Origin of the sequence: Novosphingobium sp. (assembly GCF_027489515.1) — a bacterium.
Classification (GTDB): Bacteria; Pseudomonadota; Alphaproteobacteria; order Sphingomonadales; family Sphingomonadaceae; genus Novosphingobium.
Genome location: NZ_JAIXZS010000049.1, coordinates 1 through 54972, shown reverse-complemented (window position 1 = coordinate 54972; position 54972 = coordinate 1). Strand labels below are relative to the sequence as shown.

At 66.5% G+C, this 54972-nt stretch carries 59 protein-coding genes (1 of these 59 only partly in view); 21 read left to right on the top strand and 38 right to left on the bottom strand.

Features of this window, described 5'->3' with window-relative positions; translation table 11 throughout:
• Together Q0082_RS08505 and Q0082_RS08500 are read right to left on the bottom strand one after the other, a co-directional pair.
• Positions 1 to 824, bottom strand: partial view of a UbiH/UbiF/VisC/COQ6 family ubiquinone biosynthesis hydroxylase gene (locus Q0082_RS08505; protein WP_298191519.1) — the 5' portion only. Its footprint begins 400 nt before the window's first position; only the first 824 of its 1224 coding nucleotides appear in the window; it begins with the start codon at positions 822 to 824; the stop codon falls past the left edge of the window.
• Positions 821 to 2518 carry an alkaline phosphatase family protein gene (locus Q0082_RS08500; RefSeq protein ID WP_298191518.1) on the bottom strand — a complete coding sequence of 566 codons (1698 nt, stop codon included), beginning with the start codon at positions 2516 to 2518 and terminating at the stop codon, positions 821 to 823. The genes Q0082_RS08505 and Q0082_RS08500 overlap by 4 nt, the downstream gene beginning before the upstream one ends.
• A 199-nt stretch (positions 2519 to 2717) precedes the next feature.
• On the opposite strand from Q0082_RS08500, the gene Q0082_RS08495 reads away from it, so the two are divergent.
• Positions 2718 to 4805 (top strand): protein-disulfide reductase DsbD domain-containing protein, encoded by a 2088-nt coding sequence (locus tag Q0082_RS08495; protein WP_298191516.1) that lies wholly within the window; start codon positions 2718 to 2720, stop codon positions 4803 to 4805.
• A gap of 126 nt (positions 4806 to 4931) precedes the next feature.
• On the opposite strand, the gene Q0082_RS08490 is transcribed toward Q0082_RS08495, so the two are convergent.
• Positions 4932 to 5699, bottom strand: a complete 768-nt coding sequence (locus Q0082_RS08490) for an SDR family NAD(P)-dependent oxidoreductase (protein WP_366522537.1) — start codon at positions 5697 to 5699, stop codon at positions 4932 to 4934.
• Positions 5696 to 7990, bottom strand: coding sequence for a DNA topoisomerase IV subunit A (parC, locus tag Q0082_RS08485; protein WP_298191514.1), 2295 nt, complete (start codon positions 7988 to 7990; stop codon positions 5696 to 5698). Before parC ends, Q0082_RS08490 begins: the two co-directional genes overlap by 4 nt.
• Positions 7991 to 8096: 106 nt before the next feature.
• On the opposite strand from parC, the gene Q0082_RS08480 reads away from it, so the two are divergent.
• Positions 8097 to 8687, top strand: coding sequence for a type 1 glutamine amidotransferase domain-containing protein (locus Q0082_RS08480; RefSeq protein ID WP_298191512.1), 591 nt, complete (start codon positions 8097 to 8099; stop codon positions 8685 to 8687).
• 17 nt (positions 8688 to 8704) lie between these two features.
• On the opposite strand, the gene Q0082_RS08475 is transcribed toward Q0082_RS08480, so the two are convergent.
• Entirely contained in the window at positions 8705 to 9400 is a 696-nt protein-coding gene (locus tag Q0082_RS08475; RefSeq protein WP_298191510.1) for a DJ-1/PfpI family protein, read from the bottom strand.
• Positions 9401 to 9479: 79 nt separating this feature from the next.
• Here Q0082_RS08475 and Q0082_RS08470 point away from each other — a divergent pair, with 79 nt between their 5' ends.
• Positions 9480 to 10436 carry a GlxA family transcriptional regulator gene (locus Q0082_RS08470; RefSeq protein WP_298191508.1) on the top strand — a complete coding sequence of 319 codons (957 nt, stop codon included), beginning with the start codon at positions 9480 to 9482 and terminating at the stop codon, positions 10434 to 10436.
• A gap of 4 nt (positions 10437 to 10440) precedes the next feature.
• On the opposite strand, the gene Q0082_RS08465 is transcribed toward Q0082_RS08470, so the two are convergent.
• From Q0082_RS08465 to Q0082_RS08450, 4 genes are all read right to left on the bottom strand, one after another.
• A complete protein-coding gene (locus tag Q0082_RS08465) occupies positions 10441 to 12027 on the bottom strand; it encodes a hypothetical protein (protein ID WP_298191506.1) in 1587 nt (528 codons plus the stop codon).
• A 114-nt stretch (positions 12028 to 12141) separates the two neighbouring features.
• Entirely contained in the window at positions 12142 to 12474 is a 333-nt protein-coding gene (locus Q0082_RS08460) for a 2Fe-2S iron-sulfur cluster-binding protein (protein ID WP_298191504.1), read from the bottom strand.
• Between the two features lie 3 nt (positions 12475 to 12477).
• On the bottom strand, positions 12478 to 13566 hold the full coding sequence (locus Q0082_RS08455; RefSeq protein WP_298191503.1) for a cysteine desulfurase family protein: 1089 nt from the start codon (positions 13564 to 13566) through the stop codon (positions 12478 to 12480).
• Positions 13563 to 14582 (bottom strand): aminotransferase class V-fold PLP-dependent enzyme, encoded by a 1020-nt coding sequence (locus Q0082_RS08450; RefSeq protein ID WP_298191501.1) that lies wholly within the window; start codon positions 14580 to 14582, stop codon positions 13563 to 13565. Before Q0082_RS08450 ends, Q0082_RS08455 begins: the two co-directional genes overlap by 4 nt.
• A 142-nt stretch (positions 14583 to 14724) precedes the next feature.
• Here Q0082_RS08450 and Q0082_RS08445 point away from each other — a divergent pair, with 142 nt between their 5' ends.
• A complete protein-coding gene (locus Q0082_RS08445; RefSeq protein WP_298171912.1) occupies positions 14725 to 15381 on the top strand; it encodes an alpha/beta hydrolase in 657 nt (218 codons plus the stop codon).
• A 42-nt stretch (positions 15382 to 15423) separates the two neighbouring features.
• Here Q0082_RS08445 and Q0082_RS08440 read toward each other — a convergent pair whose 3' ends face one another.
• From Q0082_RS08440 to Q0082_RS08405, 8 genes are all read right to left on the bottom strand, one after another.
• A complete protein-coding gene (locus Q0082_RS08440) occupies positions 15424 to 16185 on the bottom strand; it encodes an SDR family oxidoreductase (RefSeq protein ID WP_298191499.1) in 762 nt (253 codons plus the stop codon).
• A 313-nt stretch (positions 16186 to 16498) separates the two neighbouring features.
• The gene (locus Q0082_RS08435; protein WP_298191497.1) at positions 16499 to 17086 is read right to left on the bottom strand and encodes a hypothetical protein; all 588 of its coding nucleotides are present in this window, start codon (positions 17084 to 17086) and stop codon (positions 16499 to 16501) included.
• Positions 17087 to 17139: 53 nt separating this feature from the next.
• Complete coding sequence (locus tag Q0082_RS08430) at positions 17140 to 17976, bottom strand: SDR family NAD(P)-dependent oxidoreductase (protein WP_298191496.1); 837 nt, start codon at positions 17974 to 17976, stop codon at positions 17140 to 17142.
• Positions 17977 to 18053: 77 nt separating this feature from the next.
• On the bottom strand, positions 18054 to 18527 hold the full coding sequence (locus Q0082_RS08425; RefSeq protein ID WP_298191494.1) for a hypothetical protein: 474 nt from the start codon (positions 18525 to 18527) through the stop codon (positions 18054 to 18056).
• Positions 18524 to 19144 (bottom strand): TetR/AcrR family transcriptional regulator, encoded by a 621-nt coding sequence (locus tag Q0082_RS08420; RefSeq protein ID WP_298191491.1) that lies wholly within the window; start codon positions 19142 to 19144, stop codon positions 18524 to 18526. The genes Q0082_RS08425 and Q0082_RS08420 overlap by 4 nt, the downstream gene beginning before the upstream one ends.
• A gap of 75 nt (positions 19145 to 19219) precedes the next feature.
• A complete protein-coding gene (locus tag Q0082_RS08415; RefSeq protein ID WP_298191490.1) occupies positions 19220 to 19417 on the bottom strand; it encodes a hypothetical protein in 198 nt (65 codons plus the stop codon).
• A gap of 22 nt (positions 19418 to 19439) precedes the next feature.
• Positions 19440 to 19799 (bottom strand): hypothetical protein, encoded by a 360-nt coding sequence (locus tag Q0082_RS08410; RefSeq protein ID WP_298191488.1) that lies wholly within the window; start codon positions 19797 to 19799, stop codon positions 19440 to 19442.
• A gap of 160 nt (positions 19800 to 19959) precedes the next feature.
• On the bottom strand, positions 19960 to 20520 hold the full coding sequence (locus Q0082_RS08405) for a hypothetical protein (protein WP_298191547.1): 561 nt from the start codon (positions 20518 to 20520) through the stop codon (positions 19960 to 19962).
• Between the two features lie 511 nt (positions 20521 to 21031).
• Here Q0082_RS08405 and Q0082_RS08400 point away from each other — a divergent pair.
• Positions 21032 to 22891, top strand: coding sequence for a DUF885 family protein (locus tag Q0082_RS08400; RefSeq protein WP_298191486.1), 1860 nt, complete (start codon positions 21032 to 21034; stop codon positions 22889 to 22891).
• 20 nt (positions 22892 to 22911) lie between these two features.
• Here the strand turns inward: Q0082_RS08400 and Q0082_RS08395 are convergent, their stop codons facing one another.
• From Q0082_RS08395 to Q0082_RS08370, 6 genes are all read right to left on the bottom strand, one after another.
• Complete coding sequence (locus tag Q0082_RS08395) at positions 22912 to 23559, bottom strand: glutathione S-transferase family protein (protein ID WP_366522535.1); 648 nt, start codon at positions 23557 to 23559, stop codon at positions 22912 to 22914.
• Positions 23559 to 24041 carry a VOC family protein gene (locus Q0082_RS08390; protein ID WP_298191484.1) on the bottom strand — a complete coding sequence of 161 codons (483 nt, stop codon included), beginning with the start codon at positions 24039 to 24041 and terminating at the stop codon, positions 23559 to 23561. The genes Q0082_RS08395 and Q0082_RS08390 overlap by 1 nt, the downstream gene beginning before the upstream one ends.
• Positions 24038 to 24664: a glutathione S-transferase family protein gene (locus Q0082_RS08385; protein WP_298191483.1), complete on the bottom strand. Its 627-nt coding sequence runs from the start codon at positions 24662 to 24664 to the stop codon at positions 24038 to 24040. Before Q0082_RS08385 ends, Q0082_RS08390 begins: the two co-directional genes overlap by 4 nt.
• Before the next feature lie 3 nt (positions 24665 to 24667).
• Positions 24668 to 25462: a VOC family protein gene (locus tag Q0082_RS08380; protein ID WP_298191481.1), complete on the bottom strand. Its 795-nt coding sequence runs from the start codon at positions 25460 to 25462 to the stop codon at positions 24668 to 24670.
• Complete coding sequence (locus tag Q0082_RS08375) at positions 25459 to 25824, bottom strand: DUF1428 domain-containing protein (RefSeq protein ID WP_298191480.1); 366 nt, start codon at positions 25822 to 25824, stop codon at positions 25459 to 25461. The genes Q0082_RS08380 and Q0082_RS08375 overlap by 4 nt, the downstream gene beginning before the upstream one ends.
• Positions 25825 to 25899: 75 nt before the next feature.
• Complete coding sequence (locus tag Q0082_RS08370) at positions 25900 to 26559, bottom strand: glutathione S-transferase family protein (protein WP_298191478.1); 660 nt, start codon at positions 26557 to 26559, stop codon at positions 25900 to 25902.
• Positions 26560 to 26636: 77 nt separating this feature from the next.
• Here Q0082_RS08370 and Q0082_RS08365 point away from each other — a divergent pair, with 77 nt between their 5' ends.
• Positions 26637 to 27629 (top strand): AAA family ATPase, encoded by a 993-nt coding sequence (locus tag Q0082_RS08365; RefSeq protein ID WP_298191476.1) that lies wholly within the window; start codon positions 26637 to 26639, stop codon positions 27627 to 27629.
• A 122-nt stretch (positions 27630 to 27751) separates the two neighbouring features.
• A complete protein-coding gene (locus tag Q0082_RS08360) occupies positions 27752 to 28381 on the top strand; it encodes an energy transducer TonB (protein WP_298191474.1) in 630 nt (209 codons plus the stop codon).
• A gap of 60 nt (positions 28382 to 28441) precedes the next feature.
• Here the strand turns inward: Q0082_RS08360 and Q0082_RS08355 are convergent, their stop codons facing one another.
• From Q0082_RS08355 to fmt, 3 genes are all read right to left on the bottom strand, one after another.
• Positions 28442 to 29554: a zinc-binding dehydrogenase gene (locus Q0082_RS08355; RefSeq protein ID WP_298191472.1), complete on the bottom strand. Its 1113-nt coding sequence runs from the start codon at positions 29552 to 29554 to the stop codon at positions 28442 to 28444.
• A 66-nt stretch (positions 29555 to 29620) separates the two neighbouring features.
• Positions 29621 to 30373 (bottom strand): tRNA pseudouridine(38-40) synthase TruA, encoded by a 753-nt coding sequence (truA, locus tag Q0082_RS08350; protein ID WP_298191471.1) that lies wholly within the window; start codon positions 30371 to 30373, stop codon positions 29621 to 29623.
• A 4-nt stretch (positions 30374 to 30377) separates the two neighbouring features.
• On the bottom strand, positions 30378 to 31283 hold the full coding sequence (gene fmt, locus Q0082_RS08345) for a methionyl-tRNA formyltransferase (protein WP_298191469.1): 906 nt from the start codon (positions 31281 to 31283) through the stop codon (positions 30378 to 30380).
• Between the two features lie 51 nt (positions 31284 to 31334).
• Here fmt and recR point away from each other — a divergent pair, with 51 nt between their 5' ends.
• The 4 genes from recR to Q0082_RS08325 all read left to right on the top strand — a co-directional run bounded on the left by recR (position 31335) and on the right by Q0082_RS08325 (position 34969).
• A complete protein-coding gene (recR, locus tag Q0082_RS08340; RefSeq protein ID WP_067907389.1) occupies positions 31335 to 31931 on the top strand; it encodes a recombination mediator RecR in 597 nt (198 codons plus the stop codon).
• A 39-nt stretch (positions 31932 to 31970) separates the two neighbouring features.
• Positions 31971 to 32537, top strand: coding sequence for a peptide deformylase (gene def, locus Q0082_RS08335; RefSeq protein WP_298191466.1), 567 nt, complete (start codon positions 31971 to 31973; stop codon positions 32535 to 32537).
• Positions 32538 to 32605: 68 nt separating this feature from the next.
• Positions 32606 to 34147, top strand: a complete 1542-nt coding sequence (gene rmuC, locus Q0082_RS08330; RefSeq protein WP_298191464.1) for a DNA recombination protein RmuC — start codon at positions 32606 to 32608, stop codon at positions 34145 to 34147.
• Between the two features lie 63 nt (positions 34148 to 34210).
• Positions 34211 to 34969: a hypothetical protein gene (locus tag Q0082_RS08325; protein ID WP_298191463.1), complete on the top strand. Its 759-nt coding sequence runs from the start codon at positions 34211 to 34213 to the stop codon at positions 34967 to 34969.
• Between the two features lie 96 nt (positions 34970 to 35065).
• Here Q0082_RS08325 and Q0082_RS08320 read toward each other — a convergent pair whose 3' ends face one another.
• From Q0082_RS08320 to Q0082_RS08290, 7 genes are all read right to left on the bottom strand, one after another.
• Complete coding sequence (locus Q0082_RS08320) at positions 35066 to 35869, bottom strand: RNA methyltransferase (RefSeq protein ID WP_298191461.1); 804 nt, start codon at positions 35867 to 35869, stop codon at positions 35066 to 35068.
• Positions 35870 to 35879: 10 nt separating this feature from the next.
• Complete coding sequence (locus Q0082_RS08315; protein WP_298191460.1) at positions 35880 to 36188, bottom strand: HPr family phosphocarrier protein; 309 nt, start codon at positions 36186 to 36188, stop codon at positions 35880 to 35882.
• Positions 36189 to 36190: 2 nt separating this feature from the next.
• Positions 36191 to 36595: a PTS sugar transporter subunit IIA gene (locus tag Q0082_RS08310; RefSeq protein WP_298191458.1), complete on the bottom strand. Its 405-nt coding sequence runs from the start codon at positions 36593 to 36595 to the stop codon at positions 36191 to 36193.
• 178 nt (positions 36596 to 36773) lie between these two features.
• Positions 36774 to 37703, bottom strand: a complete 930-nt coding sequence (rapZ, locus tag Q0082_RS08305; protein ID WP_298191456.1) for an RNase adapter RapZ — start codon at positions 37701 to 37703, stop codon at positions 36774 to 36776.
• An 80-nt stretch (positions 37704 to 37783) separates the two neighbouring features.
• Entirely contained in the window at positions 37784 to 38218 is a 435-nt protein-coding gene (locus tag Q0082_RS08300) for an HPr kinase/phosphatase C-terminal domain-containing protein (RefSeq protein ID WP_298191454.1), read from the bottom strand.
• On the bottom strand, positions 38215 to 39807 hold the full coding sequence (locus Q0082_RS08295) for a stimulus-sensing domain-containing protein (protein ID WP_298191452.1): 1593 nt from the start codon (positions 39805 to 39807) through the stop codon (positions 38215 to 38217). The genes Q0082_RS08300 and Q0082_RS08295 overlap by 4 nt, the downstream gene beginning before the upstream one ends.
• Positions 39776 to 40537: a response regulator transcription factor gene (locus tag Q0082_RS08290; RefSeq protein WP_298191543.1), complete on the bottom strand. Its 762-nt coding sequence runs from the start codon at positions 40535 to 40537 to the stop codon at positions 39776 to 39778. The genes Q0082_RS08295 and Q0082_RS08290 overlap by 32 nt, the downstream gene beginning before the upstream one ends.
• Before the next feature lie 344 nt (positions 40538 to 40881).
• Between Q0082_RS08290 and Q0082_RS08285 the strand changes: the two genes are divergently transcribed.
• A complete protein-coding gene (locus Q0082_RS08285; RefSeq protein WP_298191450.1) occupies positions 40882 to 42486 on the top strand; it encodes a phosphoenolpyruvate carboxykinase in 1605 nt (534 codons plus the stop codon).
• 78 nt (positions 42487 to 42564) lie between these two features.
• Positions 42565 to 43014: a hypothetical protein gene (locus Q0082_RS08280; RefSeq protein WP_298191449.1), complete on the top strand. Its 450-nt coding sequence runs from the start codon at positions 42565 to 42567 to the stop codon at positions 43012 to 43014.
• On the opposite strand, the gene Q0082_RS08275 is transcribed toward Q0082_RS08280, so the two are convergent.
• Both Q0082_RS08275 and Q0082_RS08270 read right to left on the bottom strand, forming a co-directional pair.
• Positions 43011 to 45005, bottom strand: coding sequence for an FAD/NAD(P)-binding protein (locus Q0082_RS08275; protein WP_298191447.1), 1995 nt, complete (start codon positions 45003 to 45005; stop codon positions 43011 to 43013). The two genes, Q0082_RS08280 and Q0082_RS08275, sit on opposite strands and share 4 nt — an antisense overlap.
• Positions 45006 to 45061: 56 nt before the next feature.
• The gene (locus Q0082_RS08270; RefSeq protein ID WP_298191445.1) at positions 45062 to 45667 is read right to left on the bottom strand and encodes a J domain-containing protein; all 606 of its coding nucleotides are present in this window, start codon (positions 45665 to 45667) and stop codon (positions 45062 to 45064) included.
• A 40-nt stretch (positions 45668 to 45707) separates the two neighbouring features.
• Between Q0082_RS08270 and Q0082_RS08265 the strand changes: the two genes are divergently transcribed.
• The 6 genes from Q0082_RS08265 (at position 45708) to Q0082_RS08240 (ending at position 50607) form a co-directional block, all read left to right on the top strand.
• Positions 45708 to 45980, top strand: a complete 273-nt coding sequence (locus Q0082_RS08265) for a BolA family protein (RefSeq protein WP_298191443.1) — start codon at positions 45708 to 45710, stop codon at positions 45978 to 45980.
• Entirely contained in the window at positions 45943 to 46437 is a 495-nt protein-coding gene (locus Q0082_RS08260; RefSeq protein ID WP_298191441.1) for an NUDIX domain-containing protein, read from the top strand. The genes Q0082_RS08265 and Q0082_RS08260 overlap by 38 nt, the downstream gene beginning before the upstream one ends.
• A complete protein-coding gene (locus tag Q0082_RS08255; protein ID WP_298191541.1) occupies positions 46437 to 47339 on the top strand; it encodes a pirin family protein in 903 nt (300 codons plus the stop codon). The genes Q0082_RS08260 and Q0082_RS08255 overlap by 1 nt, the downstream gene beginning before the upstream one ends.
• Positions 47340 to 47631: 292 nt before the next feature.
• Positions 47632 to 48483 (top strand): SDR family NAD(P)-dependent oxidoreductase, encoded by an 852-nt coding sequence (locus Q0082_RS08250; protein WP_298191439.1) that lies wholly within the window; start codon positions 47632 to 47634, stop codon positions 48481 to 48483.
• On the top strand, positions 48480 to 49373 hold the full coding sequence (locus Q0082_RS08245; RefSeq protein ID WP_298191437.1) for an alpha/beta hydrolase: 894 nt from the start codon (positions 48480 to 48482) through the stop codon (positions 49371 to 49373). Before Q0082_RS08250 ends, Q0082_RS08245 begins: the two co-directional genes overlap by 4 nt.
• Positions 49374 to 49377: 4 nt before the next feature.
• Positions 49378 to 50607, top strand: a complete 1230-nt coding sequence (locus tag Q0082_RS08240) for a low temperature requirement protein A (RefSeq protein ID WP_298191436.1) — start codon at positions 49378 to 49380, stop codon at positions 50605 to 50607.
• Here Q0082_RS08240 and Q0082_RS08235 read toward each other — a convergent pair.
• From Q0082_RS08235 to Q0082_RS08225, 3 genes are all read right to left on the bottom strand, one after another.
• On the bottom strand, positions 50604 to 51095 hold the full coding sequence (locus tag Q0082_RS08235) for a GNAT family N-acetyltransferase (RefSeq protein ID WP_298191434.1): 492 nt from the start codon (positions 51093 to 51095) through the stop codon (positions 50604 to 50606). The genes Q0082_RS08240 and Q0082_RS08235 overlap by 4 nt on opposite strands.
• Positions 51096 to 51097: 2 nt before the next feature.
• A complete protein-coding gene (locus Q0082_RS08230; RefSeq protein ID WP_298191433.1) occupies positions 51098 to 51760 on the bottom strand; it encodes an HD domain-containing protein in 663 nt (220 codons plus the stop codon).
• 82 nt (positions 51761 to 51842) lie between these two features.
• Positions 51843 to 52949, bottom strand: a complete 1107-nt coding sequence (locus Q0082_RS08225) for a DUF2332 domain-containing protein (protein WP_366522534.1) — start codon at positions 52947 to 52949, stop codon at positions 51843 to 51845.
• Positions 52950 to 52964: 15 nt separating this feature from the next.
• Between Q0082_RS08225 and hisG the strand changes: the two genes are divergently transcribed.
• On the top strand, positions 52965 to 53636 hold the full coding sequence (hisG, locus tag Q0082_RS08220) for an ATP phosphoribosyltransferase (RefSeq protein WP_298191431.1): 672 nt from the start codon (positions 52965 to 52967) through the stop codon (positions 53634 to 53636).
• Positions 53636 to 54922 (top strand): histidinol dehydrogenase, encoded by a 1287-nt coding sequence (gene hisD / locus Q0082_RS08215; protein ID WP_298191429.1) that lies wholly within the window; start codon positions 53636 to 53638, stop codon positions 54920 to 54922. The genes hisG and hisD overlap by 1 nt, the downstream gene beginning before the upstream one ends.
• The last annotated feature ends 50 nt before the right edge of the window (positions 54923 to 54972 follow it).

The window sequence follows — 54972 nt, the reverse complement described above, 5'->3', positions numbered from 1 at the left end:
AGCGGCCACGAAGAACGCTGGCCCATCAGCCGCACTTTGCCCAGCACATCGCCCATGCGTTCCTGAACCGCGCTCTGGAACGCGCCATCGGGGAGCGCGAGGATGCCCGGCGCATCCTTCTCGCCCACCGTCCACACCAGCGCGGAGCGGTGATTGCCCTCGGCATCATCGAGCAGCGGGAGCAGCGCGAAGGGCCCCGCCGGATAGAAGATTTCCCACGCGACATTGCCGTGCGATTTCTCATGCGCGAGGCCGACAATCATTGCGCGGTGGCCGTAGCTCCAGCGCGCCGGGGTGAAGCCCGCTTCGTCGCGCGTCGGGGAAGCACGGCCTTCGGCGCCCACCAGCAAGCGGCCCTTGACCACGCGGCCATCGGCGAGCGTCACTGTAACGCCATGCGCGCCGCGGTCGCGCGTCGCCACATGCGCGTTCGGCAGGAAGGTGATCAGCTCTTCCTTCGCGGCGGCCGCGTACATTGTGATGCGCAGATCGCGGTTGGCAAACATGCGGCCCAGCGAACCATCGCCGGGCGCGGGCTGGAAATCGATACGGCCGGGCTTCATGCCGTCGGTCACCGCGATCGAATCGATCGGACAGCCGAGCGGCTCCAGCGCATCGGTGAGCCCGAGATGGCTGTAGAGGTTCCAGCTCGCGGTCGAGATTGCCGAGGCGCGGCCGTCGAAGCCTTCCGCCGTCTGCGCTGCGGGATCGGAGCTGTCGATCACCACGCTGGGGATGCCCGCCTTGGCGAGGCCGATCGCCAGCGTCATCCCGACAAGGCCGCCGCCGAGGATCACGATGTCCGAAGTGAGGGTCTCGCTCATGGCTTTGCTCCACAGGTATCGCCGGTGCCTGCATCGAGATCGAGGCAGCGCCCGTCGAACGCGCCGGCGGGGACCGGCAATCCAATCAGTGCCGCAAGCGTCGGGGCAATGTCCACCGTTTCAACCGGGCTGGGCTGTTCGAAGGAGGTCATCCCCTTGCGCCAGAACAGGATCGGCACGCGGCGATCATAGTCCCACGGCGAGCCGTGCGTGGCGACATAACCCGGGCCCGGCGTGGGGATCGGCACCACGCCGCGCTTCAACATGAGCACCAGATCGCCCGAGCGCGGCTTGTAGAACGAGGCCTTGGCGCGGGCGATCAGCGGCCAGGTCTCGGGAGAGCCAGTTCCGGCGGGCGCGGCGGCAATCTCGTCAGCGGTAAAGGCCGCAGCCACGTCCGGATTTGCCAGCAGTTCGGCCTTCAGCGCCTCCAGCGCGCGCGCCTTATCAGCCGGTGCCAGATCGCGCCGCAGCCAGATGTCGCCCGAAGGCCCATCGGCGAGCACGAGGTCCTTGGCATCGAGCCCGGTCCTCGCTGCCACGGCTGCGCTCAGCGCCTCGGGCAGCAGGGCCTTGTTCACACGGTGCGCGGCGGGCAGCGCCTGCTCGTCCAGCCGCTCGGGCATGTCGAAGCCGCCGTGGTCGGCGGTCAGCACCACCGCATAATCGATGCCGCGCTGGTCGAGCGCCACGAAGAAATCGCCGAGCGCCAGATCGAGCTGCTGCAGCTGGATGCACATCTCGCTGCCTTCGGTGCCATAGCCGTGGCCGACATAGTCGGTGGCGGAGAGGCTGACCGAGAGCACATCCGGCGTCGCGTTCTTGCCGAGCTTGTTCTCGTCGAGGAGTTCGGTGGCGAGATCGAGCGTCGCGCGGTCAAGCCGGGGCGAGGCGCGGAAGGCGTTCTTGTCGCCAGCCGCAAGCGCAAAGCGGCCGGTGCCGACCGCAAAGGTGGCGCTCAGCGGCACCGCGCGGGCCTTGGCGCCGCACCAATCAGGCAGGGGCAGTTCCGGCGCGCCCTGGGCGAGGACTTCGCCCAGCGCCTTGTTCTCGTTCACCGCCGCCGGGGTCAGCGTCCGCCCGTCGAGCGTGGCGAAGCCGGCGCCCTTCCACCAGTACACGCTGTCGATCACGTGTCCGCCCATCATCAACGCGCCGCGGTCCTTGCCCGAGACGGCGACATTGCGGCTCGTGGGCCAGAGCGCCTTGACCCGCTCGCCCAGCGTGGGGACGAGGAGGTGGCCGACCGAGGCGACATAGTCCTTGGGGTCCGCCGCGGCCTTGGCCTCATCCTCGGCGCAGTAGACAGTCTTTTTGGCCCGCGTGACAGACTGGTCGATCCACGTGTTGGCGATGATCCCGCTGCGCGCGGGGTGCACGCCGGTCAGGATCGTCGAATGGCCGGGGCAGGTCTCGGTCGCGGCATGGCTCTGATAGCCCGCAGGGAACACCGCGCCCGAGGCGAGCCGCGCAAGGCCGCCGGTGAAGTGCGAGCGGTACTGCGCGAAGAGATCGGCTGAGAACTGGTCGATCGAGATCGCGACGATCAGCTTCGGTGCGCCTGGTGCGGGTTGGACGGCGGGCGCGGACTGCGCCTTGGGCGCCGGCTTGGCTACGGGGCGGGCGATCCCGGCCGATGGCAGCGCAGCCAGGACGGCAAGCGCGGCGGCCCCCAGAGCGACGGAGCGGACCATTCGAAGCGCCATATGGGTAACCTTCCTAGATACTTGACCGAACCGGACTCGCCTGCCCCGGAGCGAACCGCTGCGTGATGGCCCCGGCAGCGCATACGCGCAAGTGGCCTCGCGTGACGCCTTGCACGCAGAGGCAAAGGGCGCAGAGCTGACCGGCGGGCAGGTGGCCAAAGCGTTCAGGGTGGGATAGATGCAGCATATGGCAATCTTGCGAAACTGTGCCCTGTTCCTTGTCGCCTGCTGGCTATCGCTAGCAGCACCGCCAGCGCTGGCCCAGCTCGCGCAAGGCCCCGCCCATATCCGCGCCTCGCTCGTCGCCGAACGTCCGGCACGGCCCGGCGAGACAATCACGCTCGCGGTTCTGATGCAGCCGGACAAGGGCTGGCATGGCTACTGGACCAATCCGGGCGATGCAGGCCTGCCGATCACGCTGGAATGGACCTTGCCGCCGGGTGCGGGCACCGGACCGCTGGAATTCCCGGTGCCGCAGACACTGCTCGTGCAGGGGCTGATGAACCACGTCTACGAGCATGACTATGCCGTGCTCGTGCCGTTCACGGTGCCGAAGGACGCCGCCCCCGGCACGGTGCTGCCGGTTTCCGCCAAGGCAAACTGGCTCGCCTGCACCGAAGCGATCTGCGTGCCCGAGAGCGCGACCTTGCAGGGCACCGTTACCGTGGGCAGCGGCGCGGCCGATGCGCGCTTCGATGGCTGGCGCGCGGCGCTCCCCGCCCCGCTTGACCGGCAGGGGAGGTTCGCGCCCTCCCCCACCGGCTGGCGCATTGCAGTGCCCTTCCCGGCCGGCGCAGCCATCGGCGAGCCGCACTTCTTCATCCAGTCCGAAGGCGTGGCCGATTACGCCAAGCCCCAAGCCTTCAGCCGCGTGGGCGACACGCTGGTGATCGAACTCGCCAAAGCCGCCTTCCCGGCGCCAGAAGCACCCGCGACACTGGCGGGTGTGCTCTCGCTCGGGTTCGGGCCGAAGGGCGAGTCGCTGGGCGGCATTGCCTTGACCGCCGCGCCAGGCGTGGTGCCGTCGGGCGGCTCCCCGCTGGGCAAGGGCAGCGCGCCGGCGGCGTTCTCCGCCGCGACGCTGGTGCTGGCGATCCTCGGCGCACTGGCCGGCGGGTTGATCCTCAACGTGATGCCCTGCGTATTCCCGATCCTCAGCCTCAAGGCGATGGCGCTGGCCCGCGCAGGCAGCCACAACGCGCATGTCGAGGGTGTGGCCTATACCGCGGGCGTGATGCTGGCCTGCATGGGCCTTGGCGCGGCGATGCTGGCTCTGCGCGCTGCTGGCACGCAAGTCGGCTGGGCGTTCCAGTTGCAGGATCCGGGCGTGGTGGCGCTGTTGCTGCTGCTCGCGGTCGCCATCACCGCGAACTTCATGGGACTTTACGAGCTGCCGGGCCTTTCCATTGAAAGCGGCTCGGGCGGCGCCAAGGGCGGCTGGGTCGGCGCATTCGGCACTGGCCTCCTCGCGGCCTTTGTTGCCACCCCTTGCACCGGACCGTTCATGGCCGCCGCCGTGGGCGCGGCGCTGGTGCTGCCGGCATGGGCCGCGATGGCGGTGTTTGCGGCATTGGGTTTCGGGCTGGCGCTACCGTTCCTGCTGCTTGGCTTCGTCCCTGCGCTGCGCCGTCTGATGCCGAGGCCCGGCGCGTGGATGGAGCGCTTCCGCCGCGCGATGGCGGTGCCGATGGGGCTGACGGTGCTGGCGCTATGCTGGCTGGCGTGGCGGCTGGGCGGTCCGGCTTACGCGGCAGGCGCAGTGGCGCTCGCCGTGCTGGTTGTTGCGCTGTTGATCGCCATCGGGCGGGCGCAGCGGCAGGGGCTGGGCACCGCGAAGTGGGCGCTACCCGGCAGCGTGGTGCTCGCTGCGCTGGCGCTGGCGGTGACACCGCGGCTTGCGACGGCTGGCCCGGGCGGCACGGTCGAAGCCGGGCTGCTGGATGCCAAGCCCTTCAGCGAAGCGGCGCTCGCCGAAGCGCGCGCAAAGGGCAGGCCGGTGTTCGCTTATTTCACCGCTGACTGGTGCCTCTCGTGCAAGGTCAACGAAGCCGCCGCCATCGAGCGCGAAACCACGCGCGATGCGTTCAAGAAGGCTGGCGTGGTGGTGCTGGTGGGCGACTGGACGCGGCGCGATCCCAAGATCACCAGCTTCCTCTCGCAGCAGGGCGCAGCGGGCGTGCCGCTCTACCTGTGGTACCCGGCCAAGGCTGCCGAGCCGCAGAAACTGCCGCAAGTGTTGAGCGCGGACTTCATGGCGGGGCTGCCGGGGGGCTGAGGCCATCCTGCCTTATCTGATCACCTCGTCATTGCGAGCGTAGCGAAGCAATCCAGAGCGGCAGTGCATTGTGCTCTGGATTGCTTCGCTACGCTCGCAATGACGAAGGGTGGGCGGCGAGGTGGTTTAGAGGCTCTGCCCGTCATCCACGGTGATGTGCGAGCCAGTTACCTGCCGCGAGGCGTCGCTGGCGAAGAACACCATCGGTTCGTCGAGCGCGGTGATATCGGTCAGGCGGCGGCGGGGCCAGGTGTTGATCTGCGCCTTGCCGCCTTCGGTATCGAACCAGTCGCCGGCGATTTCGGTGCTGATGTAGCCGGGCTGGATCGTGTTCACGCTGATCCCCAGCCGCGCCCATTCCTGCGCGAACTGGCGGCCGAGGTGCTGCACGGCGAGCTTGGTGGAGGCGTAGGAGGCATCTCCCTGCCCGGTCATGTGCGAGGTGATCGAGCCGATCAGGATCACCCGGCCCTTCTCGCTTTGCTTGGAGCCCGCCTTGATCATCCGGCGGGCGCCTTCGCGGGCGGTGAGATACACGCCGGTGAAATTGGTATCGACGACGCTGCGGATGCCTTCGGCTGACACATCAACGGCGCGGCCGGGCACCACGATCCCGGCATTGGCAACGACCACATCGGGCACGCCGATCTGGGCTTCCGCCGCATCGAAGGCCGCGATGATCGAGGCTTCGTCGGTCACGTCCATCGCCACCGCCAGCGCCTTCCCGCCGCCCGCGTTGATTTCGTCCGCCAGCGCCTGCACCCGCTCCACGCGCCTTGCGCCGAAAACCACGGCAGCGCCCTCGCTCGCATAGAGCCGCACGAAATGTTCGCCGAGCCCCGAGGAAGCGCCCGTGATCAGCGCGATACGTCCTGCCAGTCTATTGCCCATCATCCGAACCTGTTGTCCCTAGGAAAGCCCGTCGGCGGCAAACGCCCCGCCGCGCCGCGCGCGACCTTCCACGGCAGAAGGTCCTTCTCGGTGCGCGTGCGCCCGCTTTCTCCGCCCATTGCCCACGAAAGGCCATCCGCAAAAGTGAGCGTGATGGCGTCCGCAAGCCCGCCATCCTTGTAACGCTGGAGGGTGACGCCCTGCCCCTTGGCGAGCACCGGCACTTCGCTGAGCGGGAAGATCACCAGCTTGCGGTTCTCGCCCACCACCGCGACGTGATCGTGCTCGGCTGCAATCTCGCGCACCACCGTCAGCTTCACGCCGGGCTTGGTGGTGACGACGCCGCGGCCCTTGCGGGTTTCGGCCAGCAGCTCGTCCATCTCCGCCGCGAACCCGCGCCCGGTGTTGGCGGCGAGCAGCAGTTGGCCCTTGGCCTTGTGCGTCACCAGCGCGACGATCTGCGCTTCGGGATCGATATCGAGCATGGTGCGCACCGGCTCACCAAACCCGCGCGCGCCGGGTAGCTTGTCTGCGCCGAGCGTATAGAACCGCCCGTTGTCGATCGCGAAAAGCAGCTTGTCGGTGGTCTGGCAGTGGAGTGCGAATGCCGGGCCATCGCCTTCCTTGAACTTGAAATCGCTGTCGAGCGGCAGGTGCCCCTTGGCCGCGCGAATCCAGCCGCGTGCCGAAAGGATCACCGTCACCGGCTCCTTCTCGATCATTGCGTCCATGCTGAATTCGCGCGTCGGCGCAGCTTCCAGCAGCGTGGTGCGGCGCGCGCCGAGCGGGGTCGTCTCGGCGTATTCCTTGCGCAGCGCCTTGAGGTCGTTCTTGAGGCGCTTCTTCTGGAGCTTCGGATCATCGAGCAGCGCCTGCAGTTCGGTCTGCTCGGCGATCAGGGCGTCGCGCTCCTTGCGCAGTTCCATTTCCTCAAGCTTGCGCAAAGAGCGCAGCCGCATGTTGAGGATCGCCTCGGCCTGCCGGTCGGTCAGCTCGAACTCGGCCATCATGATCGGCTTGGGCTCGTCCTCGGTGCGGATGATCTCGATCACCCGGTCGAGGTTGAGGTAGGCGATGATGTAGCCGCCCAGCAGTTCCAGCCGGTTGGCGATCTTCTCAAGCCGGTGGCGCGAGCGGCGCAGCAGGATATCGATCTGCGCGATCACCCATTCCTGCAAAAGCAGCTTCAGCCCCAGCACGCCGGGCGTGCGGCGCGCATCGAGCACGTTGAGGTTGAGCCCGAAGCGCACTTCGAGATCGGTCAGGCGAAACAGCGATTCCTTGAGAAGGTCCGGATCGACATTGCGGCTCTTGGGCACGAGCACGATACGAATCTGGGCGTCGCTCTCGTCGCGCACGTCCTCGAGGATGGGCAGCTTCTTGTCGGCGATGAGCGCAGCGATCTGCTCGATCAGCTTGCCCTTCTGCACCTGGTAGGGGATTTCGGAGAGCACGAGCTGCCACTGGCCGCCGCCGAGCTTCTCGATCCCCGTCTCTTCCCACGTGCCATCGTCCTGCCGCCCGGTGGAAAAGCGCCCGCGCACGCGGATCGCGCCCTTGCCGCTTTCATAGGCGGCACTGATCGCTGCCTTGCTGTCCACCACGAGCCCGCCGGTCGGGAAATCGGGGCCGTGGAACACGTCCATCAGCTCGGCATGGGTGGCCGCCGGATTGTCGATCAGCATGAGCGTGGCGTCGACGATCTCGGCCACGTTGTGGCTCGGGATATTGGTCGCCATGCCGACGGCGATACCGCTGGAGCCGTTGGCGAGGAGATTGGGGAACAGGCCGGGGAAGATTTCGGGTTCTTCCTCCTCGCCGTTGTAAGTCGGGTGGAAGGTGACGGTGCCTTCCTCCAGCCCCGCCATGAGCCGCATCGCCGTGCGCGTCAGCCGCGCTTCGGTGTAGCGGTAGGCAGCAGCATTATCGCCATCGATATTGCCGAAATTGCCCTGCCCCTCGACCAGCGGGTAGCGCAGCGCAAAATCCTGCGCGAGGCGGACCATCGCATCATAGACCGAGGCATCGCCGTGGGGGTGATACTTGCCGATGACATCGCCCACCACGCGCGCGGACTTCTTGAACGCCCCTGCGGGATCGAGTTTCAATTGCTGCATCGCCCAGAGCAGACGGCGGTGGACCGGCTTCAGCCCGTCGCGCAGATCGGGCAGCGAGCGCGCGGTGATCGTCGAGAGCGCATAGACGAGGTAGCGCTCGGACAGCGCGGCATCGAAAGGCGCATCGACGATGGCGTCGAAAGGATCGGGTTCGGCGTCGGTGGTGGTCTTGGTCATGCTGGCGGACCCATAGCAAGCGCGCTCCGCTTCAGGAACAGCCCGGAACCCCGGCATCCCCCGATCATTACCCTGTCAGATCCGCCTCCGACAGAAAGCATATCCCATGGCCAAGCGCGTCCTCATCATCGCGACCGACGGTTTCGAGCAGTCCGAACTCATAGAACCCCGGAGGCTCCTCGAAGCTGCAGGCATCAAGACCACGCTCGCCAGCCCCACGCCCGGCAAGATCCGCGGCTGGAACCACGGGGAGTGGGGCCTCTCCGTCACCGTCGACAAGGATATCGAGGAAGTTTCCGCCGACGAATTCGACGCGCTGCTACTGCCGGGCGGGCAGATGAACCCCGATGTGCTGCGTATGGACGACCGGGTGATCGAACTGATCGAGAACTTCGATGCCGACAGCAAGCCGATTGCGGCGATCTGCCACGCGCCGTGGCTGCTGATCGAAGCCGATCTTGTCCATGGCCGCACCGTCACCGGCTGGCCCTCGCTCCATACCGATCTCGAAAATGCGGGTGCGGATGTGGTCGACGAGGAAGTTGCGGTCGATGGCAATCTCATCACCAGTCGCAAGCCGGACGACATCCCCGCCTTCACCCAGGCGCTGATCGAGGCGCTTGAAGCCGCCGACGAGGAGGATGAGGCGGACGACGATGACGAAGACGCCGAGGAAGGCGAGACCCAGGAACTCTGAAGGCGCGGCCCTGCAGCCTAGCCCGCGTCAATCAGGGCCGCCGCCTCGCGCGCTTCGGCCTCGAAGCCGGGCATCATCCCGGCAAGGCGCTCCTGATAGGTTGCCAGGATCGCTGGCGGCGCGGTTTCGGGCGTGCCTGCGTCGAATGGCGGCGCGGGTGCGTATTCGAGACCGAGCTGCATCGATTGCGCCAGCTCGGGCCCGCCGATCTCGGCGAGGACCGTCAGCGCGAAGTCGATGCCTGCAGTGACGCCGCCGCCGGTGATCACGTTGCCATCGCGCACCACGCGCCGCGCATCGGGTGTCGCGCCGTAGATCGGCAGCAGATGGCGCCAGCCCCAGTGGCAGGCCGCACGCTTGCCCTGCAGCAGACCCGCCGCGCCAAGGATCAGCGATCCGTTGCACACCGAGGTGACATAGCGCGCGCCGAGCCCCAGCCGCCGCACTTCGGCAATGAACGCGCGGTCCAGCCCCATCTTTGTGGCCGGGAAGCCGCCGGGCACGCAGATCAGATCGCAGCGCTCGATATCGGCGAGCCGCAGCGTGCGGCCAAACACCAGCCCCGACGCCGCGACATCGCCGCCATCGCGGCTTGCCACCAGCGTCTCGCTCCCCGGCATGCGGGAGAGGAACTGGTGCGGGCCGGTAAAATCGAGATGGGTCATGTCCTCGAACACGGCGAACACGATGCGAAACGGCGCTTGGGTCATCATGGGCTCCTGCCTTGTCTCTCGCAGCACTATCCCGCAATCCGCTCTTTGACAAAATGACAATGATCCCTCATTTTGCGCCATGCCAAGCACGATCGGCCTCTACCTTTTCGATGACTTCCAGTTGCTCGATGCCTCAGGCCCGATCACCAGCTTTGAAGTGGCGGGCCGGATCGCGCGCAGGCCGTATCGGCTGGTCCTGCTCTCGGCCGTCGGCGGACCGGTGCGCAGCTCCGCCGGGGTGGTGATCGAAACCGTGGCGGCGGGCAGCGCCGCAGAAGCAGGCAAGCTCGATACGCTGATGGTGATGGGCGGCGATGGCAGCCGCCGCGCGATGCGTGACGGGGAAACGCTGGCCTATTTGCGCGGCGCCGCCGGCGCGGTGCGCCGCTTGTGCAGCGTCTGTTCGGGCGCGCTGGTGCTGGCGGGCGCGGGTCTGCTCGACGGGCGCCGCGCCACCACGCACTGGCGCCGCGCGCCGCAGCTGGCGCGCATGTTTCCCAAGGTCCTCGTCGAGCCCGACCGCATCCATGTGCGTGATGGCCCGGTCTGGACGTCCGCCGGGATCACCGCAGGCATCGACCTCGCGCTCGCGCTGATTGCCGAGGATCTGGGAGAGGCGACCGCGCGCGCCACAGCGCAGGAAATGGTCGTCTACTACCGCCGTCCAGGCGGGCAGTCACAGTTTTCCGCGCTGGCAGATCTCGGCGGTGAGGCGGGGCCCTTCGCGTCCCTGCTTGGCTGGATTCGCGCCCACCTCGGCGAGCGGCTGACGGTCGAAGTGCTGGCTGCACAGGCTGCGATGAGCCCGCGCAACTTCTCGCGCGCCTTTACCCGCGAAATGGGCCTCAGCCCGGCCAGGGCGGTTGAGCGGCTGCGGCTCGAAGTCGCCCGCGAACGCGTGGAGAACAGCACTGCCCCGATCGAAGCGATCGCTGCCGGCCTTGGCTTCCATGATCCCGAACGCATGCGCCGCGCCTTCCTCCGCGCGTTTGGCCAGCCACCGCAGGCGATGCGGAGGATGGCGCGCAAGGGCTGAGCGCTCAGTTCAACGTGGCGTCGAACGTGATCGCAAAGCTTGCCCCCGGTGCCAGCGTGGTGGCCGAGGCGGTCAGCGTGCCGGCGAGAAAGGCGACGCCGTAGGGATCGGTCTCGTCAGGGCCAGTAGCGTCGTCGTCCTCAACCGTGCCAGCGGTGGTGCAGGTCGCGCCGCTGCGGGCAGTTCCTGCGCTGTAGGTGATCCCGGCGGGCAGCAGGTCGGTCGCCGCCACATTGGCTGCAGAAAGCGTCCCGGGATTGGTGACGAGGATGCAATAGCGCAGCGCCGCGCCGGGAATCGCCTTGGGGTTGCTGGCATTGACCCCGTCCGAAATCACCGCGGAGGTTTTCGTCACGGCCAGCGCCGGCACCCGCGTGTTGGTATAGGTGCAGACGATCGAGGTCTCGGCCGCACCGATGGTGAGGCCGTCCGCGAGGTTGGTATCCGCCGCCCCGGTGCAGGCAACCGTCCCGAGATAGCGGCTCACATTGGTGGGCGCGAGCGTCTCGCCCAGCGTGACTGTCTCGCCCAGAACGACCGGCGTGGGGGTGGTGCTGGTATCGAGTTCGCCGGCTGCGCCCGCATCCGAGGTGAGCGTGCCGATTACCGTACTGGCGCGCGAAATCGTGACATCGGCATCGTCGCCCACCGTCGCATCGGCCCACTGCTTGCGCAGGGTCACGCGGCTGTCGTTGTCGGTTATGGTGTAGGTGCCTGAGGTGACTGATGACGCGCCGCAAGTCGTGGTGTTGGCCATGGTGTAGCCGGTGCCCGCGCTGATCGAGAAATTGATTGTCTCGGTTGCTTCCACCGCCGTGTCGTCCACCACCGCGATGCCGAGCGGGATCGGGCTGTTGTAGTAGGTGCCCGCGGGGATCGTCACCGTGAAGGTCGCGGCATTGCCGGGGGTGGTATAGTCCGTTCCCCGCGTCGCCGTCCCGCCGGTGATGTTGACGATGACATTGATCGCGCTGGTGGTGGAACCGGTGACCAGCAGTGTCGCCATGCCTGCGCTCGCCACGCTTTCCGCGCCGGTGCTGTTCGCCGCAGAGATCTGGACGAAGGGCCGCAACGAGAGCTGGATCGCATCGAGGAAATTGCCGAACGAGCCTGCATCGCTGGTGGTGAACTGCACGCGCTGCATGCCCGACGTGCCGCTGTAGGTCGCGCTGCCGGTGTTGACGTTCCACACCTGGTTGGCCGTCGTCGAAGCCTGCGTCGTCAGCGTCTGGATAACGGTGCCGGTGCTCGATGCCACCTGAAAGCGCACCGTTTGCGTCGCAAGGCCGCCCGGACGTGCGCGGTGCGCAAACGTCCAGCCGACCGGTTCGCCGTTGATCAGGCAGATGTTCTGGAACAGCGTGCCCGGCTGGTTGGCGTTCATTTCGGCAAAGACCACGCCCGCATAGGCCGGCACGCTGTTGAAATTGGTGTCCCACAGCTCGATCTCGCCGGTGGTGGAACTCCACCCCAAGACCGAGGCGATGGGCAGGATCTCGAAATTGGGCGCACCCGGGCCCGCGGGATCATTGGATTCGAACGAGGGGTTCTGCAGCGCACGGAGCTGGGCGTGGGCTGGGCTGGCTGCCACGCAGGCCATCGCGGCAAACAACGCGCAAAGCATGCGGTGCAAGGCGCGGTGCGGCAACGATCACTCCCGGTTGCGGCCTCTCACGCGGCCCTACGGGTATTCCCCTAGCGCGGCTCAGCGGCCCTGCATATCCCGCGCTTCTTCCGGCACGCGTACCTCGAGTCCGTCGAGCGCCTCGGTCAGCACGATCTGGCAGGAAAGACGGCTGGTGCGCGTTACCCCGGCGGCGAGATCGAGCATGTCTTCCTCGTCCTCGCTGGCGGGGGCAAGCTTGCCAAACCATTCGGCGGCGACGACGACATGGCAGGTCGAGCAGGCCATCTGCCCCTCGCAGGTGCCCTCGAGCGGCATCCCGGCGTTCTGGCCCACTTCAAGCAGACGCATGCCGACCGCCGCTTCGGCGTTGATCCGCTGGTCCTGCGCGGTGATGAAGGTGACCTTGACCATGGCTTATAGGGCTCCCTGCGCGCTTGAGGCCGCGTTGATCGCGGCTGCGGCCCGTTCAAGATCCTCTGCCCTCGTATAGCGCCCGAAGCCGATCCGGATCGCGGTTTTTGCTTCCCTGTCCGAAAGTCCGAGCGCGCGCAAGACATGGCTGGGCCGGCCCGAGCCGCTGGCGCAGGCTGAACCTGCAGAAAACGCGAGGGTGCGGCAATCCGACATCAGTCGCCCCACATCGAGCCCATCGCGGCGGATGTTGAGATTGCCGTGCCAGCGCCGCTCCGCATCGCCGTTAAGCGTCCAGCCGGCAAACAGCGCGCGGGCCTGCTGCCACAGGCTTTCCACATGCTGTGCATCGCTTTCCCGCAGACTTGTGCACAGGGCTGCCGCCGCACCGAACCCGGCGCAGAGCGCCGGGGAGAGCGTGCCCGAGCGCAGGCCCTGCTCCTGCCCGCCGCCGTGGATCAGCGGAGTGAGGGCAACGCCATCGCGCACCCACAGCGCGCCAATGCCCTTGGGTCCGTAGAGCTTGTGCGCGGAAATCGCGATCATGTCGGCATTCGTTGGCGGTGCGAATTTGCCCGCCGCCTGCACCGCATCGCAGAGGAACAACGCACCCGCCGCATGTGCTGCATCGGCCAGTGCCTCGACCGGTTGAATGGTCCCGATCTCGTTGTTGACCTGCATGACCGCGACAAGCTCCGTGCCTGGCGGAACAGGCGCGGCGGCGTCCACCAACCCGGCGCTGCTCACCGGCAGCACCGTGCAATCTGGATCGGCGAAACGTGCGGTATCAAGCACCGCTGCATGTTCAACCGCCGAGACCGTCAGCCGCTGCGCCCTGCAGCCAAGGATGGCGAGATTGAGCGCCTCGGTCGCGCCCGAAGTGAAGATCACGCGGCCGCCGGGGGGAAACAGCGCGGCCACCTGTTCACGCGCCACTTCTACCGCAGCAGCCGCCGCGCGGCCGGGCCGGTGCGGGCTGTGCGGATTGGCAAAGCCGTCCTCGCCGAGCCAGCGCAGCATCGCCTCGCGCGCTTCGGGGGCGAGCGGGGTGGTGGCCTGGTAATCCAGATAGATATGGGCTTGGTCGATCATCCCCTGATCTCCCGCCAAGCTGCCAGGAAGGCATCAACGTCCGCCTCGGTCGTCTCACGCCCTATCGAAACGCGGATCACCTCGCCGGCGTTGGGATAATCCATTGCCGTGAGCACCGGGCTGGCCTTGAGCGAACCCGAAGAACATGCGCTGCCAGCCGAAACTGCGATCCCCATGCCGTCGAAGCGAATGAGCTGCGCATTGGCCGAGCGGCCCGGCATCCGGTACCCGGCAATCGTCGCGAGCCGCGGGGCATCCTGCGCGACCACCTCACCGCCTGCCGCGACGATCGCTTCGTCCAGCCGCAATCGCAGCCGCGCCGCCTCCCCCAGCCAGTCGCTCCCCGCCTCCAGCGCTGCGGCCATGGCCAGCGCGCCGGCCAGATTTTCGGTGCCGCCACGGTAGCCCCGCTCCTGCCCGCCGGTGGGCTTCAGCATCGCCCAATCGCGCACCAGCAGCGCGCCCACGCCGATGGGGCCGCCGAACTTGTGCGCGCTGATGGCAATCAGGTCTGCTGGGGGCAGCGCGATCTTGCCCGCCGCTTGTGCGCAATCGGCGAGCAGCAGTCCGCCTGCCGCGCGGACAGCGCCGATCACCGCGTCCAGGGGCTGGATCAAACCAGTCTCATTATTGACCTGCTGAACCGCGACCAGTCCGGCGAGCTTGCCCTCGAGACGCGCGCGCCCCGCACCATCGACTTGCAGCCGCGCAACGTCTCCTGCCCAGCGCAGCACCGCCTCGTGCTCAACCGCCGAAACCGCCGCGAGCGGCTGAACGCAGCGCGTCATCGCAATCGCCAGTGCCTCGCTCGCCCCGCTCGTGAAGATCACCTCGCCCTGCCAGCCGAGCGCCGCTTTCACCCGCTCCCGCGCGTCCTCCAGCGCCGCCCGGGCGGCGCGGCCTGCCTTGTGCGGGCTGGAGGGGTTTGCCCAGATCGCGAAGCCCTCGAGCATCGCCTCGCGCGCTGCGGGCAGCAGCGGCGTGGTGGCGGCATGATCGAGGTAGATGGCGGGCATCGGTGGCGCAGATCCGTAGGCAGGCGGGAATGATTGCTTTTGAGGCAACCATTTCTATATAGCGGCTTCTCGCTTTTCCCAGCCCCGGCGTGCCGCGCGGCCCAACGGCCCCCACGACAGGGTGGGCAGATCAGGACAGTCCATGCCCGCAGTCATCTTCCCCGGTCCCGATGGTCGCCTCGAAGGCCGCTTCCAGCCCGCCTCGCGTCCGCGCGCGCCCGTCGCGATGATCCTTCATCCGCACCCGCAGGCCGGGGGCACGATGAACGACCGCATCACGCAGGCTATGTACAAGACCTTCGTGGCGCGCGGCTTTGCCGTGCTGCGCTTCAACTTCCGCGGCGTCGGCCGCAGCCAGGGCTCGTTCGACAACGGTATCGGCGAACTGTCCGATGCCGCCGCCGCGCTCGATTGGGTGCAGTCGATCCACCCCGAGGCGAGCACGACGTGGATCGCGGGCTACTCGTTCGGCGCGCTGATCGGCATGCAGCTCCTGATGCGCCGCCCGGAGATCCGCGGCTTCATCTCGGTCGCGCCGCCCGCCAACATGTACGATTTCAGCTTCCTCGCCCCCTGCCCCGCCTCGGGCATCATCGTGCAGGGTGCTGCCGATACGGTGGTGACGCCGAACGCGGTGCAGAAGCTGGTCGACAAGCTGCGCACGCAGAAGCACATCACCATCCACCACGACGAGATCCCCCGCGCCAACCACTTCTTCGAGAACGAACTCGATGACATGATGCGTGCGGTGGACAACTATCTCGACATGCGCCTCTCGCCGGATTGCCCGATCCGCTGAGCCGGGAAAGCCCCCTCCCCCGGCGGGAGAGGGGGGTGCCGTTCAGAACTGGACGCGCTTGGTATAGCCGCCATCGACGACGATGTTCGCGCCCGTCATCGCGAGGCAGGCCGGCGATGCAACGAACACGATCGCCCGTGCCAATTCCTCGCCCGTTGCCATCCGGCCGATCGGGATCTTGGCCAAAGTCGCATCATAGAAGGGCGTCATCTTTTCCTTGATGTAGGCCCAGGGACCATCCTCGGTCATGATCGGGCCGGGCGTGATGCAGTTGACGCGGATGCCCTCGCCAGCCAGCGCCTGCGAGAGGTCTGACGCATAGACCATGACCGCCGCCTTGAGCGCGTTGTAGGGCTGCACGCCCATGAATTCCTCGACCGCGCCGGTCGAGCTCATGCAGATGATCGAACCGGCATCGGACTTGAGCAGCCAGGGCTTCGCCGCTGCGACGCCGCGGCGCATGGGGAGGATATCGGCCTGCATCACCGCGTCCCAGCCGGCATCGCTGTCTTCGCCGAGATTGGCCGAGGTGAAGCTGATGAAGATGTCGCAGCCGCCGAGCGCTGCGGCCGCCTTGTCGACAAACGCCGGAACCGCCTCCGGATCGGTCACGTTGAGCGCCTCGGCATAGACCGTCACGCCGCTTGGGGCGAGTTCACCCACGATCTTGTCGACCTTGACCTGCGTGCGCCCGCATACCGCAACGTGGCATCCTTCAGCCGCCAGCGCGAGCGCCACCTGCCGCCCGATCCCGCCATTGGCGCCGACCAGAATGGCCTTCCTGTCCTTGAGCCCGAGATCCATTGCGCGTTCCTTCTGTGTTTGTGGTGATGGCCGACCATGGGGAGGGTGCGCGGCTGCGGCCACTCCCGATTTGGGCAGGGGCATTGGGTCAGGACCTACTAATCGCGCCGTCGAGGCGCTGGAATGGCGCACATATCGGGCGGATACTTGCGCAGGGAAGGCTGGTTGCCTTTCGAAGCCAGTCCCTGCCTGAGATGGAAGCCATTCCAGCGTCCCATAGGGATTTAGCTAGCGATGGCCTCCGGCTGACCAATCTGAGCCATTTTGCCTCAAACCTCGAAGGCGCGATTAGTAGGTCCTGGCCCTTGTCCCCTCACTCTCCCAAATGCCGGTAATGCTGCCAGCACCCCCATAGCGCCAGACCGATGGCGATATGCACCGCCGTGATCGGTGGCCAGCCGCACAGGAAGATGATGTTGTTGATCGTCACGTTGCCCGGAAAGGGGCCGCGACCGAATTCGAGCCCGCGCGTGCCGAACACCGCGTTGGCGATGGCGGGCAGGGTGAACAGCCAGCCGAACGTGAGCGACGACCAGAACAGCCACGCCTGCGCCCGCTCGCTCAGGCGGATATAGTGACCGCCTGCACCGATGGCGATGAGCAGCGTGCCGTTGGTCAGCCCTTCAAGATGCGCCATGTTCCATGCGCGCCGGTCGCCGCCGATGTGCACCGGTACATCGGTGATGATGGGCCAGAGATCGATGGCCCCCAGCAGGAAAAAGAAATAGATCCACCCCGCCACCAGCGCCGTGGCGATCAGAGCGATCCCATTGAACACGAGCAGCGCGCGCCGCCGTTCCTGCAGCATGGTTGCCTCCCCCTTTTCTCGGCCCTTCCGAACCGCTGCGATGCGGATGGCGCCTCCCCTCGGCAATAGACCACATCCGAATCGCTGCGTCATCCGGCGACGGGAATGCAAGGGCGATGCCCCCTGCCCGCCCGATGCCCTGTTGCTTAGAGCACGAAGTGATCGCCCGATGCGCGGACGGTGACTTCGGAGATCGAGACGCCCCAGGGCTGGTTGATCGCGTGGATGATCGCATCGGCAATATGGTCCGGCGCAAGGCTGGCGTAGTCGATGGAATCAGGGCTGAGCCGCGCAGCCGGGAAGGTGCCCGCCCCCATCTGCTGCACCATGTCCATGAATTCGGGCATGTTGTGCGCGACGATGCCCACGCCTGCAGCGGGGTTGATCACCGTGCCGGAAAGGCCGGTGGTGGGAACGCCGGTGGGCTTGATCGTGGTGACCTTGATTCTGCCCCGGCTTTCGACGCGCAGCGATTCCGAAAGGAAGTTCACCGCGGACTTGGACGCGCCATAGACCGCTGCGCCGATCACCGGGAAATTGCCGTAGATCGAGGAGAGGTTGACGATCTGGCCGCGCCCGGCCGCGATCATCGGATCGTAGGCGGCGACCATGCCGTTGAGGACGCCCTTGATGTTGATATCGATGCAGCGCTCCCACGCCGGATAGGCCGCCTCATGATCAGAGAAGAACGCGAGCGGCATGATGCCCGCGTTGTTGATCATCACGTCGATCCCGCCGTGCGCGGAAATGGCGGCAGCAACGAGCGCCTTGACCGCCGCGAGATCGCGCACGTCGGTCTCAACGGCGATGGCCGCTCCGCCCGCACCGGTGACCGCATCGGCGGTCGCCTGCGCGGCGGCAAGATCGATATCGCCGCAAGCGACCTTGGCGCCGAGCGCCGCAGCCTTGTGCGCGACAAGCCGGCCGAAGCCGCCGCCAGCACCCGTGATGACGATGGACTTGCCGGCGACGTGATTGGTCATGCGTGCTCCCCCGCTGCAATGGTTCGGCGCCGGTTTAGCAGGGCCGGACGCGATGCCAAGCGGGGGACCAGCGCCGATCAGCTTGCCTGCATATCGGCGAGGTACTGCTTCCACTTGGCCGGGGTGACGACTTCATCGTACCGTGCGGTCTGGGCGGGATCCATGAACTCGATCATGAAGCAATCGTCGACCCAGACCTCGACCAGCGAGAACAACCCGTCGCCGCGGTCGCAATGGCGGGCCTTCCAGCCAGCCTCGCGCGCGATATCGAGGATCTCGTCAGCGCTGCGCCCGACCGAGATGGCGAAGTGGACTTCGGTTTCGCGCGAGGCCGGACCGCCACTGCGCCAGTTGCCCTGATCGGCTTCATAACGCAGCGCGGCGCCGCGGGGGACGACCTCAAGCTCGATCGCCCCGTCACCCGACCAGGCCATCCAGGCCTTCGGGCCGGCGGGTGGGAACGGGATCGCCTCGCCGCCCATGATCCGGGACAGCACCTCCGCCGCGAAGCGGGGATCGTCGGCGGGCATGCTCGCGTGGACCAGTTTCATGGCTGTTCTCCTTCCGTTAGCATTTGCATAGGCGCACCATCGGCTGCGGCGCGGCCGAGCAGGATGGCGATCGCCTCGCTCGCGGCGCGCCCCGCCTCGGCCCCGTCGAAGCCCCAGAAATCGCGCAGCACAGCCCAGCAATAGGCGCTGTCGAGCAACTGGATGACGGCAGCCCGGCGCCGCGCCACATCGGCGGGTAAGGCGGGCAGCGCATCGGCAACGCAGGCCTGTGCCGCGGCCGTGCGCTCGTCGTTCGCACGCAGCCGCACCTCAAGCCCGGCATCTGAAAAGGCCGAGGCACGCACGAGATTGGCGTGTTCGTCGAACTGCGGAAAGAGGTAGGCGGGCGTCGCAATGATCTCGTCCGCCGTACGGGGGAAGCCCCGCGACCGGACCCGGGCCTGCATCCGGGGCCAGACCGCCTCGATCAGCCGTTCGCGCGTTTCGAAGTGGCGATAGATCGTGCGGGTGGTCACCCCGGCGCGGCTCGCCACATCCGCCACGGTGAGCGGGGCCATGCCGGCTTCGGCCATGAGATCGATCGCGGCATCGAGGATACGCTCGCGCGTCATGTCCTTGTACTGCTGGCGGATTGATGTCGCGCTATGGGTCGTCATGTCACATTGTGTGACATTAAATGCGCAAGGCGTCAAGCCGAGGGTAACGGCAGGGTCAGCAGAAGCGTGGCGGGATCAGCGCGCGGCGCTGGCGGCCAAAGTCTGCCCGCCGGTGGTGGGCAGCGACCAGATCACGACATTGGTGATCATCACGGCGGCAAGGATAGCCATCAGCGCCGGCCGCTGACGTTCACCGCGGCGCCACAGGAACACCGCGCCCGCCATGAGGGCAAGCGCGGTGAGCATGGCAAGCGATAGCGCGGCATCGGTCATGCAGGAACGCTAACGCGAGTTGTCAGGACTTGAACAGGCCCGAAGCGAGACCGCCCAGATTGCCGAGCGGGTTTTCGCCTTCTTTCCCGCCGAGGAGGCCGCCCAGCACGTTGGCAGCATCGGGATGCTGGGTCAGCATCGTTGCGAAACTGGCCAGCGAGCCTTCGCCGCCAATGTGCCCGACGATCTGCTGCAGCACTCCGGCATCGATACCGGTGTTGGCTGCGGCGGTTTCCACCGTGTCGGTCGGCGCGGCGTGGCCGGCGGCGAGACCAGCAATGGCCGTTTCCACCATCGAGGGATCGATGCCGACCTTCGCCGCAAGGTTCTTGATATCGACGTTGCTGCTGATCTGGCCGAGGATCTGGTCGAAAATGCTCATGGGCAGGACTCCCTTGGCTGGTGTGCCAAGGAGAGCCTAGCGCGAGGAACATCCGGACGCCACCCTGCGAGACTCCGGAAGGGATCTTCACAACCCACAGGCGCTGCGCCGGGGACCTGGCGCGTGACCCAGCCCCCGGCGCAGCGCGCTGCTGCGGCCCTCAAGTCAGGATGACATCGGGATGAATGCCAAGGAGCTGGAGCACTTGGGTGTGGCCCATGCCATCGTTGAGCAGGAAAGTGGTGCCGTCCTTGTCGGTTCCGAAGGTTTCCTTGACGCTGCCCTGCGACGGATTGTCCTTGAGGAAGGCGGCCAGGCGATTGACATCACCCTGATCGTCGATGAAGTACGAGCCGCCCTTGAACATGCCGAGGCTGGCGAACACGTTGTCAAATCCGGTGATGCGTACGTTGTCGCCATCACCGAAGGTGAGGTCGGTGACGATCACCCACTGGTAGACATCGGTCGGCGGGACACCGGGGCCGTTGTAGGTGACAGGTGACCAGCCTTCAAACGAGCGAAACACGAACTGATCGGCGCCCGCGCCTCCGGTGAGCGAATCCTGGCCACCACCGCCCTTGAGAACGTCGTTACCGTCACCGCCATAGAGCCAGTCCTTGCCGCGCCCGCCCCAGAGCTGGTCATCGCCGGCACCACCGGAAATGATGTCCCTGCCTCCGGTGCCCTTGATCGTATCAGCACCGGCAGATCCGTTAATCATGTTTGCCACTTCTTGATCTCCTAATTGAATATCGGGCACACCGCCCAATGTTCCGTCCGAAAAAGTGAAAATACTAAGGAAAATTACCTACACCGTGATAACTAAGCTTTATACATTTCTTCATTATACCGACGCGAGCCCGGTAATCCATTCTACCGAATTTCTATACACGTTCTGCGGCGTGGATTACCCGCGATTTGTCTGATTTGGGTGCAAATCATCTTCGATTGGCTCAGGCCGTCACAGCCATGGATCACGCTGCGCTGCCAACAATTGCGCTTGGTCGTCACCTATGCGGAGTTCTCGGGATCGACTCGCCAGTCGATGCTGGGCGCAATCGGGAAAACACCCTAGTTCTCGCCCATGCGTGTCTTCACGGCGCGCGCAAGAAAAGGCCTGTTCCGGACTAAGCCGACCAACATAGTTGCTCCGTTTCCGACGCATTCGTCGGGCGGAGCCACGATCTGACGCGGCTTTGACAGCGAGCAGCAGCGTGGGCAATGTCCTCGGCATGGCACAGACCCCTCACGATCCCTCCGCCTCCGCCCCCACCCTGACGCGCCGCGAGGCCATCGCAGGCCTCGCGTCAGGCGCCGCCGCTCTGGCGCTTCCCGTGCAAGCCCAAACGGTAGCAGCGCCCTCACCGGCGTCAGCGCTGCTCGACGATGCCGCGTGGCGGCTGCTGGCGCTGAAGCCCGAGAGCGCGACTTCGCTCGGCCTTGATACCGGCACCCATGCCGCCTTGCGCGGCGCGCTGGAGGACCGCTCGGCTGCGGGCCAGGCCGCAGTCGCCGCGCTGGTGCGCAGCGATCTGGCGAAAGTAGAGGCGATTTCGGACGCGGGCCTCGATCCCGTCACACGCACCAGCCTTGCAGTGGTGAAGAGCGCCTATCACACCGCGCTCGACGGATTCGCCCTGCCTTATGGCGATGTCACCGTCGGCGGCTGGCGCAACACGCCTTATGTCGTGATCCAGAACGTCGGCGCCTACATTGATGTGCCGCGTTTCCTCGACTCGGACCATCCGGTGAACACCGCCGCCGATGCCGAAGCCTATCTGGCGCGGCTCGCGCAGTTCCCGGCGGTGCTTGCAGGGGAGACCGAGCGGTTGAAGGCGGCAGCGGCAGGGGGCCTGATTGCGCCATCGTTCCTTATCGAAAAGGCGATCCGGCAGATGGGCGCGAGCCTTTCCGCAATGGGTACAGGCGGCGGCCTCGTCGATTCGCTGGAGCGGCGCACGCGCGAGAAGGGCATCGCCGGCGACTGGGCAGCTCGCGCGCGCGAAATCGTGACGAAGCAGGTCGCGGCCACGCTGGAACGCCAGCTCGCCGAGCTGATCGCGCAGCGCAAACTGGCGTCGCGCGATGCCGGGATGCATACACGCCCCGGCGGCGATGCGTTCTACGCCTGGGCCCTGCGCGCCAGCACGACGACACGGATGACGCCGGACGAAATCCACAAGCTGGGACTCGATTCGCTGGCCGATCTGCAGGGGCGGATGGACCCGATCCTTCGGAAGCTGGGTTATACCAGCGGCACAGTGGGCGAGCGGATGACCGCGCTGGGCCAGGACCCGCGCTTCCAGTTTCCGGACAACGACGAGGGCCGCGCGCAGATCATCGCGTTCATCCAGAAGCGGCTGACCTATATCCGCGCGCAGATGCCGCGCGCGTTTTCGAAGCTCGTGCGCGGCAACCTCGAAGTGCGGCGCCTGCCCCCGGCGGAAGAGCCGGGCGCGCCCGGCGCCTATGGCGGCCCCGGTTCGATCGACGGGTCGATCCCGGGCAAGATGTGGATCAACCTCGGCACGACGCGGCTCCACAGCACCTACAGCCTTCCGACGCTCGTCCACCACGAGGCGATTCCCGGGCACGTGTGGCAGGGCGAATACTCGAACCAGCTCCCGACGATTCGCGCGATGCTGGCGTTCAACGCCTATTCGGAAGGCTGGGCGCTCTATTCCGAAACGCTGGGCGACGAGCTCGGCGCCTATGACGACGATCCGGTCGGCAAGCTGGGCTACCTCCAGTCCATCGCCTTCCGCGCCTGCCGTCTGGTCGTCGATACCGGCCTCCACGCGCGCGAATGGAGCCGCGAGCAGGCGATCGACTGGTTCGCCAATACCAACGGATCGGGCCGCGACGAGGTGACCAGCGAGGTCGAGCGCTATTGCAGCTGGCCGGGCCAGGCCTGCGGCTATTTCATCGGCCGCAGCGAGATCCTGCGCCAGCGGGCGCGGGCCGTGGCGGCGCTGGGCAAAGCCTATGATCTGCGCGATTTCGACAACGCGGTGGTCGAGGGCGGCAACGTGCCGCTCGATGTGCTGGCCGCCAATATCGACCGGTATATCGCGGCGAAGCAGGCACGCTGAAGATCCGGCGCGCCGGGCGTTCAATCCCGGTCCGGCGCGCCGAGCGGAAAGAACGGACGGTAGGGACGCGCGTCTTCGACACAGCGCGACACTGGTGGCAGTGCGAGGAGATAAGCGCGGTAGGCTGAAAGCCGCGGGCATGAGGCCGGGATCGGCTGGACCCAGTCGGCATAGAACAGGGAGGGTGCCGCGGCGCATTCGATCAGGCTGATGGCCTCGCCCGGCCGGTATTGTGCCAGCCAGCGCTCCAGCCAGCTGTAAGTCCGCTCGAGGTTGGCGCGTGCCTTGTCGATACGCCCCTGATCCATCCCGCCGCCGGGCAGGTGCTCATCGACGACGGCCTGCATCGGCCCCATCACGTAATTGTCGAACACCCGGTCGATCATCCGGACCTCCGCAGCACGGACAGGGTCAACCGGCACCAAGTGCGACGCGCCGGGATAGTGAAGCCAGAGGTGCTCGATGATCGCCGTCGCCTCGAACACTTCTGCATCGCCATCGATCAGCAGCGGGAACTTGCCGAGCGGGCTTGCGGCCGCAACGCGCGCGCCATTTTCCGGATGATCAGCGCCGAGCATGCGGAAGGTGAACGGCGTTTCGCTGGTGTAGAGCGCAATGAGCGCCTTCCATGTGTACGACGAGAACGGGTGCCCATAGAGTTCGGGCATCAGCCTGCTCCTGCCCGCGCCGCATCGATCGCCGCGATATCGATCTTGCCCATCGTCATCATCGCCGCGAAAACCCGCTTGCGCACTGCGGGATCGGGATCGGCCATGCCCCGGGTGAGCGCGCGCGGGGTGATCTGCCACGAGATGCCCCACTTGTCCTTGCACCAGCCGCAGCGGCTTTCGCTGCCGCCGTTCGAGACAATGGCGTTCCACAGCCGGTCGGTCTCTTCCTGCGTGTCCGTTGGCACCTGGATCGAGAACGCTTCGCTGTGCTTGAAATGAGGCCCGCCGTTGAGCCCGATGCAGCGGAATCCGAGCACCGTGAATTCGACCGTGAGGACATCGCCCTCCTTGCCATCGGGATAATCGGCCGGCGCGCGGTGGAGGCCGGTAACGCGGCTCTCCGGAAAGGTCGCCGCGTAGAAGGCAGCGGCTTCTTCGGCCCCACCTTCGTACCAGAGGCAAAGGACGGCGTCCGTCACCCTTTCGCGGCCTTGATGAGATCGCGGTCGATCGCCTTGGCAGACTGATAGCCCGCGCGGGTGCGGATGCGTTCGGCATAGGCGGCAAAGCTGGGCAGCGGCGGGATCGAGCCGAAGTTGAGGCCCCAGTCGATCTGGCTGCCGACATAGACATCCGCCATGGTGAAGCGTGCACCGCAAACCCAGTCGCGGTCCGCAAGCAGCCCGTCCATCGCCTCGATCGTGCGCTCATAGGTGCCGAAGCCGGCCATCCCTGATTTGCCTTCGGGCACTTCCCAGCCCATCGCGCGGCTGATGACCGCCTGTTCGAGTGGTCCTGCCGCAAAGAACAGCCAGCGGTAGTAGTCCGCCTTCTCCGCATCGCGGGGAAGCAGGTCCGCCTCACGGTGGACGTCGGCAAGATAGGCGCAGATGCCGGCACATTCGGTGATCACGCGGTCACCTTCCGGTGCGTGGTGGATCAGCGTCGGCACCTTGTTCATCGGGTTGGCGGCGGCGAGTGCGGGTGGGCGGCTCGCCCAATCGACCAGCACTTGCTCGTAATCCGCGCCGGCTTCGTGCAGCGCCCAGCGCGCGATCTGACCGCGCGACATGGGGACGGTGTAGAAGGTATAGTCTGCCATCAATCAGGCTCCTTTGGGGCCGACAACGCCAAACATGGCGCCTTGGGGATCAACCGCGATGCCGCTGAATTCCCCGCCGGGGACTTCATGCGGGCCCCACATCATGGTGCCGCCACTGGCGCTGATCGCGGCGCAAGCCTTGTCGATATCGGGGACGCCGAGATACATCGTCCAGAATGGGGGTTGGGCCGGGTTCTGGCGGCGCATGATCGCACCGAGCGTGACATCGCGGTGGTCCATGAACTCATAATCGCCCATTTCACCCATGGGCATCGTGCGGGTGAAGCTCATGCCGAAGTGGCGGGTATAGAAAGCCTTGGCGGCTTCGGGATCGGGGCTGGGAAGCTCGTTCCAGCGCACGTGCTGCGGTTTCTCCGCCGCGAACACATCGCTGCCAGCATCCGGGCGGTCTTCATGCGGATTGGGCTGCATGAGATAGAACGGCGTGCCGAGCGGGTCGGTCACCATGGCGAAGCTGCCCTCGGGAATATCCATGCGCGGTGAAAGCTGGCGGCCACCATCAGCCAGAACCGCAGCAATCGCGGCGTCGATATCGGTTGCATGGAAATAAGGGATCCACGCCGGATGCGCGCCTTCGGCCTGCATTTCGGACGTGAGCTGGAGCACTCCTCCCTGCCCGCCGTGATCGCTGCGCTTGATCATGCTGTAGGCAATCGGAGAGCCGGGTTCGGGCGGAGCGATCGTCCACCCGACCACCGCGCCATAGAATGCGGCGGCAGCCTCTGCATCGGTGGTCATCAGTTCGTACCAGATGAACGGCACGTTGGGGGTGGTCATGTCCGATCTCCCATCCAGAGCAGCTGTTCGAAACCGCCCATGATCATGCGCTGCGAATTGAACATGGTCATGTCACCCGCATCGGCCATGCGCGGATCGGCGAAGACGGCCTTGTGCCCTGCTGTCGCCACATCGCGGCTGGGCCAGACGATCAACGAGAACACGATGCCCTCGCCCGGCTCGGCGGCCACCGCGCGGTGAAAATCGGTGACCTTGCCGTGGGGCACATCCGCGCCCCAGCTTTCGATGACCTGCGTTGCGCCATGATCGAGGAAGATCTGCCCCACCTTTTCCGCCATCGCGGCGTAATCAGCACGGCGCGCCTCGGGCACGGGGATCACGAAGCCATCGATCCAGGTCATACGCAGTCTCCTGCCGGCTGGTGCATACCCTTGCGGTTTGTAACCCTCTGCGTTGCGTTGCCGGGATGCTTGCGATCAGGCGTTGGCCAGATCGGGCAGGATGCGCTGCATCAGCGCCGCTTCCTTTTCCTGCACCAACTGCCAAGAGGGGCGCGCCAGGGCGCGGGCATGCCACGCTGCGGTCTTCGGATAGGCAGAGGCATTGGAGCCATAGCCGACATAGCGCAGCGTGCAGAGCATCGAGGCGACCGTGATATCGGCAATGGTGAAGGCCTCGCCCACCAGCCAGCCATCATCCGGCACAACGCTTTCAATATAGGCGAAGATGCGCGGCAATTCGGCCTCGCCCTCAAGCGCAAGCGCCTCGTTGACAGGCAGGCCGAGGAAGCGCGGACCGACCACTCGGTTGAACAGGATCTTGAGGCCCGAGGCGGCGAAGATCGTATCGCCGAATTCATCGAACCACACGGCATGGCCCAGCGCCTGCGGATCGGTGGGGATCAGCGGCGGCGAAGGGTACTTCGCTTCAAGATAGTGCACGATGGCCGACGAATCGGCGAGGGTGAAGCCATCGTCGTCAATCGCCGGGATCTTGGCGAAAGGGCTGACCGCGAGGAACTCTGCGTCCGTGACGCCCGGGCCGCCGCGCGCCGGGGTGTAATCCAGCCCCTTCTCGGCCAGAACCACCGCGACCTTGCGCACGAAGGGCGACAGGAGAGCCCCATACAATTTCATAGCATCCGCCTCCCGCTGCCGAGTCAGCCCTCAAAGCTTATTGCAGCCTTTCGCAGCGCCGTATAGGCGATGAGGCGATGACCGACATTCCGAACCTGCAGGCCGATACCCGCGCCACCACCGTCCTTGCCGCCCCCGATACCACGCTGAGCGTGCGGGAGACCTTCGGCATTCCCGTCGACATGACCGTGCCGGCCTTCTCCGTGGCCGATGAGCGCGTGCCTGATCTCGATCCCAACTACGTGTTCGATCCGGACACCACGCTGGCGATCCTCGCAGGCTTTGCCCACAACCGCCGCGTGATGGTGCAGGGCTATCACGGCACCGGCAAGTCGACGCACATCGAGCAGGTGGCCGCGCGCCTCAAGTGGCCGTGCATCCGCATCAACCTCGACGCGCACATCAGCCGAATCGACCTCATCGGCCGCGACGCGATCGTGCTGCGCGACGGGCTGCAGGTCACCGAGTTCCGCGAGGGTCTGCTGCCCTGGGCGCTGCAGACGCCGACCGCGCTCGTCTTCGACGAATACGACGCCGGCCGCCCGGACGTGATGTTCGTGATCCAGCGCGTGCTGGAAACCGAAGGCAAGCTCACGCTGCTCGACCAGAACCGCGTGATCCGCCCGAACCCCAACTTCCGCCTCTTCGCCACGGCGAACACGGTGGGCCTTGGCGATACGAGCGGGCTCTATCACGGCACGCAGGCGATCAACCAGGGCCAGATGGACCGCTGGAACATCGTCGTCGCGCTCAACTACCTTCCCGCGGCAACCGAGATCGACGTGGTGACCAAGAAGGTTGCCGGGCTCGACGCCAAGACCGCGGCGGACATGGTCCGCGTCGCCGACCTGACCCGTAAGGGCTTCATCGCCGGCGACATCTCGACCGTGATGAGCCCGCGCACGGTGATCAGCTGGGCGCAGAACACCGGCATCTTCGGCGATACCGGCTTCGCCTTCCGCCTCTCGTTCCTCAACAAGTGCGACGAGACCGAGCGGGTGCTGGTGGCCGAATACTACCAGCGCGTGTTCGGCAAGGACCTGCCGGAGAGCGTGGTGGGGAAGGCTTGAGCCTAGCGCGGCTTCTCGTTTTGGTGGCTGTGACGGCCACATCCGGAACAGGAGCCGCTTTTGGGCAATCTGCGGACACGCAGGTGAATGCCTCGCTCCCCATCGCTGACGGATCGGCTCCGGTGTCCGATCCCGCACTGGTTAAGGTAAAACCGAAATTTCTGCGCGGTGATCGCGCAGAGTTTCCCGCCGAAGCAAAAGCCCTGGGCCACCACGGCACCGCGGTGGTCGAATTTGTAATCGACGCCGCTGGGGCCGTGTCTTCTGCAACGCTCAGAACCTCGACGGGTTCGTCCATCCTCGACAAAGCAGCGCTGACGACAGCTAATACCGCCCGGTTCACCCCTGCGCGCGACAGTGGCGGCAACGCCATCCCGCTGAAGTTTGTGACCGGCTACGAATTCTACCAGTCAAAATCTCATGTGCCCGGCGGTGGACTGGTGCACTACACATGCGACGCCTTCACACGGGAAATGGACTGGTGGGACGCGCAGCACCCCGATCGAACCAAGAAGGACAGCAGGGATCAACTTGAAACCATGCTTGTCGGTTTCAGGCTTATGTTCCAACCGGGCGGAGCAATGGCAGGCGGCGTGGACGGTATACGCAAGAAGAGTGCCGAGCACGATGCTGCCTGGTCAGCGGTACGCAAGGATTGCCGTGCCAATCCAGCGGACCTGTTTGTTGACCACTTCGACATGAGGGACATGTTGATTCGGCTATCCAAGGTAGCTGCGGGTCAAAGGAACTGAGTTCCTCGGGAGTGACCTCGGGCAGTTGAGGGGCACCCCGCCGGGCGCCCCTTTTTCCTGTCAGGCGGTCGGCACCACGAGATACTTCTCGCCCGTGCGGCGTGCATTGTATTCGGCGACCGCGGCGGGCTCCAGCATGCCTTCGAGGCTGACCTCGGCCTTGTAGTGGCTGGCGAAGGTGGTGGTGAGATCGCGCGCGACACGGGCGCGCATCCGGCCCACCACGTCCATGCCCGCCTTGGCCATGAACGGCGTCAGCAGCCACCCGCCAAGATCCCACGTAAGCCCGAAAGCGCGGTTGAGGATCGTCGGCCCGAGATCGAGCGCGCCGTAGATGTAGACCTTCTTGGGCGTCGAGGAACCATAGCGGCTGAACGCGGCGCCCCGGCTGGCGGACGATTCCATCGCGGCGAGGATCTGCCCCGCCAGCGTGCCGCCACCGATCGGATCGAAGCCGAGCATCGCGCCGGTTTCATGGATCGCATCGGTCAGCGCGGCCTGAAAGCCCGGCTCGGTCATGTTGAGCACATGCGTGGCGCCGAGGCCCTTGAGCAGCGCGACCTGCTCTTCGCTGCGGACAATGTTGACCAGCGGCACGCCATCTTCCTGGCAGATGCGCACGAGCATCTGACCGAGGTTGGACGCGGCAGCCGCGTGGACGAGGCCAGTGAAGCCTTCCATCTTCATCGTCTCGACAAAGCCCAGCGCTGTCATCGGATTGACGAAGCTGGAGGCGGCCTGCGCGGGGGTGACGCTGTCATCGACGGGCAGGCACATGCCCGCCTCGGCATAGGCGTAGCTCGCATAGGCGGTGCCCGGCACGCAGGCGACGCGCTTGCCCATCAGCGCCTGTGCAGCGGGGCTGTCCCCGGCGGCGACGACGACGCCTGCGGCCTCGTTGCCCGCCGGCATATCCATCCCATGCCGCGCGGCCATGGCGCGGGTGGCATTGTCGGGCATCTTCGCGACCACCTTGCCGGGGGTGTAAGTGGCATTCGCGGTATCGGCCGAGGCGAACAGCAGGCCGAGATCCGACGGGTTGATCGGCGTCGCCTCGACTTGCACGAGCACCTGGCTGCCGGTGGGCGTGTCCCACGTCTTGGGGACGATCTGCACGGTCAGCGTGCCGTCCGCGTCGAGTCGGGTCGTGAGCTGCTTGCCGGTAAACGCCATGGTTCTCTCCTGATTGCTGCCGCGCCGATGATGCCCGGCGCGGGTTTCAATCCGCAACTTAACCACTCATTCGCCGGGGTAAAGCGCGCGCATGAAATAGAGGCCATCAGGGGGCGCATTGTGGCCGAGGCGGCTGCGGTCAGCGGCTTCGAGCGCATCGCGCAGATCGGCGGCGGTCCAGCGCCCTTCGCCCACCATGGCCAGGCAGCCGACCATCGAACGCACCTGATGATGGAGGAAGCTGCGCGCCTCGGCGGCCACGATCACATGGTCGCCTTCGCGCCGCACAGAGAGATGGCGCAGCGTCTTCACCGGGCTGGCCGACTGGCATTGCGCCGAGCGGAAGGTGGTGAAATCGTGCCGACCGACCAGCACCTGCGCCGCCGCGTGCATCGCGTCCGCGTCCAGTCCATGCGCGATCCGCCACGCCCGCCCTGCTTCCAGCACCAGCGGCGCGCGGCGATTGGCGATCACGTATTCGTAGGACCGCCCGATGCATGAAAAGCGCGCATGCCAGTCCTCGGGCACTTGGACGCAATCGAGCACCGCCACGGCCTGCTCGGCAAGCCTCAAGCGCGCATTGATCGCCTCGCCCATCCGGAAGGGGGCTAGCGGCTTCTCGCTATCGAAATGCGCGCGCATCGCGCGGGCATGGACACCGGCATCGGTACGCCCGGCGGAATGGAGCGTCACAGCATGGCCCACGACGCTCACCGCCGCTTCCTCGAACGCCTGCTGGACCGAGGGCCCATGCGCCTGCCGCTGGAAGCCCATGTAGGGCCTGCCATCGTATTCGAGGGTGAGGGCGTAGCGGGTCAAGAAATCACCCAAGGCGCGTCCCCGCCGGGATCGCGCGCCCGCGCAGCAGAGCGGCGGTGTCCATCGCCGGTTTGCCCGCGCGCTGGATCAGCGTCGGTACCAGCGCGCCCTCTCCGCAGGCAATCGCGAGGCCGCCATCGAGCGTGGTTCCCGGTTCGCCACTTCCGGGCTGGATAACGGCAGCAAGCACGCGGTACCGTTCGCCCTCCAGCTCGAAAAAGGCCCCCGGCGCAGGGGCAAAGGCGCGCACCTGCCGCTCCACCTCAACCGCGCTGCGGGTGAAATCGAGCCGGCTTTCGGCCTTCTCGATCTTGTGCGCATAGGTCACGCCCTCCTCCGGCTGCACCACCGGCGGATGCGCGGGAAGATCGGCCAGCACCGAAACCATCAGCGCCGCGCCTTTTTCCGCCAGCTCGGCGGTCAGTTCGCCTGCGGACTTGCCGTCCACCGGAGTCTCGACAGTCGCCAGCATCGGCCCGGTATCAAGCCCGCGCTCCATCTGCATGATGGTGACGCCGGTCATCGCATCGCCGGCCAGAATCGCCCGCTGAACCGGCGCCGCCCCCCGCCAGCGCGGCAGCAGCGAACCATGCACGTTGAGGCACCCCAGCCGCGGCGCGTCCAGCACCGCCTGCGGCAGGATAAGGCCGTAGGCCGCGACCACCGCGACATCGGCCTCCAGCGAGGCAAACGCGGCCTGCTCCTCGGCACCCTTGAGCGAGACCGGCGTGCGCACGGGAATGCCCAGCGCCTCCGCCGCGCGGTGCACTGCCGAGGGCTGCAGCTGCTTGCCCCGCCCCGCCGGGCGCGGCGGCTGGCTGTAGGCCGCGACAACCTCATGCCCCGCCGCAGCCAGCGCAGAGAGCGTCGGCACGGCGAAATCCGGGGTTCCCATAAAGACAATGCGCATAACGCTCAAAAGGGCCTTTCGTTTGCGTGGCGTGGCCCTATCTCTCCCCCCATGGCATCGCAAGAGATCGAGGCGCTGGCGAGCGCGCTGGCCCGGCTTCCCGGGCTAGGGCCACGTTCGGCGCGGCGCGCGGTGTTATGGCTGATCAAGCGGCGCGAGACGAGCCTGGTCCAGCTCGCCGAAGCGCTGGAAGGTGTGCGCGCGCGGCTGGTCGAGTGCCAGACCTGCGGCAATGTCGATACCGCGGACCCCTGCAGCATCTGCACCGATCCACGCCGCGATGCCCGCGCGCTCTGCGTCGTTGAGGAAGTGGCCGATCTCTGGGCGCTTGATCGCTCGCGGTTGTTCACCGGGCGCTATCACGTGCTCGGCGGGCGCCTTTCCGCGCTTGAGGGCGTGGGGCCGGAGGATCTTTCGATCGGCAAGCTGCTCGCGCGATTGGAAGCGGGCGGGATCGACGAGGTCGTCCTCGCGATGAACGCGACGCTCGAGGGCCAGACCACCGCGCACTACATCGCCGAGCGGATCGATACCCTGCCCTTGCGCGTCACCCAACTGGCGCACGGCCTGCCGGTGGGCGGCGAGCTCGATTATCTCGACGAAGGCACGCTCGCACAGGCGCTGCGGGCGCGGCGACCTGTAGGGTAGCACCTTGCGAGTCGCGCGCGGCTTGCCTATCTGACCGGGATGGCTATCCGCGAAATCCTCGAAGTCCCCGATCCGCGCCTCAAGCAGATCTCGAAGCCCGTCACCGTGTTCGACGAGGAGCTGAAGACGCTCGTCGCCGACATGTTCGAGACGATGTATGCCGCGCCGGGGATCGGCCTCGCCGCCGTCCAGGTGGGCGTGCCGCTGCGCGTCCTGGTGATCGACCTGCAGCCCGACGATCCGGATGCCGAACCGGTACCTTGCGCGCATGATGGCCACCACCACCATCACCAGCCGACCAAGCGCGAACCGCGCGTGTTCATAAATCCCGAGATCCTTGATCCTTCCGCTGAACGCCGCGTCTATAACGAGGGCTGCCTTTCGGTGCCTGAAATGTACGCCGAAGTGGAACGCCCGGCGCGCATCCGCGCACGCTGGCAGGACCTTGATGGCCAGGTCCACGAGGAAGAGATGGACGACCTGCTCGCCACCTGCCTGCAGCACGAGATGGACCACCTCGAAGGCATCCTGTTCATCGACCATCTCTCGCGCCTCAAGCGGCAGATGGTGCTGCGCAAGCTGGAGAAGATGCGCCGCGCGGCGTGACCTCACGCCGCTTGCGCTGCTGCTAGAGTCAGGATAGGTTCACGCTTCGTTCCGGTGCGGGAGTCGGCGTGGATACCACCCTTGTCTTTGTTTTTCTGATCGTTGCCCTGCTTGCCGGTCTCGCGGTCGGCTGGTTCCTCGGCGCGCGCCCGATTGCCGAACTGCAGGCGCGGCTGACCGCGCGCGAGGGTGAGGCGAAGGATCTCGACGAGAAGTTCCGCCGCGCGATCACCGAACTCGCGGCCGCGAGCGTGAAGGCCGGGCAGCACGATGCGCTGGTCGCCGAGGCGGCGGCTGTGCGTGAAGAGCGCGATACGCTCGCCGCCCAGTTTGCCGCCGCGCAGGAACGCGGTGCCGAAGCGGACCGCATGCGCCCCGAACTTGCCGCGCTGCGCGCCGACCGCGAGGCCCTGCGCGCCGAGCTTGAACGGCTGAAGGCCGATGCCGAGAACTTCGCCGAGCAGAAGCGCCTGCTGATCGAGGCGCAGGAAACCCTGCGCAAGGAATTCGAGAACGCCGGGCACAAGGTGCTTGAACGCGCGCAGGAAGCCTTCCTCGCGCGGGCCAATGCGCGTTTTGCCGAAAGCGAGAAGACCAGCGAAGCACGGATCAAGGCCGTGCTCGAACCAGTCGGCGCGCGGCTCGAAAAGTACGAAGCGCAAGTCCAGGAACTGGAAGCCAAGCGCGTCGATGCCTTCGGGCAGCTCACCGGGCTGATCGAGGGTATGCGCCAGGGCCAGGAAGCGGTGCGCACCGCTGCGCTGCAACTGGGCAACAGCTTGCGCAACGGCCCCAAGACGCGCGGCCGCTGGGGTGAACTGCAGCTGCGCAACGTGCTCGAACAGTGCGGTCTTGCCGAGCATACCGATTTCGTCACCGAGCATTCGGTCGATACCGAGGACGGGCGGCTGCGCCCCGATGCCATCGTCAAAGTGCCGGGCAACAAGATCCTCGTGATCGACGCCAAGGTCTCCTTGAACGCCTATCAGGATGCGTTCGAGGCGGCGGACGACGATGCGCGCGGCGTGGCGTTGGCGGCGCATGTGCAATCCATGCGCAACCATATCCAGACGCTCGGCGCCAAGAGCTACCAGAGCCAGTTCGAGGAAGCGCCAGACTACGTGCTGATGTTCGTGCCGGGCGAACATTTCATCGCCGCCGCGCTCGAACGTGATCCGGCACTGTGGGACTTTGCCTTCGAACGGCGCGTGCTGCTCGCCTCTCCCACCAACCTTGTGGCCATTGCGCGCACCGTGGCGCAAGTCTGGCGGCAGGACGGCTTGGCGCGCGAGGCGCGCGAGATCGGCAAGATGGGCGGAGAGCTCTACGACCGGCTGGCTGTGGCCGCCGAACACCTGAAGCGCGTCGGCTCAGGCCTCGACAGCGCGGTGGGGCATTACAACAAGTTCGTCGGCAGCTTCGAGCGCAATGTGCTTTCCGCCGGGCGCCGCCTGCGCGACAAGCATATCGAGATCGGCAAGCGCGAGATCGAGGATGTGCCCCTGATCGAGACGGCCCCGCGCCATGCCGAGAGCGGCGATGCGGCAAAGCTTGCGCTGGTGGAACCGGAGGTCGGTTCAGACGTAGTCGGCGATCAGGCAGCGGAGTAGATCGTTGCTCTGGTCTTGGACAGGCGGCGCGGCGCCGCCAGCGAGCAGGCTGCGGAGAACGCCATGAAAACCGGATATGCCGCAATGGCCCTGATCTCGCTGAGCCTGCTCGCGAGTTGTGGCAAGGGGGACGCGCCCGGCGGTGCGCCGTCTGCAGCTTCCATCGCCAGCGAGCCTGCGCTGCCGACTGGTGCTTCTTTGGCCCCGGCCACCACCGAAACAGGTACAGCTGCGGCACCCTTGCTCAAAGCCGCCAGCTACCCGCCGCGCGATGATTGCACCGCGCAGCCCGGCTGGGCGGAGTTCCGCGCGCGCCTCGAACAGGCAGTCGCACGGCGCGACGCAGCTGCGCTGATCACGCTGACCTCTCCTGATGTGCAGCTCGATTATGGTGGCGGACACGGTCTTGCCGAAATGAAGAAGCGGCTCACCGACAAGGACTACAAGCTGTGGGACCAGATCGCGGCGCTGCTGCCGCTAGGCTGCGGCTTCAAGGACGGTCAGGCCTTCCTTCCCTGGATCTTCTGGAACGCCCCCGAAGATGCGGATCCCTATGCTGCGATGCTGGTCCTGGGGCCGGACGTGCCGGCATATGCCAAGGCAAGCACGGCAGCACCGATGGTCGCCACGCTGAACTGGGCACTTGTAGCGATGGCGGAAGGCAGCAGCCCGGATGGTACCTTTGCCAAAGTCACGCTGCCGGGCGGAGGCAAGACGGCCTATGTCGAAAACACGAAACTGCGCAGCGTGATCGACTACCGCCTCATCGCCGAGCGCGGCAAGCAGGGCTGGCGCATCACTGCCCTGATTGCAGGGGATTGATATCCGCACCGGCGGGGATCGAGGCAAACAGGCACGCTATGGCCGCTCTGACTTTCCGCCTTCGCGGCGATGACGAAGAGGAGAGCGAGGGGCCTCTTATCCCCCCAGCGCGGCCAGCACCTCGTAGGCCAGCACCGCCGCTGCAACTGCGGCGTTGAGGCTGTCGGCGCGGCCCTTCATCGGCATGGTCACGCGCAGATCGCAGGCCATCTCGTAGTCTTCAGGCAACCCGCGCGATTCGTTGCCGACCATCACGAAGCAGGGCGCCGAATAGGCCGCGCCGCGATAGGGCACTGCCTCGCGCAAGCTCGCCGCCACCAGTTGTCCCGGCCCGGCGCGCAACCAGCGCTCAAAATCATCCCACCGCGCCTGTGCCAGCGGCACGGTGAATACTGCTCCCATGCTCGCGCGAACGGCCTCGACCGAAAAGGGATCGGCGCAATCGTCGAGCAGGATCACCCCGCCCGCGCCGACCGCGTCGGCGGTGCGCAGCATCGTGCCGAGATTGCCGGGATCGCGCATGGCCTGCGCGACGAGCCACAGCGGGCTGCGCCCCCGGTCCAGCGCTTCGAGCCGGGTATCCCATTCCGCGAAGACCCCAGCCACGGCTTGCGGATTATCCTTGCCCGTCACCTTGGCGAGCAAATCCTCGGGCATTTCGATCACATCGCCGCCCGCGCGCGCCACGGCAGCTTCCAGCGCATCGAGTAGGGGATGCCCCTCGCGTCCCTCGGCCATCAGCAGCAGTTCGGGAACGCGGCCGCTCTCGCGCGCATCGGTCAGCAGGCGCAGGCCTTCGGCAAGGAAGCGCCCTTCACGCTTGCGGTGCTTCTTTTCGCGAAGGGCCCGGACGGCCTTGATGGTCGGGTTGGAAAACCCGGTGATCTGGCGGCGCATCATCGCCTTCGCCTCAATCCTCGCCGAAGCCGTCCTTGACGAGCCCGGCGACCTTCTTGAGCACAGCGTCCGCGTCAGGCCCGGTCACGACGATCTCGACCGAATCGCCTTTGGCCGCGCCGAGCATCATCAGGCCAAGGATCGAGCCGCCTTGCGCCTCAGTGCCGTCCTTGATCACCTTCACGTCGACGCCATCGGGCAGGCGCGCGACGGCATTGACGAACTTGGCGCTCGCCCGTGCATGCAGGCCGCGCTGATTGACGATGAGGACCGTTTCGCGCGCCGTGGTGACATCAGAGGAAGCGGCGGCGTTCTCGGTCATATTCAGGCGTCCTGCCCCAGGAATTCGGATGCGATGGTGATGTAATTGCGCCCGGCATCGCGCGCAGCCGCGGTCGCCTCGCGCACGCCCATCGAATTGCGCGCCTTGGCGAGCCGGATCAGCATGGGCAGGTTGATGCCGGCGATCACCTCGACCCGGCCGGCTTCCATCAGCGAAATGGCCAGATTGGACGGCGTGCCGCCGAAGAGGTCCGTCAGGACGATAACGCCCTCGCCGCTATCGACGCGGCGGATCGCATCGGCGATTTCCTTGCGGCGACGTTCCATATCATCGTTCGGGCCGATGCAGACCGCGACAATATCGGGCTGGCGCCCGACGACATGCTCCATCGCATGGATGAATTCGTCGGCAAGGGCGCCGTGGGTGACGAGGATGAGACCGATCATCTGTTGGGGTGGCTCCGAAGGGCGGTGCGGCCAAGCGCCGCATTCAGCATGGGCAAAATCGGTTGAGGCTGGTGCCGTATCCGGATGAATTCCCGGCCGGTCCCGCCATCTTCCAGTGCATGCCCATTCCCCCGATCCCTGCCTGTCTCCCCGGATGGACGGCAGGTGCCTTTGTTTTTCATGTCTGCGCGCCTTCGACCATGTCGGCAGCGCGCGACCCCAGGTTGCGATGCAGCAATGTGGGAGAAAATCCCTCGTCGCGCAAGGCTGAAGCGATTTGTTCGGCCATGAACACCGAGCGGTGGCGCCCGCCGGTGCAGCCGAAGGCGATGTTCACATAGGCCTTGCCCTGCGCCTGGAAGCGCGGAAGCAGCAGCAGCAGGAGATCGCGGATCCGCGTGAACGCCTCGCTAAATGCCGGATCGCGGCGGATATATTCGCCCACCGGAGCGTCCTTGCCGGTGAGCGGGCGCAAGGCATCGTCCCAGTGCGGATTAGCCAGAAAGCGCATGTCGAACACGAGGTCCGCCAGCGGCGGTGTCCCCCGCGAAAAGCCGAAGCTGCTGATCGTGAGCGTGGTGCGCTGCGGCGTGATCCGGCCAAACTGCTCGCGAATCGCCTGCTGCAGATCATTGGTGGAAAAATCGGTGGTCGAGATGACGACGTCTGCCCAGCGGCGAAGCGGCTCGAGCAGCTCGCGCTCGGCGGCAATTCCGGTCGCGGCGGGCTTGTCCTCGCTCATCGGGTGGCGGCGGCGGGTCTCGTTGTAGCGCCGTTCAAGCTCCGCCCCGCCGCAATCGAGGAACAGCGTGGTAACCGCCAGATCGCTGCGCGCGGTGAGCCGCTTGACCCGTTCGATGGTCTTGGCCGGATCGAACCCGCGCGTACGCGTATCGAAACCGATGGCAAGCGGCGAGCCTGCATCAAGTTGCGCCGAACCGGGCTCGGTTTCCAGCAAGCGGTCGAGCAGACGGATCGGGAAGTTGTCGATCGCTTCCCAGCCCATATCTTCAAGCGTGCGCAGCGCAGTCGTCTTGCCCGCACCGAGCACGCCGGTGACGAGCAGAATACGCTGCGGCGGATCTTCCGGTTCCGAGTCGGGCACCATGGGCGTGGTTTGCGCCAGCCTTGGCCGGAAGGGAAGACCGCCAAGGGGCAAGCCCCCGGCAATGTTTCACGCGGGGACGTTTACGTGAAGACTGGCCCCGCCGGCGGCAGGCCATAAGTGCGCAGCGCGATTTCGGCGCGAAGGTGCAGGACGGAGCTATCCGGCCAGAGCCGGATCAGCGGCAGCGCGGCGCCGTGGCGCAAGGCGCGTTCCGGCGCTTCGATGAAGCGCGGGGCTTCAGGGTCGAGCACGAGCAGCAGCGCGACCGGCATTGCGGTTGCGACCGGCATCGTGACGAGGCCCAGCCCGCGCACCTCGAGCAGGCCGGTCGTCTCGGGCACCGGGCTCGCCAGCAACCGTGCGCCGTCGTGTTCGAGCGTCACACCGTCATCGCCGACCAGTACCGCGCCGCGATCGATCAAGGCCAGCGCGAGGCTCGACTTGCCCGCGCCCGATGGTCCCTCGATCAGGATTGCGCGGCCGGCAATGGCGACACAAGTTGCCTGGTGCTTCATTCCTCGTCCTCCCCGGCCATCGGGAGTTCAAGCACGAGCTGCGCGCCGGGTTCGCCGCCGGGGCGGTCGGTGATGGTGAGCGAGCCTTCGTGTGCCTCGGCAATCGTGCGTGCGATGGCGAGCCCCAGACCACTGTGCGCGCCGAACGCCTCGCTGGCAGGCCGGACGGAATGGAAGCGCTCGAACACCTTCTCGCGCTCGGCGGGCGGAATGCCGGGGCCATCGTCGGTCACTGCGAGGTAGACGCGGCCCTCGCTGGCCCAGACCACGACCTCGACGGTGCCGCCGGGCGGCGAAAACGAGACGGCGTTGTCGAGCAGGTTGTCGAGCACCCGCTCCAGCTGCAGCGCGTCGCCGCGCACCAGCGCCGTGCCGCCGCCGCGCACCATGCGGATCGGACACGCTTCCCGATCAGGCCGCGCGCCGCGCGCACCGACGACGTCTCCGGCAAGGGCTGCCAGATCGAGCGGAGCGAACGTCGCGCGGCTCAATTGCGCATCGATGCGGCTGGCATCGGCGATCTCGGTAATCAGCCGGTCGATGCGCTGCACATCGTGCGCAGCAATCGCGGCCAGTTGCTGGCGCAGCGCGGGATCGTCGACCTTCTCCATCGTCTCGAGCGCGCTGGAGAGCGAGGCGAGCGGGTTCTTGAGCTCGTGCGCGACATCGGCGGCAAAGCTTTCGACCGCGTCGATGCGCTGGCGCAGCGCGGTGGTCATGTCGGAAAAGGCGCGCGCAAGGAGCCCGATCTCGTCGCCGCGTTCAGGCAGGCGCGGGACGACAACCGCGCGGTCGCGCCCCAGCCGCACACGCACCGCGGCGCGGACCAAGGCGCGCAGCGGCTGGACAATCGTGCGGGCCAGGAACAGCGAAAGCTGGATCGAAAGCAGGAAGGCGACGCCGATGATGATCCCCAGCGACTGGCGCGCATCGCGGACCGACTGGGTGACATCAGTGGCGTTGCGCAGTGCGAGCAGCATCTCGCCCCTGGTCCCCACAGGCGTGGCGGCAGTGATCACCGGCGTGCGATCCGGCGCATAGCGCAGGTAGACTTCGGTCGCCCGCGAGGCGCGGGCGCGCGCGATCTCGGGCCAGTTGGCCGCGCCCGTCTCGGGCGGTTCGCGGTATCGTTCGATGACCGGAGCGCCGACGATGAAGTCCACGCCGCGATCGAGCAGGCGCGCGGCGCTGGTATACCAGGCCTCCTTGTCTGGATCGGCAAAGGCGAACGGCGGCGGCGCGAGGCGGAAACTGTCGGCGATCAGCCCACCCTTGGCATCATAGAGCGTGAGCCGCAGCTTTTGCGCAGTGCCGATTTCGGCGAGCACTTCGCGTGCCTTGGCGGGCCGGGCTTCGGTCAGCGCTGTGGCGGCGATCTCGGCCTCGGCCCGGGCCAGCTTGAACCGTTCGGCCAGGAGCTGCTTGCGGTAGCTGTCGAGATAGAAGAACGAACCGGCGAGGAGCGCGAGTGCGATGACGTTGACCGCGAGGATGCGCGTCGTGAGCGAAACGCCGCGCACGCGCCACGAGCGGCGACGCAGCGGCGGGCGCGCCGGATCAGGAATCGGCGAAGCTGTATCCGGCGCCATAGAGCGTTTCGATGGCGGCAAAGCCGGGATCGGCCACGCGGAACTTGCGGCGCAGGCGCTTGATGTGGCTGTCGATCGTGCGGTCGTCGACGAAGACATCGTCGTGGTAGGCCGCGTCCATCAGCTGATTGCGCGTCTTGACCACGCCCGGGCGCAGCGCAAGTGCCTCGAGGATCAGGAACTCGGTCACGGTGAGTGACACCGCAGCGCCGTCCCACGTGACGGTATGGCGGGCGGGGTCCATCACGAGGCGGCCGCGGCGGATCGGTTCGGGTAGCGGCTGCGCCCCTTCGCCCGGTTCGGCCGGTCCCGCCGCATCGCTGCGGGCAATTTCGGAGCGGCGCAGGATCGCGCGGATGCGGGCGATCAACAGGCGCTGGCTGAAAGGCTTGGCGATGTAATCGTCGGCGCCCATCGATAGGCCGAGCGCCTCGTCGGCCTCGGCATCCTTGCTGGTGAGGAAGATCACCGGGAGCTGGCTCTTCTCGCGCAGGCGGCTCAGGAGTTCGAGCCCATCCATGCGCGGCATCTTGATATCGCAAACGGCAAGGTCTGGCGGGTTTTCGATCAGAGCCTTCAGCGCTGCGGCGCCGTCGTAATAGAGCCGGGTGACGAAGCCTTCGGCCTGTAGCGCGATCGACACGGTGGTCAGGATATTTCGGTCATCATCCACCAGCGCGATCACTCGGGGATCATCACCGCGCGTGGTGGCAGATACCGGCGATTGCAAAGCTTCGGACAGGGGCGTTTCCGGTCTGGCTGGCGGCGGGTCGGGGGCCAAGGGATTACCGGCTCCCAGCGTTGCTGGCAACCGCGCCGCGGATCCCGCGTGAATGCGGTGCAGTTGTACGCGGTGCAACTTGCTGCGCAAAAAACTAGGTTGCCGCGACGGCATTTGACGCAGCATGGCGGGGTGGCTATGCGCCGGGACAGACTCAGCGCATTCGTATGCAAACCAGCTGCGGATTCGCCGGCGGACGAGAGCATCTGGGTGTGATTGCAACGCGGGGCCATGCCTCGCCCGGAGCCCCAACCGGCCCGGGCAACCGGCAAACCCGCAGAGGGAGACCGACTTTGTCTGATACTGCTTTGAAAGTGACTCTCGCTCAGCAGGGGCTTCCCGAGCCCGCGCAGATCTTTGCCAACATCGGCACCGCGCCGCTGGTCGAGCATGCGATCCGCAATGGCGAGGGCGTGCTTTCGGCAGACGGCCCGTTCGTCGTCGCCACCGGCAAGCACACCGGCCGCAGCGCCAAGGACAAGTTCTTCGTCCGCGATGCCGAGACCGAAAACACGATCTGGTGGGGCAAGACCAACGTCGCCATGACGCCCGAGCAGTTCGCGGCGCTCAAGGCGGATTTCCTCGCCGCGCTGGGCGGGCTCGACAAGGCCTACGTTGCCGACCTGTTCGGCGGTTCGCAGCCCGAATATCGCGTTTCCGTGCGCGTGATCACCGAGTTCGCCTGGCACTCGCAGTTCATCCGCACCCTGCTCGTGCGCCCGACGGCTGCGGAACTCGCAAGCTTCGCGCCTGAATACACGATCATCGATATCCCGAGCTTCCGCGCCGATCCTGCGCGTCACGGCTGCCGCAGCGAAACGGTGATCGCGGTCAACTTCACCGAGAAGCTGATCCTGATCGGCGGCACCGCTTATGCGGGCGAGATGAAGAAGTCGGTGTTCGGCATTCTCAACTACCTGCTGCCGGTGCAGGGGGTCATGCCGATGCACTGCTCGGCCAATATCGGTGCGGACGGCACCACGGCGGTGTTCTTCGGGCTTTCCGGCACCGGCAAGACGACGCTTTCAGCCGATGCCAGCCGCACGCTGATTGGTGATGACGAGCACGGCTGGTCGGACACGGCGGTGTTCAACTTCGAGGGCGGCTGCTACGCCAAGATGATCCGTCTCTCGGCAGAGGCAGAGCCCGAAATCTTCGCGACGACGAAGCGCTTCGGCACGATCCTCGAGAACGTGGTGATCGATCCCGAAACCCGCACGATCGACCTCGACGATGCCTCACTGGCGGAAAACAGCCGCGGTTCCTACCCGATCGACTTCATCCCGAACACGAGCGAGAAGAACCTCGGCCCGGTGCCGTCGAACATCATCTTCCTGACGGCGGATGCCTATGGCGTGCTGCCCCCGATCGCGCGGCTGACGCCCGATCAGGCGATGTACCACTTCCTTTCTGGCTATACCGCGCGCGTGGCCGGCACCGAAATCGGCGTGACCGAGCCGGAAGCCACCTTCAGCACCTGCTTCGGCGCGCCGTTCATGCCGCGCCATCCTTCGGTCTACGGCAACCTCCTCAAGGAGCGCATCGCCAAGGGCGGGGTGAAGTGCTGGCTGGTCAACACCGGCTGGTCCGGCGGCCTCGCCACCATGCCGGGGATCAAGCGCATGCCGATCAAGGCGACCCGCGCACTGCTCAACGCCGCGCTCGATGGCAGCCTCAACAGCGCCGACTTCCGCATCGATCCGGGCTTCGGCTTCGAAGTGCCGGTTGCCGTGCCGGGCGTGGATACCGCACTGCTCGATCCGCGCGGCGCCTGGGCCGATCCGGAGGCCTATGACCGCACCGCCAAGGAGCTGGTGCGCAAGTTCATCGACAACTTCGCGCAGTTCGCCGACCATGTCGACGAAGGCGTGCGCAACGCGGCACCGATCGCAGCATAAGCAAGAAGACGACAATCCCGTCTGGCATGAGGCCTCGCCCTGTGCGAGGCCTCTTTTTTTGTGCCAGAAGGACGAAACATGGCCACGCATTCGATCCGACTTTTTGCCGATGATGCGGCGGTGCGCCATGTGGGCGAAGGCCTGCTGGCCCGCACGCTGCCCAAGGCGGAGTGGACGCACGAGGCGCATCTCGCCGCCTGCCTGTGGCTGCTGCGCGAGCGACCGGACTTCGTGCCGGAGCGTGACATGCCGGGCACGATCAGCGCCTACAACGTGGCCGTGGGCGGCGAGAACACCGACAGCGCGGGGTATCACGAGACACTGACGCAGCTCTACATTCGCGGCGTGCGCGCCTTTGCCGGGACGGTGCCGGCCGGCACCGCGCTTGTCGATGCGGTGAACGCGCTGCTGAAAAGCGAGATCGGTGATCGAAGCTGGCCGCTGTGCTTTTATTCTAAGGCGCGCCTGTTCAGCGTGGATGCGCGACGCGGCTGGGTGGAGCCGGACCTGGCTGCGCTGGAAGACTAGGCCGTTCGGCGCGGCACGAACGGATAGGTCCGCCGCTCGATGACTTCCTGCACCGCGCGGTGGGCTTCCTGGATCGCGGCGTCGGTGTGCGGGCTCGCCGCCGCGTCGCTGTTCGCAATGCTGACAAGGCCGAAGGGCTGGCGGCCCACCACGCAAGGGCGGTTCGGGCTCTCGCTGTAGACCCATTCCACCGGATCGTAGATCGAGTTGTAGGTGTAGGAATAGCCGTGGCCCCAGCGGTTCACGGTGATCCCGGCAATGTCGCGCGCGGCATCAAAGCCCGCACTGCCCAGCATACGCTGCAACTGGCGCCGGGTCTCGCGCTCGAAAGTCTCGAAGCTCATCGCGAGAAGCTCGGCTCGGCCGACACGGTGCTGGTCACGGCGCGGCAGGCCGGGCTTGTTCATGTATTTGACGAGATGGAGCACCACCGGCTCGTCCGGGTTCTGCGGGTGCTTCAGGTCACCCAGGCTGACCGCTTCGGTGAGCCCGACTTCCTGATGGAACATCGTCGGGCAGTGGAAGTTGGCGGCACCCAGCTTCACGAACGGCCGCCAGTTGGTGACCGCAACGCTGGTGTAGACCATCGGGCCCTTCACCCCATAGGCGAGCGCCTCCTTCTGCGCAGGCGGCAGTTCGGGCATCATGTAGGGGATCGCCATGTTCCAGCAGGCCATGATCACGGCCTTGCCGCGGACCTCCACCAGCTTGCCGTCTTTGGCATAATGCACCGCGACCTCGCCCGCACTCGCCGGATCACCGCGATGCGCGACATTGAGGACAACGCTCGAGAGGCGGATGCGCGTGGGCGCGCCGGGACGATCCAGCGCGGCGTAGTCGATCACCGCGGTGCCCATGTCCTCCTGCGTGCGGCCTGCGGTCGCCTCGGGAACCAGCTTGGAGACAAGCAGCCGCGCCAGCGTGGCGTTGCCATCGGGGAAGTGGATCGACTTGTCGCCCTCGCGCTGCCGGCCGTGCTGCCCGCCGGGAAGGTCTGCAAAGAGGTCTGCCGGCACTTCGCCCAGCGCCATGCCGGAAAAGCCGGGATAGCCCTGCACCCAGGCAAACAGCGCGGGCACGGCATCGCCGCCGACGCAGAAGCTTGCCATGCCAATGTTCTGAAACAGCCAGTAAACCTGAGGATCGACGCCGACCTTCTCGGTCAGGAACTCCTTGTAGGAATGCCGCGCCAGCCAGTCCTTCTTCGCCGCCGCATCGAGGCCGGGGAGATAATCGGGCTGCGGATTGGCGAAGAGTCGCGCGAGGTCCGCCCGCGCCTTGGGGCCAAGCGGCGCCTTATCCAGCTTCTCGGGCTCGATCCGCCCGCCGCGCCAGCCGCCGCCCATGGGCAGGACCACGTCCTTCCCGCCAAAGGTCTCGGCATCGAAGACCATGCCGTGGCCCATGCCGAGCGACTTGTAGAGTGTGGCGTTGGCCGTGTTGTCGCGCTCGAACCGCGCGATATCGACGCCGATGTCATCGAGCAGCACACGCGACCACTTGTCGTAGCGCGAGGGGCTTTCGATGTTGAGCGTGCCGCCGTTGCAGACGAGCAGCTTGCCGTTCACGCGGAATTCGTTGCGCTTGGCGTGCCCGCCGAAATCGTCATGGTTGTCGAGCACCAGCACTTTCGCACCCGGCCCCACCCGCTTCTGGAAGAAATGCGCTGCGGAAAGCCCGGAAAGCCCGCCGCCGACGATCACGAGGTCATAGATCTCGCCGCTCTGCTCGGCGTCCGCCAGTTTGAGCGTCCCGTCGCGCAGCATATGCGCCGCCTCATAGGTACCGGCGTGCGAACCGCGCATACCCTGCTTGGCTGGGGGATAGGGAGTGGGATCGATCTCGGGCGTCACGACCGCCTTGGCGCGGGCTGCAGCAGCGAGCGCGTCGGCAGGTGCGGCGGCTGCCAGCGCGCTGGCCGCCGCCCCGTTCACGAAATCGCGCCGGGTGATCGCCCGGTCCATCCCCAGCTGCCGGTCTTCGTCTCGCATGCGTCCCCCCATACCCGATGCAAGAGCTTTGCGCCGGATGGGGGGCTTGTCCAGTCTCAGACGTTGAAGGCTGGCGTCGCGCGCAGGAGGTTGTAGGCTTCGACCACGGCCTGAAGGCGGCCTTCGTAGGCCCGGTCGCCGCCGTTCTTGTCAGGATGAAAACGGCGGACCAGCTCCGAATAGCGCGTGCGCAGTGCCTTGCGATCGGCATCGAAGCCGAGGCCCATCACATCGTAGGCCTTGCGCTCCTCAGGCCCGATCCCGCGCCGTGCGGCTTCCTGCCGGTGCAGTGCATCGGCGCGGCGCGCTTTGGCGCGGCCCGCGATGGCCTCGAGCGGATCGGCGAAATCGTTCCAGCGCGGGGCCTGATCGATCCCGGCCGTAGGACGGAACGCACGGGTCTCGGTCGCCCAGCCGGCGAGCGGGGATTGCGCCGCCATGATTTCCTCCGGTGTCATGCCCGCGAAGAAATCATACCCGGCGTTGAAGGCGCGGACGTGTTCGAGGCACATCCAGCGGTAGTCCCCCGGCCCGTCGAACCCCGGCGCGCGCGCACCGGGCGCGCGGAACTCGCCAGGCTCGTTGCAGCCGGGCACCGCGCAAAGCTGCCCGGTGCCCTGCACCCGGCCATGGAAGCGTGTATGGTTCGTGGCATGTTTCATTGGCCTTCCACATGGGCAATCATCGTCTAAGATGGAAGACATGACAGGACCCCTTGCCCAAGAAATCACCCGGCTTCTGACCGAAGCCCTCGCCCCCGAACACCTTGCCGTGATCAACGACAGCGCCAGCCACAGTGGCCACATGGGCGACGACGGATCGGGCGAATCGCACTTCACCGTGGAGATCACGAGCGCGAAGTTCGCCGGCGTTTCGCGCGTCATGCGCCAGCGCATGGTCAACGCCGCGCTGGGTGACATTCCCGGCCAGCGTGTCCATGCTCTTGCGATCAAGGCCCGTGCACCCGGTGAGTGATGGGGCAGTGAGTGAAAGCCCGCGACGCGTCCGCAGGGCCGCGCGGATCTTGCTGCTGGACGAGCACGAGCGCCTGTTGCTGATTCGCTTCGCCCCGCCCACGCGCCGCGCCTTCTGGTGCGGGGTGGGCGGCGAATGCGATCCGGGCGAGGACTTCCATGCCGCTGCGGTGCGCGAGCTGTTCGAGGAAACCGGCCTGCAGGTTGAAGACTGCGGGCCCGAGATCGCGCAGCGCACTGACGATTTCATCACGCTGGAGGGCGAGCCTGTCACTTCCGACGAGCGCTTCTTCCGCGTACGCACGGTGAACTTTGCGCCCGACCCCGCCGGGCACACTGCGCTCGAGCGCGAGCTGATCAAGGAATTCCGCTGGTTTGCCGCCGCCGAGCTGGCAGAATGGCACGAGCCGATTTTCCCGGTGAACATCCTCGAACTGCTGCAGGCGGAGGTATCGTGATGACGCAGCCCGTGACGCAGATCCTGACGCCCGTGACCCACGACCTCGGCGCCTTTCAGGTGCGGCGCGTGCTGCCCGCGCGCGAACGGACCATGGTTGGCCCGTTCATCTTCGTCGACCAATTCGGACCTGCGGTGCTGCCCACGGGCACCGCCATGGACGTGCGGCCGCACCCGCATATCAACCTCGCCACGGTCACCTGGCTGTTTGGCGGCAAGTATGCGGGCGCGATCGATCACCGCGACAGTCTGGGCACGTTCGCCACGATCCGCCCCGGGCAGGTCAACCTGATGACGGCGGGTCGCGGCATCGTCCATTCCGAGCGCAGCCCGGCGGCGGAACGAGTCGGCGGCCCGGCGCTCTATGGCATGCAGACCTGGCTCGCGCTGCCCGATGGGCGCGAGGACATCGACCCCGCCTTCGAGCAGCAGGCGGACCTGCCACTGATCGAGGACGGCTGCACCACCGCGCGCGTCATCATGGGCACGCTGTGGGGCCGAACCGCACCGACGACGCAGCACAGCCAGACGATCTATGCCGAGATCCTGTTCGCCCCCGGCGGCGAAATCCCCATCGACGCTGCGGCGGACGAGCGCGCGGTCATGCTGGTGGGCGGCGAAGCGCGCATCGATGGCGTGCCGCTGGAGCTGTACAGCCTTGCCGTGCTGGCGCCAGGAGTCACGCTGAAGCTAGCCTCCGAAGCAGGCGGGCGCGTGATGCTGCTCGGCGGCGAGGCCTTCACTTCGCAGCGCCACGTCTGGTGGAATCTCGTGAGCTCGAGCCGCGAGCGGATCAACCAGGCCAAACACGATTGGGACGAAGGGCGCTTTCCCAAAGTGCCGGGGGACGAGGACGAGTTCATCCCCCTGCCCAAGGTGCCCAACACGCGCGCCAATCTCTAGGGTCAGGACCTATTAACCGCGCCATCGAGGTTTGAGGCAAAATGGCTCAGTGCGAGGAAGGAAGACGCAGGAATATGTCGATATTTCAAGGCTTCCTGACGAAGCAATGGGCCATTTTGGTCAAATCCCTGCGGGACGCTGGCATGGCTTCCATCTCAGACAGAAACTCACTTGGAAAGGCAACCAGCCTTCCCGGCGTGAATTTCCGCCTGATATGTTCGCCATGCCAGCGCCTCGAAGGCGCGGTTAATAGGTCCTGACCCTGGATCAGAACACAAGAGGGAGAGAGATCATGGCATTTGCCGGAGAGGTGGCGTGGATCACCGGGGCATCATCGGGGATCGGCGCGGCAATGGCCCGCGCGCTGGCGGCGGAAGGCGCGCATGTGATCCTGTCCGGCCGCAATGCCGAGGCGCTCAATGAAGTTGCCGCAGAGTGCGCGAAGGGCAATGCCACTGCCCTTGTGCTGCCATTCGAGGTGACGGACCACCCGGCCGGCCTCGCTGCGGCGGAGCAGGCCTGGGAATGGGCCGCAGAGCGCAGCGGCGGGATCGACATCCTGTTCAACAATGCCGGCATTTCGCAGCGCAGCCTCGCGGTGGATACCGACTATGCGGTTTATGAGCAGATCATCGCGGTCGATCTGCTCGCCCCCATCGCGCTGACACAGGCGCTGATCGGGCGCATGGTCGCGCGCGGCAAGGGCCGCATCGCGATGGTGTCCAGCGTGGCGGGCAAGGTCGGCGTGCCGCTGCGCACGGCCTATAGCGCGGCCAAGTTCGGCCTCATCGGCTATTCGAACGCGCTGCGCAGTGAAGTGACCGGTGCGGGGCTTCAGGTCCACGTCATCGCGCCGGGATCGGTGCGCACCAACGTCTCGCGCAACGCGCTTAACGCCGATGGCAGCCGCCGCGGGGTGAGCGACAAGGGCATCGACGGGGGCATGGATCCCGAACTCGCGGTCGCGCAGATGCTGGCGGAAATGGCCGAAGGCAAGCGCGAGATCATTGTTGCGACCGGGTTCGAGCGGATGATCGGCGAAGCCTGTCGCACACCCGACGAAATCTTCGACCGCATGGCGAAGATGGTCGCCGATGGCTATGCCACGAAGATGGAAACCCCCAAGGCGGAGACCGCTGAATGAGCATGGACCTCACCCGTGTGAAGCTCGCCAACGGGATCGAACTCGATGTGGTGGATGTGGGCCCGCGCGATGCGCCCGCGCTGATGTTCCTCCACGGCTTTCCCGAATCGCACCGCACCTGGCGCCACCAGATTGCCCACCTTTCGAGCCGTTTCCGCTGCATCGCGCCCGACCAGCGCGGCTATCGCGGCTCCTCCAAGCCCGAAGGCGCGGAGAATTACACGCCCGACAAGCTGATCGGCGATATCTTCCTCCTCGCCGATGCACTCGGCGTGGGGCAGTTCACCGTGCTCGGGCATGACTGGGGCGGCGCAATTGCCTGGGGCGTGGCGCTCATGGGGCAAGGGACGCGCGTCACCCGCGCCGTCGTCGCCAATGCGCCGCATCCGGGGATCTTCCAGAAGCTGCTCTATCTCGATCCCGTGCAGCGCAGGGCGAGCCAGTACATGCGGGCGTTCCGTGATACCGCCAACGATGCCTTGGTCCGCGAGCATGGGCTGGGCGCGCTGCTCATGCAGGTGCTGAACTGGGGTGACCGCGCCCCGGTGATGGAAGAGGCCGAACGCGCCGCTCTGCTGCAGGACTGGTCGAACGGCGATAGCGCGATTGCCATGCTCAACTGGTACCGCGCGAGCCCGATGGACGTGCCGACCATGGAGGCGCCCTTCGCGCTGCCCGAAGGCTATGCCCCGCCGCCACTGCCGCCGCTGATGATCCCGACGCTGGTGATCTGGGCAATGGACGACATGGCGCTGCCCCCCGCCAACCTCGACGGGCTGGACGCGATGATCCCCAATCTCACGCTGGTGCAGGTGCCCGATTGCGGCCATTTCGTGCCGTGGGAAGCGCCGGACAAGGTGAACGCGGCGCTGGACGCGTTCCTCGCCTAGTCCGATGGTTGAGAAGACACCGGAGCATTGCTCGCTGCTGCGCCAGCATGGCGGCGGGCCTGCTCCGGTCAGCTATCTCGAGCTGTTTTTCGATCTCGTCTATGTCTTTGCCATCACGCAGATTTCCCACGCGCTGCTGGTGAACCTTACCTGGCGCGGCCTTGCCGAAGCGTCCGTGCTGTTCCTCGCGGTCTGGTGGGCGTGGATGTACACCACCTGGGCGGCGAACTGGGCCAATCCGGACCGCGCGGCGGTGCGCATCATGCTGCTGCTAGGCATGCTGGCGAGCCTGTTGATGGCAGTCGGGCTGCCTCACGCCTTCTCGCGAGGTGCAGAGGATAACGGGACGCTGTTCGTGGGCAGCTACCTTGCGCTCCAGATGGGGCGCACGCTGTTCATGGCGGTGATCATGCGGCAGGGCGATCCGCGCGGCATGATGAACATGGTGCGCATCTCGTGCTGGTTCGCCGCCTCGTCGCTGCTCTGGATGGCAGGACTCGGTGCAGCGGGGGAAGCGCGGCTCGCCTGGTGGCTTGGCGCGCTGGCGCTTGAATATCTCGGGCCACTCGCGGGCTTCATGACCCCCTTCCTCGGCCGCTCTCTGGCGACGGACTGGGCCATTTCCGGCAGCCACATGGCCGAACGCTGCGCGCTGTTCATCATCATAGCGCTGGGTGAAGGCATCGTGGTCACCGGGGTGAACTTCGGCGCCGCCGCTCCCACACCGGAGCGGATCGCCGCATTTGTCTGCGCCTTTGCCGGATCGGTGCTGATGTGGTGGATCTACTTCGATCTCGGTGCCGAGCGCGGCGCGCGCCATATCGAGAACCACGCAAATCCCGGCCGCGTTGCGCGCGAGGCCTACACTTATCTGCACATGCCGATCGTCGGCGGCATCGTGGTGAGCGCAGTCGCCGATGCGCTGGTGCTCGAAGGATCGGAGGGCGGCGCGGCGCCAGGCCTGATCCTCACGCTCTGCGGCGGCCTCCTCGCCTTCCTCGGCAGCGTCGGCCTGTTCAAGCGGTTCAGCAACGCGCTGGGCAACTTCCCGCTCTCGCACACCGTGGGCTGTGTGCTGCTGGTTGCGCTGGGCGGTTGGGCCTGGTTACGCCCGATGCCCGTGACCATGATCGCGACCGCGTCGGTGCTGGTGTTGCTGACTGTCGCGGTGTGGGAATGGGGCTCGTACAATGGCGGCTGGCGCGAACGGCTCGAGCGTCTGAAGCCCGCCTAGCCCAGCTCCAGCCGATAGAAATGCGTGTCGACCGGCATGCGCGGGAAGCCCTCCGGCAGCGCATCAGGATCAACGGCAAAAAACCCGTTCTTCTCGTAGAACCGCCGCGCGGCATGGAGCTTCTCGACCGTACCGAGGGTAATGCCGGTGATCCCCTTGGCCCGCGCATGGTCCAGAAGAATCGCCAGCAGCCCCGCCGCCACCCCCAGCTCGCGCCCGCGGGCTTCGGCGGCGACGAACATCTTGCGCAGCGCGCCTTCGCTGGTCCCGAAGCCGATCAGGCCGATCGTGCCGACAATCCGGCCCTCCCGTTCCGCCACCCAGAATCCTCCGGTGCCGGACTGATAGACCTCCGCCACCGCGCGCAGATCGGGCTGCTCCTCGGCGGTCACGGGCACTGCAAATTCGCCCTGCTGGATGCCAAGGACATGCGCGATGACCGCGTCCTCGTCGGCCTTGGCATAAGGCCGGTACATGATTTCAGCCATGGTCAGAGCGTCTTGAACCCGTCCGTCTCGGCCGAGAGCGTCTCCAGCCACTTGGCGAGGAGATCGCGCTTGGCCGGCATCAGCGCCTTGCCTGCGGGCGAAAGCACGCGCGCCGGCACATCGCGCAGGTTGTCCTTCAGCATCGGCAGGACGGCGGGGCCATCGGGCTGACCGCCGTTGGGATCGGCCAGCGCCATGATCCGCGCCGCGCCAATAGCGCCGAGCCAATCGAGCGCATCGGCATCATGGAGATAGAGCGATTCGGGGACCGTCGGCGTGCGGTAGTACATGTGCTCGCGGATGGCGGCCTGCACCTTGGGCAGCTTCGCCATCGGGAAGCCAGTGGGGGCGAGGACCTCACCCACCAAGTCGGCTGCAACGTCCGAATGATCGAGATCGGGCTTCTCGTAGGGCTTGAACGCCGCGATATCGTGCAGATAGGCGGCTGCGAACAGCACATCATCATCGAGAGCGACCTTGTCCGTCGCTGCCATCGCCTTGGCCAGCGCATAGTCGCGGTCCGAATGCGAGGTGCCCCAGGCCGGGTGCTTGCAATGCTCGATGTTGAACGCGCGGACCTTGGTGCGCCAATCGAGCGGGGGCGAATCGGCCAATGCCGTCACCGGAACAGCAACGAGAGCGATGGAGGCAAGGAGCAGTTTCATCGAGCGCATGGGAAGCTTTCTACGCTAGGTTGCAGAGAGGCTAGCATGCAGGGCGGCAGGCGCAATTGGTCCGTGCGGCCAATCACGCTGCCCCATGCCACGCCACCCATGCGCCGTGGGCATGCGCCTCGCCGAGCAGCACCGGCTCACCGCCGCCGGGCCAGTAGCGGACGGTGAGTTCGTGACGGAAGGTCTCGCGGTTGGTTTCGAGCATGATCCACGCGATGCGGCGGCCGCCCTCGCCCGCGCTGGCGATCGCCGTGGTGATGCGGGCGCGGGTTTCGGGCGGCAGGTATTGCCACACGATCGAGTGGTAGAACACGCGCGTCGTATCCGCCTCCTGCCGGGCGGCGAGGCGCTGGTCCACCCAGTCGCCCGCGTCCATCTGCGTGAGCTTTGGCGGCTGCTCGCCCGCCAGCCGGATCGCCGCATCGATACGCGCCATGCGCTCGGTCACCTCGGCCCAGACATAGCTTTTCAGCCGCAGCGCCGCGGCCCGATCGGCAAGGTTCACCGGCGCACGGTCGCAGCCCTCAATGGCGGTAATCTCCACCGGAGCGGCCATGGGCGCAGGTCCTCGCCACTCCGGCTTTATCTGCATCGGTGAGGTCGGCGGACCGGCCTGCGTCCCACCCAGATCGTAGTGATACCGGTCCATCATCGTGTTCACGCCCGCGCTGGCGCCAAGTTCATTCATTTCGAACCGGGAGCCGATGCGCGGTGAAAGCCACAGCAGCGCCGCCATGATCGAAGCCGAGCGGCCCGCTTCGTTGGTCTGCGGCGGGCCATCGAGCCACGGCAGCAGCGCAGCATCGTGATTCCGCGTGAGCTCCACGATCAGCGCATCGACCTCGCCCTGATCGGTGACCTCGCCGCGATAGACCGCGCCCAGCCGCATGTCGGCGCCGGAAAGCAGCAGATGATGAAAGCCGCCGGCCAGCCGCAGCGGCAGCGCATCCTCAAGCGGAATGCCCGGCCAGTTCGCCAAGCGCCGCCCGGTCTCTGTCTCGTCGGACAGGAGCGCCAGCTGCGCGCGCACCACCCGTGCGGTGCACGGCGCACCGTTGTTTGCCGCGTGATCCGCCTGCCAGGCAATCGCCGCTGCCACGTCGCGCGCATCCATCACCATGGCCTGGACCTGTTCGAGACCACCCGTTCCATACAGTTGCCCTTTCCGGCCCTTTGCCATAGGGGCGGGCGCGTCATGACCGCGCCAACCTCTATCGTTTTTGCCCTGCCCAAGGGCCGCATCCTCGACGAGGCGCTGCCGTTGCTGGCGGACGCCGGTGTCGTGCCCGAGGCGGACTTCTTCGACAAGGCCTCGCGCAAGCTGAGCTTCGCTACCAGCCGCGCCGACATGACGATCATCCGCGTGCGCGCATTCGACGTGGCGACCTTCGTCGCCCATGGCGCCGCGCAGGCCGGGATCGTCGGCTCGGACGTGATCGACGAGTTCGACTATGCCGACCTCTACGCACCGGTCGATCTCGATATCGGGCATTGCCGCCTTTCGGTGGCCGAACCCGCAGCAGCGGTCGAAAGCGGAGCAACCGCCCGCGAAAGCCACGCCCGCGTTGCGACGAAGTATCCCAGCCTCACCCGCCGCCACTTCGAGAAGCTCGGCGTCGCCGCAGAAGTGGTGAAGCTGAACGGCGCGATGGAACTGGCACCTTCGCTGGGCCTTGCCAGCCGGATCGTCGATCTTGTCTCCTCGGGCCGCACCTTGAAAGACAACGGCCTGGTCGAGACGAGCCGGATCATGCCCGTCTCGGCGCGCCTCATCGTCAACCGCGCCGCATTGAAGACCGATCCGGCACGGATGGGCGCGCTGATCGATGCTTTCCGCGATCTGGTCGCGCGCCGGAAGGCCGCCTGATGCAGCGCCTCCACACCCGTGACGCGGGCTTTGCCGAAGCCTTTGCCGCCGTCGTCAGCGACCGCCGCGAAAGCGACGCCGATGTCGCCCGCGATGTTGCCGCGATTCTAGCCGATGTCCGTGCGCGCGGCGATGCAGCGCTCGCGGACTACACCGCGCGCTTCGACGGTCACGATCTGGGAGACGACTGGCGCATCCCCGCCGAGACCTGCCGCGAAGCCTTCGACTCACTCGATCCAGCCCTGCGCGCCGCGCTCGAACTCGCAGCGGAGCGGATCCGCGCCTACCATCAGGCACAGCTGCCCGAAGACAGGGACTACACCGATGCCGCAGGCGTCCGCCTCGGTGCAAAGTGGCACCCGGTCGATGGCGCGGGGCTTTATGTGCCTGGCGGACGCGCAGCCTATCCCTCCTCGCTGCTGATGAACACCATTCCCGCGAAGGTCGCTGGCGTAGGCCGCCTTGTCGTCACCACGCCCACTCCCAAGGGGGCGATCAATCCGCTGGTCCTTGCCGCTGCGCATCTCGCGGGCGTCGATGAAGTCTGGCGCGTCGGCGGCGCGCAGGCGATTGCCGCGCTTGCCTATGGCACGAAGCGCATCGCGCCGGTTGACGTGATCACCGGCCCCGGCAATGCCTGGGTCGCCGAGGCAAAGCGCCAGCTCTACGGCGTCGTTGGCATCGACATGGTGGCAGGCCCGTCCGAGATCCTCGTCATCGCCGACAGCCAGAACGATCCGCAGTGGATCGCTGCCGACCTGCTCAGTCAGGCCGAACACGATCCCGCCGCGCAGGCGATTCTGATCACCGACGATGCCGCCTTTGCCGATGCCGTCGCCGCCGCGGTAGAGGCCGAGATTGCCCTGCTGCCCACCGCCGCCGTCGCCCGGGCCAGCTGGGATGCGCACGGTGTGATCATTGTGGCGGGTTCGCTGGACGAGGCCCCCGCCCTCGCCAATGCACTGGCGGCAGAGCACGTCGAGATCGCGACCGCCGATCCCGAAGCGCTGTTTGCCGGCATCCGCCATGCCGGCTCCGTTTTCCTTGGCCGCCAAACGCCCGAGGCCATCGGCGATTATGTCGCGGGCCCCAACCATGTGCTGCCCACCGGCCGCCGCGCGCGGTTCGCTTCCGGCCTGTCGGTGCTCGATTTCATGAAGCGCACCAGCTTCCTTAGCGTCAGCGAGGGCTCGCTCGGCGCCGTCGGCCCGGCTGCAGTGGCGCTGGCCGAAGCGGAAGGGCTTGCCGCACATGCCCGCTCGATCGAATTGAGGCTTGGAATATGACCCGCTCGAAGGCCCCCAATCGATCTGCCGCGCGGCTTGCCGCCGTGCAG

Coding starts and splice junctions, on each gene's coding strand:
- Q0082_RS08250 (WP_298191439.1), top strand. CDS start 47,632: ATGGCATTTGCCGGAGAGGTGGCGTGGATCACCGGGGCATCATCGGGG.
- Q0082_RS08460 (WP_298191504.1), bottom strand. CDS start 12,474: ATGGTCAAGGTCACCTTCATCACCGCGCAGGACCAGCGGATCAACGCC.
- def (WP_298191466.1), top strand. CDS start 31,971: ATGGCTATCCGCGAAATCCTCGAAGTCCCCGATCCGCGCCTCAAGCAG.
- Q0082_RS08415 (WP_298191490.1), bottom strand. CDS start 19,417: ATGACCGATGCCGCGCTATCGCTTGCCATGCTCACCGCGCTTGCCCTC.
- fmt (WP_298191469.1), bottom strand. CDS start 31,283: ATGCGCATTGTCTTTATGGGAACCCCGGATTTCGCCGTGCCGACGCTC.
- Q0082_RS08225 (WP_366522534.1), bottom strand. CDS start 52,949: ATGGCAAAGGGCCGGAAAGGGCAACTGTATGGAACGGGTGGTCTCGAA.
- Q0082_RS08480 (WP_298191512.1), top strand. CDS start 8,097: ATGGCCAAGCGCGTCCTCATCATCGCGACCGACGGTTTCGAGCAGTCC.
- hisG (WP_298191431.1), top strand. CDS start 52,965: ATGACCGCGCCAACCTCTATCGTTTTTGCCCTGCCCAAGGGCCGCATC.
- Q0082_RS08380 (WP_298191481.1), bottom strand. CDS start 25,462: ATGACCACCCCCAACGTGCCGTTCATCTGGTACGAACTGATGACCACC.
- Q0082_RS08490 (WP_366522537.1), bottom strand. CDS start 5,699: ATGATGGGCAATAGACTGGCAGGACGTATCGCGCTGATCACGGGCGCT.
- Q0082_RS08295 (WP_298191452.1), bottom strand. CDS start 39,807: ATGGCGCCGGATACAGCTTCGCCGATTCCTGATCCGGCGCGCCCGCCG.
- Q0082_RS08425 (WP_298191494.1), bottom strand. CDS start 18,527: ATGAAACTGGTCCACGCGAGCATGCCCGCCGACGATCCCCGCTTCGCG.
- Q0082_RS08230 (WP_298191433.1), bottom strand. CDS start 51,760: ATGAAACTGCTCCTTGCCTCCATCGCTCTCGTTGCTGTTCCGGTGACG.
- Q0082_RS08500 (WP_298191518.1), bottom strand. CDS start 2,518: ATGGTCCGCTCCGTCGCTCTGGGGGCCGCCGCGCTTGCCGTCCTGGCT.
- Q0082_RS08440 (WP_298191499.1), bottom strand. CDS start 16,185: ATGGATCTCGGGCTCAAGGACAGGAAGGCCATTCTGGTCGGCGCCAAT.
- Q0082_RS08300 (WP_298191454.1), bottom strand. CDS start 38,218: ATGAAGCACCAGGCAACTTGTGTCGCCATTGCCGGCCGCGCAATCCTG.
- Q0082_RS08280 (WP_298191449.1), top strand. CDS start 42,565: ATGGCCACGCATTCGATCCGACTTTTTGCCGATGATGCGGCGGTGCGC.
- Q0082_RS08475 (WP_298191510.1), bottom strand. CDS start 9,400: ATGATGACCCAAGCGCCGTTTCGCATCGTGTTCGCCGTGTTCGAGGAC.
- Q0082_RS08355 (WP_298191472.1), bottom strand. CDS start 29,554: ATGGCGTTTACCGGCAAGCAGCTCACGACCCGACTCGACGCGGACGGC.
- Q0082_RS08455 (WP_298191503.1), bottom strand. CDS start 13,566: ATGATCGACCAAGCCCATATCTATCTGGATTACCAGGCCACCACCCCG.
- Q0082_RS08370 (WP_298191478.1), bottom strand. CDS start 26,559: ATGAAATTGTATGGGGCTCTCCTGTCGCCCTTCGTGCGCAAGGTCGCG.
- Q0082_RS08410 (WP_298191488.1), bottom strand. CDS start 19,799: ATGAGCATTTTCGACCAGATCCTCGGCCAGATCAGCAGCAACGTCGAT.
- Q0082_RS08235 (WP_298191434.1), bottom strand. CDS start 51,095: ATGGCTGAAATCATGTACCGGCCTTATGCCAAGGCCGACGAGGACGCG.
- Q0082_RS08375 (WP_298191480.1), bottom strand. CDS start 25,824: ATGACCTGGATCGATGGCTTCGTGATCCCCGTGCCCGAGGCGCGCCGT.
- Q0082_RS08365 (WP_298191476.1), top strand. CDS start 26,637: ATGACCGACATTCCGAACCTGCAGGCCGATACCCGCGCCACCACCGTC.
- Q0082_RS08435 (WP_298191497.1), bottom strand. CDS start 17,086: ATGACGCAGCGATTCGGATGTGGTCTATTGCCGAGGGGAGGCGCCATC.
- Q0082_RS08405 (WP_298191547.1), bottom strand. CDS start 20,520: ATGATTAACGGATCTGCCGGTGCTGATACGATCAAGGGCACCGGAGGC.
- Q0082_RS08445 (WP_298171912.1), top strand. CDS start 14,725: ATGCCCGCAGTCATCTTCCCCGGTCCCGATGGTCGCCTCGAAGGCCGC.
- Q0082_RS08255 (WP_298191541.1), top strand. CDS start 46,437: ATGACGCAGCCCGTGACGCAGATCCTGACGCCCGTGACCCACGACCTC.
- Q0082_RS08270 (WP_298191445.1), bottom strand. CDS start 45,667: ATGAAACATGCCACGAACCATACACGCTTCCATGGCCGGGTGCAGGGC.
- Q0082_RS08430 (WP_298191496.1), bottom strand. CDS start 17,976: ATGACCAATCACGTCGCCGGCAAGTCCATCGTCATCACGGGTGCTGGC.
- rapZ (WP_298191456.1), bottom strand. CDS start 37,703: ATGGTGCCCGACTCGGAACCGGAAGATCCGCCGCAGCGTATTCTGCTC.
- Q0082_RS08320 (WP_298191461.1), bottom strand. CDS start 35,869: ATGATGCGCCGCCAGATCACCGGGTTTTCCAACCCGACCATCAAGGCC.
- Q0082_RS08420 (WP_298191491.1), bottom strand. CDS start 19,144: ATGACGACCCATAGCGCGACATCAATCCGCCAGCAGTACAAGGACATG.
- Q0082_RS08400 (WP_298191486.1), top strand. CDS start 21,032: ATGGCACAGACCCCTCACGATCCCTCCGCCTCCGCCCCCACCCTGACG.
- hisD (WP_298191429.1), top strand. CDS start 53,636: ATGCAGCGCCTCCACACCCGTGACGCGGGCTTTGCCGAAGCCTTTGCC.
- parC (WP_298191514.1), bottom strand. CDS start 7,990: ATGACCAAGACCACCACCGACGCCGAACCCGATCCTTTCGACGCCATC.
- Q0082_RS08265 (WP_298191443.1), top strand. CDS start 45,708: ATGACAGGACCCCTTGCCCAAGAAATCACCCGGCTTCTGACCGAAGCC.
- Q0082_RS08245 (WP_298191437.1), top strand. CDS start 48,480: ATGAGCATGGACCTCACCCGTGTGAAGCTCGCCAACGGGATCGAACTC.
- Q0082_RS08275 (WP_298191447.1), bottom strand. CDS start 45,005: ATGCGAGACGAAGACCGGCAGCTGGGGATGGACCGGGCGATCACCCGG.
- Q0082_RS08495 (WP_298191516.1), top strand. CDS start 2,718: ATGGCAATCTTGCGAAACTGTGCCCTGTTCCTTGTCGCCTGCTGGCTA.
- Q0082_RS08315 (WP_298191460.1), bottom strand. CDS start 36,188: ATGACCGAGAACGCCGCCGCTTCCTCTGATGTCACCACGGCGCGCGAA.
- recR (WP_067907389.1), top strand. CDS start 31,335: ATGGCATCGCAAGAGATCGAGGCGCTGGCGAGCGCGCTGGCCCGGCTT.
- Q0082_RS08450 (WP_298191501.1), bottom strand. CDS start 14,582: ATGCCCGCCATCTACCTCGATCATGCCGCCACCACGCCGCTGCTGCCC.
- Q0082_RS08470 (WP_298191508.1), top strand. CDS start 9,480: ATGCCAAGCACGATCGGCCTCTACCTTTTCGATGACTTCCAGTTGCTC.
- Q0082_RS08310 (WP_298191458.1), bottom strand. CDS start 36,595: ATGATCGGTCTCATCCTCGTCACCCACGGCGCCCTTGCCGACGAATTC.
- Q0082_RS08395 (WP_366522535.1), bottom strand. CDS start 23,559: ATGCCCGAACTCTATGGGCACCCGTTCTCGTCGTACACATGGAAGGCG.
- Q0082_RS08240 (WP_298191436.1), top strand. CDS start 49,378: ATGGTTGAGAAGACACCGGAGCATTGCTCGCTGCTGCGCCAGCATGGC.
- Q0082_RS08385 (WP_298191483.1), bottom strand. CDS start 24,664: ATGGCAGACTATACCTTCTACACCGTCCCCATGTCGCGCGGTCAGATC.
- Q0082_RS08260 (WP_298191441.1), top strand. CDS start 45,943: ATGCTCTTGCGATCAAGGCCCGTGCACCCGGTGAGTGATGGGGCAGTG.
- Q0082_RS08325 (WP_298191463.1), top strand. CDS start 34,211: ATGAAAACCGGATATGCCGCAATGGCCCTGATCTCGCTGAGCCTGCTC.